The following is a 54,530-nucleotide window of genomic DNA, read 5'->3' as shown; positions in this document are numbered from 1 at the left end:
AGGACAAGATATTCGAGATCGATGATGAGGACGGCAACCGTGTGCTGGCAGTGCCGTTCCTGTCGACGGTGATCGATTGAGAGGTCTTGTCTGGCACGCCCGCTACGCGGCTATTTGTTGCCCGAACCTGGTTCAGCCATCTTGGCATGCTGATGCGCAAGGATGCTTGCCGGTGTCACGTTGGTGACTGCTGCCTGCAGCTTGTTCTTCCAGCCGCTGACGACATCTCCTTCGCCGTCCATCATGGCGTCAAAGCCGATCTGGGCGACCTCGGCCGGATCATCCTTCTTTGCCTGTCCGACCGAGGTGCCATGAGGTCGGCGCGCCTGAAAAACTCCGTGTCGGTCGCGCCGGGCATCAGGCAGCTGACGGTCACGCCTGTATCCTTCAATTCCTCGCGCAACGCGAAGGAGAAGCTGTTGATGAAAGCCTTCGTGCCATTGTAGACGGCCTGGTAGGAACCGGGCATGAAGCCGGCGATGGAGCCGGTGAGCAGAATGCGCCCCTCGCCGCGGCTGCGCATCAGGTTGCCGATCTGTCGGACGAGATAGATGGTGCCGACGATATTCGTATCGACGACTTTCCGAGCCTCCACAAATCCTGGTCGAGGAAACCCTTGCCGCGGCCGCGCCCGGCATTGGCCATCAGCAGATCGACCGAACGCCCGGAAGCTTCGATGGCTTCCATCAGCCGGTCGACGCCGTCTTCGGTGGAAAGGTCGGTTTCGATCGCCTGGACCGAGGTGCCAAACTCGTTCAGGCTCGCCGCTGCCTGCTGGATACGTGTCTCGTCGGCCGCAATGATCAGATCATAGCCCTCCCGCGCGGCGCATTTGGCAAGTTCATAGCCAATGCCGCGCGAGGCGCCGGTGATCACGGCGAGACCTTTACCAAGTTCATTTCTATCCATGTTTTGGCTCCTAGACTTCGGAAAAAGGTGAAGCCACCGAACCTGAAAAGAGAAGATATGTTCCGGCGAAAAACGCCTCTTCTGCGACACGCAGAAGCCTCGGGGCATTCGGCATATGGCGCGCCATGTTCAACTGCGACAAGGAGACGGCTATGCGAACCCGCCATCCCGATTCTTCCCATGCCGGCTTGACTCGTGGCGGAAGCAGAAGCGCGGTTAGTCGACCAGCTGGTTCCCAAGCAGCGACTGCAAGGTTTCACGGGCCCGGCTGACGCGGCTCTTCAAGGTGCCGATTCGGCAGCCGCAGATCCTGGCCGCATCTTCATAGCTCGTTCCAGCGGCCACCAGCGTCAGTGCGCGGCGCCTGTCGTCGGAGAGGCGCGTCAGGGCTTGTCGCAGCTCACGCTCGCGAAGCGCCCACTCCTGGCTCGGGGCGACCGCGACCTGTTCCATGGTCACATCCATTCCGACCGGCTCGCGCTTGCGCCGACGATAGTTGCTGCAGAACGTATTTCGAAGGATGGTGAAGAGCCAGGATTTGAGAGAGGTGCCGGGATGGTAGAGCTGGATCGAATTCAACGCCTTCAGCAGCGTTTCCTGGACGAGATCATTGATGTCGTCCTCACTCCGCAGGAATCTTCGGGCAAAAGCATGCAACGCCGGTGTCAGTTCGACAATCTCCAGCTCGATCGAGGATGTTTCCTCGCAATGCGACGCGGGACGTGGTGAAGATAGAGACGTCATTTTTCTCTCCTGGGATCAAAGGAAAGTTCCGGACATCTTAATTGTTGCTGTACGATATCGGACGAAAATCTCGTTTTTGCTCATCGGCAGACCTCTTCCAAAACAACAGAACGCATGAAGATGCCGGAAGGCAGTGGCGGATCGTCCAAAGTCATCGCTGGAAGGCGATACGATCCGGATTCCAAACGAGGGTTCGGCAAAAATCGTTCCAGCGCGACGCCGCACAGCATTGATAACATTCACGTTATCGGGCGAGCGCCGTGCGTAACGTGCCAGCTCTCGTGAAAAGATAGGCAGGGCAGGAACAACAAACGTCGGCAATGGTTTGATCTATCGCCGACTGCAACCCCTTGAGTCGGTCTCGTCATTGGCCGGACAGAGACGGCGCCAGCTTTACCGGGGCGTCATCTCCGCGCTCAAATGTTCGACCGAGCGAGAACTCATCAACACGCCATAGGAGGACTCGATGGCAACCGAGAAGACGCTGAACGATCTGTTCCTCGACACGCTCAAGGATATTTACTACGCCGAAAAACAGATCCTGAAGGCGCTGCCGAAAATAGCCCGCGCCGCCCAGTCGGAGGAAGGCAAGGCCGGTTTTCTGCAGCATCGTGACGAGACCCAAGCCCAGGTCGAACGTCTCGAACAGATTTTTGACATGATCGGCAAGCCAGCACGTGGCAAGACCTGCGAAGCCATTCAGGGAATCCTTGCCGAAGCTGATGAGATCATGGAGGAGTTCAAGGGCACGGTTGCCCTGGATGCCGGACTGATCTCTTCGGCACAGGCCGTGGAGCACTACGAGATCGCCCGCTATGGCACGTTGATCGCATGGGCAAAGCAACTCGGCCTCAAGGACGCCGTCCCGCTGCTGCAGGCAACCCTTGCGGAAGAAGAGGCGACCGACAAGAAACTCACGCAATTTGCCGAGACCTCAGCAAATGCCAAGGGAAAGCGAGCTGCCTGATACGGAAATGCGCCTTCACGGCCGCCGCATGGCGGCCGTTCATCGTTCGGCTTTTGCACGCCGCTTCGGCGATAGACGGCAAGCCATTATGCCTCAGTGTTAGACGAGTTCGATATGAGCGTAATCAGTTTCGATAAACTCCGCGACACCCGCGAACGGCCTGACGCCCAATTCGTCCGAAAGGACGAACACGGGCAGATCATGTATCTCTTCGCACTGGAATACGAGATGGGCCTGTCGACTTGGTCTGCCAAGATCTGGGCCTATTCATTTGAAGATGCCGAAATGCGGGTGAAGGCAATGCGTGAGAGCCTTGCGGTCTGCGGGCAGGTGCATGCGTCGATAGGCGCTTAGTCGACCGAAACGCAATCGATCGACGTTGGTGAGCTCGGTCAACAGGGGGAGCCAAATCCTGGCGACCGACGCAGTCAAGATTGGTGCCGATTCATCAAAAGCATTGAGCGTCGCCGTTGACAAATTGCACGTTGACTTCGGCCATGGCCCTTGCCAAGGACATCAATGAGCGCAATTCCGCACTAAACACATGAAAGCGAATTCCGCTCTTCAATCGGTACCAGCGGCATTCCGCAAACTCGTTTTTGGGCTGAGCCTCACACTACGTCGACGGGGCGGCTTCGCAATGGCTTGGGGTTTTTTGCAGCAAGCGATGACAGCCGTTGGACGATCATGTAGGGTCACCATTAGTCGGATTGGCTGTCTTAAGTTGGACCCAGCTCCAACGAACGGTTCACCGTGGTATGCGACTTAGGCGATTTGGGAGTTCGCGGATGCTTGAGTTGTCCAGTCTTGAATCAGAGTGCTTCTACTGGGCCAGACGCCGGGAATTAGGAAGCGCCTGGGAAGTTGTGAAAATTTCGACCGTGTTCGGGACCGCCCGCGACTATTGGGCTGTCGCCAGCACCGGATCGGATGTCCATCGTATGGTTGATGACTACGAGTTTCTGGTTCGGATCGCCATGCCGAGGGCCCTCATTCTTCACCCGCAGCAGGCCGCCGAATAAGCATCGACAACAAAAGTCCTGTCGTCGACCTTCCGCGGACGTACCGGGAAGCCAGAATTTTTCAGGCGCAGGTCATCAAGACCTGTCTCGGCCTTGTCTGCCAGCCGCGCGTCTAGGCGCCGCCAACAGAGAGGTTCAGATTGGGAAAATCAACGAGTCCGCTGGCGAATTCATTCGAATGTCGGGAAAGGCATGTTCGCACGCGCCGAATGGGACGGCGGACCAGGCGATTCGAGATTGCAGGCGAGACTGCTTGTTCCGGCGCCCAGACAAGGCCTGGCGCGCTCGTTCGATTCCTTATGCAGGCAGGCCTGAACGCTTGCATTTTCGCGAGGAGCGTAGGTTCAGTTCAATCAGGCAAGCGGTGGAACCGCCATTCTGCTCAGGTGTTCCTCTTGATCAGCAAGGAGCTTCCAAATGACTTATGTCGCATCGCCGAGCTACCACCGAGAAGACGCCAACCGCGCTTCGAACCTCCGTCAATGTCTTGAAACTGCCAGGCTCCACCTGGACGAGACTTCGCAGGCCCCGGAAACCGGGAAAATCGAGACGCTCGTGACTTCAGCCATCGAGGCGGGTTGGGACGAGAATGAAGTGCGCGAAGCATTGAGTGCCAGCGATAAGCAAAACGTAACGAGGCCGAAGCAGGAGCCACCTGTGCCAACTATGGGCGTGGTTCCCTCGTCATCTTTTTGATAGGTGGCAAAACGTGTCGGCGCCGTCGTCAGGTGCAGCGAGGATCTGCCGGGGAACATCGTCAAGCAAAACGCCTGCGCAATCCTGGGGATCAACGACCACCGTTCGCAGCAGAAAGGACCTTTCAGCGCTGGCAATCATGTCGCCCTCCCGCTTGCGGCGGCAAGAGTATCACGGTTCCGCAAGACGCCCGCCGAACCAGCGGAACTCCGTCAAATCTTCGATGCCAGGCGAGGAGGAGAACCAGGCATGCATTTAATACAAGTATTTATTCCGGCGGCGCCGCAAGTGCCGATCGACGTAGAAGACGTCATCGCGACAGTTCAGCGCGAGATGACGGAAAGGCATGGCGGGGCGACGGCATATCTCAACTCCCCGGCAAAAGGGCTTTGGTCCAACGGCGAGGGCGCGGAAGAGGATGACGTCATCGTAATTGAAGTTATGGTGGACACTCTTGATAAGGCCTGGTGGCACCAATATCGTCGCAACCTCGAACAGCTGCTCAGACAGGATGCATTGCTGGTGCGGGCACTTCCAGTCGAGGTGCTCTGACAGCCTGGAGCTCCCATGGACATGCACTGCCGCAATCTCGAGGTCTACCGCAAACGCGGCGAGTTCGCAGGTTGGCCCGCGAACTATGGTCTGTGGTCATGGGGTGACGAAGTGGTCGCCGTTTTCGCGCGCGGCAAACTCGGCGCGCAAGGGGCGCTTCACGAACTAAACCGTGATTACCCGTTCGTGCCTTGGCAGACACGCAGCCTGGACGGCGGCTTGACCTGGATGAGCGAGCCGTTTTCCGGCCATGTGCCAGGTGGGCTGTCACTTTCGGCCGATGAACACTTGAACGCCGATCTCAAGGTTCGTTCCTGTCTGTCAGCCAATGACGACCTCTGCCCCCTGGATGATCCCATAGATTTCCTCGACCCTGAGACGGTCATTCTGTGTGCCAGAACCGATGTGAGCGGCGATGCTATGAGCTGGTTCTATGTCAGCCGGGATCGGGCACTGACGTGGCAAGGTCCATATGCTTTCACTGGTCTGGACATTCCGATCTGTGCCCGAACCGATATCGTTCCTCTTGGCAGGGACGATGCGCTCTTCATGCTGAGCACCTCCAAAGAGGATGGTGCGGAAGGCAGGGTGTTCTGCGCACGCACGGCCGACGGCGGGCGCACCTTCGTCCTTCAAGGCTTTGTCGGTCCACAACCCGACGGGTATTCGATCATGCCGGCATCGACAACACTGTCGAGTGGGACCATTTTGACGCTGACGCGCTGCATGGGGACAGGCGGCGACAAGGGCTGGATAGAAGCCTTCGCCTCCGACGACCAAGGGAGGACTTGGACGCCGAAAGGCTGCATCGTCGACGACACCGGCAGCAATGGCAATCCGCCCGCTCTCGGGCGGATCGACGACATGCTTCTTCTCGTCTACGGTTATCGTGATGCGCCATTTGGCATCAGGATGCGCGTGAGCTCCGACGACGGTAGAACATGGAGCGCCGAGAAGACCATTCGGAGCGACGGCGGCACGGCTGATCTCGGTTATCCTCGCGTCGTGAAGCGAGATCAAGCGTCCATACTGGCCGTCTACTACTTCAACGACGGTGAAGGGGAGGAGCGCTACATCGCGGCCTCCATCGTCGCCCCGATCAGTAATTAACAGTGGAAGCCACGAATGTTCGCTCGTATCCACATTGGCGCCCTATTCCCGTCGTGGCGCTGAAAGCACGTTCCAGCCGACAAGTTGCACGGGACGAGATCGGAATATCGGAATTCAACGCAATGGCCCGTCAAGGCCTGGCATTTGGCAACCAGATCATTCCCGGCGACGTGCTTACAGGATTCATTCATCTCGCTGCGGCATGATCTGGATACAATTAGGTCGATCGGTCCTAGTGGACAGCTTGCGATGTCGGCGCGTTGATTCGCGTGGCCGACAGCCCGGGATACGTCCCGATCAGCAGCGTGGCAATGTCGTCGATCGCCCGATAGCCGTCTCCGTAGAAATTGAGTGCCGCGTTGCAAAGGACGTCCGACGCCTTGTTGTCGGGCGTGATCTCGTAGAACTCGTACCAGCGCCGGACAGCCTCGGATACCACCGCAGCCACCGGCTCGACATCGCGTCCAGCCATGTGGATCTCCTTGTTCAGCGATGAAATCTAGGACCGCGCCGAAAACCTTCAACCACCAAGCAGCCACGGCGCGGGCGCCTTGGTGCAAGGTCGGGACCCCGGGGTAGGATTATACGCACGCTCGGCCCCGCAGCGTATATCCTGATCAAGGACTGGCCATCCGATCGCACCGCGAATGGAAGAGGTCTTCGTTGCGCAATCGGACCTTCCAGAGACCCTATGCGGTCTCGAAGCAACGAACTCGCGCTGTTCTGCGCCATTCGGCGCCTCATCGAAATCAGCTTTTCATCGCGCATCGCTGCGGTCGCACCTGGAGACGATTAGGCCGGTGCCTGTTTGCTTTCCGCCTTTTCGTCGGCGGCGTTCTCGGCGCGCTCCGCTTTTTCGGCGAGCGTCTTGCTCATCTTTCGCAACTCCTCCTCATCGAGCTTTTCGATCCCGACGAATTTATTCTGAGCCTGCGACGTTAGGATGAGCTCGTCAAGCTTTGCCTGCAGGGCCTTTCCATCGCGGTTCTGTGAGTTCTGGAGAACGAAGACCATTAGGAACGTTATGATAGTGGTGCTCGTGTTGATCACGAGCTGCCAAGTCTCGGAATAACCGAAGAAGGGCCCAAGCATCGCCCAACCGATCACAAGTGTGACGGCGACAACGAAGGTTCCGGGCCTGCCCGAGAGGTCGGAGATATGGGTAGCGAACTTTGAAAAAAACTTGGACATACATTCCTCCAGCGCTGGCAAAACGCGACAACAAAGTTGCGGTTCCGCAGCCTCATTAGAGCGAACTGAGGAACTCTTCCGTGGTAAGCAGATCGAGCTGCACAGAAAATCTGTCGCCCAGCACTTCAAGTGATGCGTCGTGCGTCTCGTCGGCGCCGCTGCACACGGCATCGCGCAGCACGATCACGCGATATCCCAGATCGATCGCGCCCATCGCTGCAGCAAGCACGCAGACGTCGGTCTCCCCTCCGGTGAGAACGAGTGCATCGACTGCCTCCGTTGACAGGATTTGGTGAAGTTCACCGTCTATCCACGGCGAATATGTCACCTTGTCGAATATGCGTGCCGGCGGGATAAGATGCGTCAGCGTTGGCACGATGTCGAGCAAACCCGGATCGAGTTGCGCGCGCGTCATTGTCCGCCATTTTTGGTAGTAGGCCCGCCACATCCCCGACATTTGTTCCGGCTTTTCCGGCGTGATGAAGCGGGTGAACACCGTCCGCTCGGCATAGCGACTGGCTATTTCCTCGATCTGAGGCGACACTTCCCGCATCCATGGTACATGCCAGGGCGTGTCCTCCGCGAACACCCGCTGCATGTCGATACAAAGATGGATCCAATTCTCGTTCATCGGCTTTCCTCCCCCTTCGATTTTAACTTCGTGGGCATGGAGAGGTTCCTAATGGCAACCACGAAGGCTCTCGACGACCTTTCCTTGATACGCTCGAGGACATCTATTTCGCCGAAAAGCAGATCCTGTAGGCCGGCCGAATTTGGCGTGGGCGCCGCACAATCCGAAGAAGGCAAAGCAGGATTCCTGCAGCACCGCGTCGAGATTGCAGGCCGGTTCGAGCGCATGAACCGGTCTTTGAGGCCGTCGGAAAACCCGCGCTTGGCAAGACCTGCGCAGGCATCCAGGGCATCATTACCCAAGGCGAGGAGATCCTAACGAGAAGGCCTGTGGGATAGACGAGGCTTGCACCGTTTGCTGGACACGGCAGCCTGCCTCGCCCTGTCGGCCGGCCAGGCGGACGACGAGCGGTGGTCGACCTCCAACAGTAGACGGCGCTTTGAGGGACTTGACTGCACCTTTCTGAATTCGCTGACGTCGATCTTGGAGGGAAGAGGTGGTGATCTCGCCTGCGTCGTGCTCGATCGGGCTGATATGAAGGGAATTCCAGAAGGGACCGGCATCTTGCCGATAGCCTAGGATTTCGATACTCATCCCGCGACGCTCGGCGACGGCAAGCCGGGTCGCGGCGACCGCGGCCGAAGAGGATCCTGCTCCTTGCAGGAAGCGGCAATTCCTGCCGAGCATTTCGTCGGAGGGGCAGCGGGTTGACAACTCGACGAGCCGGACGAACCGGTTCACGAATTCGGGCTGATACTGGAAAAGATCAACAAGCAAGCAGTACCTCGCCGGCCATCGCGCGCGGGAACATAACGACCACCTGCTTGACGCCTTGATCCAGCAGCTGAAAATCCTATCAGTGCATACTCGCTCCTCAGTAGCCGCCCACGATCGGAAGAATTTCGCCGGTGATGTAGCTGGACATCTGCGCCGACGCCAGGAATACGTATGCCGGCGCGATCTCTTCGGGCTGGGCAGCGCGCTTCATCGGCGTCTTGCCGCCGAACTTCTCGATATCGTTCGCTTCCTTGTCCGATGGGTTGAGTGGCGTCCAGACCGGGCCGGGGGCGACTGCGTTGACGCGAATGCCTTTGGGGACCAGCTGACCGGAGAGTGCTTTTGTAAAGGCGTGAATTCCGCCCTTCGTCATGGAGTAGTCCAACAGTTCCTTCGAGCCTTCGATGCCGGTTACGGATCCTGTGTTGATAATGGCAGAACCGTTCTTCAGATGCGGGATCGCCGCCTTGGCCATAAAGAAATAGCCGTAGAGATTCGTCTTCAACGTCTCGTCGAAATGCTCGTCGGTCAGATCTTCGATCTCCGCCGCGTGCACCTGGAACGCTGCGTTGTTGACCAGAATGTCGAGCTTGGAATACTGCTTTACGGTCTTTTCAACTGCCGTCCGGCAAAAGCCTGCATCCTTGACGTCGCCGCGAATGATCAGGCATTTCCGGCCCTCCTTTTCGACGGCGGCCTTGGTGATATCGGCGTCCTCGCTTTCGTCGAGATGTACGATTGCGACGTCGGCGCCTTCCCGCGCGAACAGGATGGCCACGGAGCGACCGATGCCGGAATCACCTCCAGTGATCAGAGCGACCTTGTCCTTCAGCTTTTCCGAACCTTTGTAGAATGGCGCGTCATACATCGGCGCTAGGGGCAGATCCGCCTCGGATCCCGGCTTGTCCTGGTGCACCTTCGGAAATGGGGGTTCCGGATAGCGACGGGCGCCGGCCTGCATTGCTCCTGAAGACCTCGGCTTTTCCTTCTTGTCGGCCTTCTCGACCTGTTTCTGAATTTCGCGTTGTTTCGATGCGGTGCCTTCGGATGACATTTCTGCTCTCCCTTCGATTGTGGATATACAACGTCGGACGGCAGAAAAAGTTTGAAGGGAGTAGAAAGCCTCCGGGGCCCGGCACCCGAGAGGATGGAACTTCCAGTCGTCCTCCGACTTCCTCATCCACCCAGGAGGACGACCGTGCCAGATCCAAAGGAATCCCCAGCCGCTTTCGATGGCATCGATGCCGCCGCCATTGTGTCCGCCCGCTTTGCAGAGATGCCGACCGCATCGCCGAGACGGCGTCCGAGAGTGTGTGCGGGACGACATCGAAAATCAGGAGCTTGTTGCAGGGCGTCAGAGACAAGGTCGGCGATCGGGTGATCGCAGCGGTGGCGATCGTCGCCGCTTTCGCCTTCGTCTTCGGCGCTATCCGGGAGGAGGTGGGCATGACATCGCGTTGGGCCGGAGGCTGTCTATGCCGGCGATGCCGCTATGAGTTTTGCGGCGACCCTCCGCACTCAGGTTACGACGACCTCATCAAACTGACCGTCGGATCGCTCGACCACCCCGAGCGAATATAGCCGGCGGGGCATTACGGCGTCGAGAGCCGTCTTGACTGGGCTGACTGCGGACGCGGCCTCCCTGAGGAAGAGACGCAGGAGAAATTCTAAAAGCGGATTGAAAGAGAGCGTGGAGCAGGTTCAGCAGAAAGAACGATCAAGTGGTTTTGCTCGCTGGAATCAGTCCTGCCAGCGACTTAGTCGGGCTTTGGCGCGGCGTCGGCATTCCGTCGGGGCATCGACTCGATGGAGTGCTCGAAAACTTGCGGTGGACCGGCAAGCGGTTCCATCCCGACTTCAGGGCCGACGGCCTGCTTTTTCAATGGCGACCGGATAGTCTCGTGCCGATCGAGCCATCGTTTCTCCCGATCAGGCTCGCAATCCGTATCGCCCCGTTCGGGCGCACTTTCGTGGCGCGGACCGTGTTCCCATATTTGCAGAACATGTTGCGTGCCCGTGGAACAACAGCGTCGGCCAAGCTCAGGATGGTTGACGGCGAGGAGACGGCGGCGATGGTCTACGACAAACAGATCGTCGACTACTATCGCAGGATAGATGACCACGAGGTTGCCGGGATGATGTGCGTCGAAGGTGACGAGAGAAGGTACTTCTTCCGGCTGCGAAAGGTTGAACCGTCATTTCGCGACGGCGTCGCTTGAAGCAGAAAGCGGCCCTTTTCGAAACGCCCGACGGACATCGACGATGTCATCAGCGGCAGTTTGCACAACTTATCCCCCAAAGCGTTCGTAAGGTTCGGCTAACACCGCGGTCTTTGAAAAATCGCGCAGGAAGATCAATTCGGCCCGATCAGCCTCGCCCTTGTCAGTCGGCTTGAACCGCCCGGAACTTGCGGACTCTTGCATGCGATCCACAGGTTTTGTCCGAGCACCATCGCCTGTGACCGCCACGAGATTGATCCAGGAAAAGCCAGCCGCAATTTGGACCTTGGCACGCGCGCACAGGACGGCGACCGTCTCGCGACGTCAGCAACTCGGCCCCCAAAGCAGCGATACGGTTGCTAATCGCATCCAAGTCTTTGGCATCCGCACGATGCCACGCGATCTTGCCTCTAACTAGGCCCAGGGTTCGTTGCGACAGCCCACATTGGGCCATGTCGGCAACAAGCTTGAGATCATTCGAATTGATCGGGCTTTCATCAAACTCGGACATGAACAGTCGGCAGAGGGCCTCCCGCAATTCCTTTGCTTGGCCCAGTTCTTTTTCTGCATCAGGCGCCGATCCTTTAGCCTTGACGAGCAAAGTCTCGCATTCCGTATCGTCGATCACATCGAGACGACAAGCCCAGGCCACGAGGTCACGGTAGCTGTTTAGGAAATCCGGCCCCCAACGCTCACCGCGACTATCGACCGTGTTGACGAAGTCGAGTGCCGGGTGACCGCCAAGCAGGCTTATGTCAAAGATTGTCTTTTGCGTATTCATGACTTGAATATCGTTCTGCGGAACGTTTTGGACAAGGGCGAATTGTAACGGTATAAATGAGTTTTACTCGTTACAAAGATTGGAGCCCTCATGCTCACCGCCGTCAACAAAAATCAGCTGCGCTTTCTGATGTTGTGCATGATCTGGGGAAGCACCTGGATCGGAACCAAGGCGGGCATCGAGGCCGTCCCGCCTCTTCTGTTTGCCGGCACACGTTTCACCGCTGCCGGTAATTTGCTGCTTCTATACGCCAGGGCCAAAGGCGAAACTGCGAGCGTCAAAGTCCAGGACGGCTTTCGCTTCGCCGCCGTCAGCATTCTGATGATCACGCTTTGCTACGGCCCACTATTCTGGGGCATGCAATATATCGATTCCGGGACTGCCGCCGTTCTGGAAATGTCGCTCACCCCCATCGCGCTCCTGGTGTTCGCCCTCCTCCTCAACGAAGAGAGGTTGGATGGCCGGCGCATTCTTGCGATCACTCTGGGGGTCTCTGGACTGGTTGTCTTGTTCTGGCCAGCCTCCGCCCATGTAAGTCCGCGCGCAGCCGAAGCCTTCCCAGGCGCGAGCCTGTGGGGTGGCTTGGCGGTTGCATCAGCGGCCTTCACCTATGGCTACGGCTCCGTGCTGGCCCGTCCACTCCTGCGAACTTATCCGGCCCTGTTCGTTTCAGGTATGACGACCCTGGTCGGAGGCTTGGTGCTGCTGACTGCAGCCTTGGCTTTCGAACCGGGGGCTGCGTCAGCGCTCTCCGGCGACTGGGGCACGGTCGCATGGCTCGGTTGGTTCTTCCTGGTGATCTTCGGCTCGTTGATAGGCTACACGACCTTCCTGCGCCTGCTGCGGGACATCGGCGCATCGCGCGCCGGGAGTTATGCCTTCGTCTCGCCCGTGATCGCTATCGTCCTTGGCGCTGCCTTCTTTGCTGAACGGGTCACGACAGCCGATGTGGTTGGCATCGTCATCATGCTGAGTGGCGCCTATCTCGCAATGTCAGGAGCGACGGCAACCGAAGCAACCGCTCTCGAAAGCTGAATTCGATTGCTGCTGCGAGCTGCCAAGCCATCTGCATCATTTGAATCAGTCTTATTAAGCATCTCGTTCAATATTTTCTGCGAATGCCTGTCGCTTGACGTGGTCGTAGCGATCCGCTCTTCCTCGTTTCCGTCTTCTGCAACAACTTTCTCGAAGACCGTTTGGCAACAGGCGGGTTCACGAGCGTCAAACGGCGCCGGCTTACTTGCATGAGCGGGCTTCCTATTTGACACGCAGACAGGAGCGCCGTTTAAAACGGCGCTCCCTCCAAATCAGGCGACCTGCCTTTCCGCGTCGATCTGCAGCGGAGCCTGCGTTTCGGCGCTGCTCCCGATCGCGATCCTGCGGGGCTTCATCGCCTCGGGAATTTCCCGCTTCAGCTCGATGCTGAGAAGGCCATTTGTCAGGGACGCATTTTCAACCCTGACGTGGTCGGCGAGCTCGAAGCGGCGCTCAAAGGCGCGCCCGGCGATACCGCGGTGCAGATATTCACCGTCCTTCTCTTCCGCCTTCTGACCCTTCACGATGAGCACGTTGCGCTCCTGGCTGATGTCGAGATCCGTTTGGGGAAACCCGGCGAGCGCCATCTGGATCCGGTATTCATTCTCGCCAGTCTTGACGATGTCATAGGGCGGCCAGGTGTCGACGGCCTGCAGGCGCTCTGCGTTGTTCAGGAGATTGAAGACGCGGTCGAAGCCGATGCTGGAGCGATAAAGCGGTGCGAAGTCGAAGTCATTTCTCATAGCCAAAACCTCCGTAAAGCGAGTTGGAATGGAGACGCGGAAACTTGGCGTCTCCGGTTCTGTCGGCCCCATCAGGCGGCCGACGGAAATGATCTGGTTTGGACCGATGTTTGGTTCAAGAGGCATATTAAAAAAAATTGTACTCGACGCTTCAAACCCCTTGAACGCTGTTTTCGTTGAAACAATCTCTTTTTTACCTGGAGATTTTCAACTCCGTTTGCTGGAAGTTTTTGGGAGACACAAGATGGATACGAACGCCACTGATCAGACCCCTTCGAATACCGCAGTCGACGCGGAGCCGGCGTCGCACATCCTCCATCCGCACAGGCACTTCGACCACCCGGACGAGGTCGTGTCGGCGCCTCTTTCGACCGACGAGAGGCGCGCCATCCTCGCCTCGTGGGTGTCGGACCTCAAGGCGGTCGAATCCTTGCCGGAGTTGCGGCATCCGCCCGGCGTCGCCAAGCCGGTTCGATACCGGGACAGCCTCGGCGCGCTCCAGAAGCTCGATGAGCGGTGGGACGAGGACTGGCAGAAGCAGCCCGCGCAGCGCCGGATTTTCCAGAGTTGAGCGGGGGCCAGCCATGAAGGGCAACCAGGGCAAAATCCACCGGTATCGCCGCACGAGCCAGGAGCCTGTGACGCAGCGGCTGCTGGTTATTTCGCGCTATGTTGAAAACATTCGCCGGCTTTCGCGGTTGGCGGATCGCATGGGCCGGAGCGAGCTCGGCACGGCGCTGATGGAAGTGGCCGGATGTCTAGAGCGGATGTCCAACGATATCGCGGTCAGCGAATATAGTGCCATTATCCTGCGCCGGGCCGCAAAGCTCGTCGGTACCGTCGAAGGAGTTGTCGAGCGCGAGGCGAAGCTTGCGGTTCTTCACTAGGAGATCGAGTCTAGGCTCGTGCGGCCGCCAGGTATGCCGGCTATTCCTGCGCCCGTTCTCATCGTCGCAAAGACAATCGGAGTCATTGCGATCCTGTCGCAGGCGAACGCGTTCCCGCGCGACCTGCCGACGCCGGTTGAGCGCGTTCTCAGGCTGGGCGAGCTCGGTCCCTGTGAGTGCGGGGGAAGCTGCCGAGGCATCCTCTACCCCTGTCCCGCGCCCGCCAAGAAGCGTTGATCGACCGGTTTCTCATGCGCGAATGTCGGCAAAGCCGCTGACCAACGTGTCCCGCTGGGTGACGGTCAGGAGTGAATGCCAAACCTTTGGGGCAATCACCTTCATCGCCAACCGGTCAGGGCCGGCCTATGCCGCGCCTCATCCCGAAGAGATGACCGTCGAGGGTCTGGCGCTTGCCGCAGGCCACCTCGGGCAGCTGCGCCGATTATCTGCGCAAGGTTGCTCTGCAGTTCGAAAGCCACCAGATCCGCGATACCACCCTCTGACGCGCCGCATAGGGCCAAGCAGCGACAAGGCTTGGATAGAAGCCTTCACCTCCGACAGCCAAGGGGACTTGGACGCCGAAGGGCAGTAATCGTCGACGACACCGGCAGCAATGGCAATCGGCCCGCGCTTGGGCCTTCTGCGCGTCTACGGTTACCGTGATCCGCCTTTCGGCATCAGGATGCGCGTGAGCTCCGACGACGGTAGAACATGGAGCGCCGAGACGACCATTCGGAGCGACGGCGGCACGGCTGATCCGTTATCCTCGCGTCGCGAAGCGCGATCAAGCCTGGCCGTCTACTACTTCAACGACGGTGAAGGGGAAGAGCGCTACATCGCCGCCTCCATCGTCACGCCGAGCAGAAATTGACAACGGGAAATGGCAAAGACCGCAGCGCCATAGAGGGCCGAGCGCCGCTGTGCTTCATATCAATCGCAGCCTTTACGAGTTCTGAGCCACCGAGGAACATATTACAGCGCTCATAGGGAACAAAGCCGGCCACCCAGGGTTCGGAGATGCCGCAATCGCCGGCACCAAATGGGAGGTTAGACATGCAAAACGATTTCACAGATCAGGTAGGCAGAGACGCGTCGAAGCAGACGTCGTCCTCATCTCCAGGTTCCCTTTCCTCGCCGAGAACGCGCACGTCCTTTGCCGATCTGGAAGCCAAGGTGAGCGAAGATGTTTCCGCCGCGAGGGAAACAATCAAAGACGGTGCCGACACCGCCGTTGAGAAAGCCAGGGAAGTCATTTCCCAACGCACCAGCTTCGCCGCTCGCCAGTTTGGCGGCGTTGCGATGGCACTTGAGAAAGCTGGCGCCGAATTGGAAGGCTCCGGTCAAGCAGAGGTCGGACGATATGCCAAGCAAATTGGGCGGAGCGTGCAGACGATCGCTCAGCGGATGGAAGGCAAGGACATAGGGGAAATCGCCGCCATGACTGAGGAGTTCGGGCGCAAACAACCGGTCGCCTTTCTTGGGATCGCGGCACTTGCAGGCCTGGCCGCGAGCCGCTTCCTAACAGCCTCCGCGAAAAGGCCAACAGCTGCTGCCTCGCGCGAACCATCAATTGGTCACCCCGGCCCCACGACCACTGGAGGCGAGAACAATGAGTAAATCTACAGAAAACACACCCCTCTCTGAACTCGTCAGTGGCCTCGTTGGCGACGTCACCGGCCTGCTCCGCAAGGAAATCGATCTTGCCAAGACGGAGGCTTCGGAAAAACTCTCGCAAGCGCTTAGCGGCGTAGAGATTCTACTATTCGGCTTGGTCCTGGCAATCGGGGCGGTCGGCGTCCTGCTGAGTGCTCTGGTTGGCGCTCTTGCGGCCTTCCTCGTGACACAGGGTTTTACCGACACCGCCGCCGGTGCGCTGGCCTCTTTGGTCGTCGGCATCATCGTCGCCGGAATCGCGTGGGCATTGGTGTCGCGGGGTCTCGCCTCACTTCGCGGCAACAACATGAAACTGGATCGAACTGTGACCTCGCTTCGCCGTGATGTCGATGTTGTGAAGGATAAAATCTGATGGAAACTTCAATGGAAAAAACATCCGCCGACCTTCAGCGGGAGATAGACCAGGACCGCCGCCGGATTGGCGATCGGATTGACGCAATCCAGGAACGGATGTCACCAGGCCAGCTCATCGATGAGGTCATTGCATACGCAAAGGGAAGCGGAGGCGGCGAGTTCGTCAGCAACCTTGGCTACGCCCTCAAGGAGAACCCTCTGCCAGTCGCGCTGCTGGGCGTAAGTCTTACCTGGCTCATGGCAAAAGGCAGTCCACCCTCAGGCGACCCAACGACTTGGCGGGACGAACCTGAATATCCTCTTTATCCGGCCAGTGGTCAGGTCCGCAGGATTGGACCGCCGGAAATCGAAAACGGAGCGCGTTACAGCCATTTTGCGGATGAATCCGGCAGGAGGTTGAAAGCATTGACCGACGAAACAGGGCGCCGTGCTGGTCATTTCATCGACGAGGCAGGTAAAACCTATCGCGGTTTCGCCGATGTTAGCGGAAACAGGATCGATCGGATCATCGACGAGACTGGCGCAATGTTCGACGCCGCGACCGGCTGGGCAACGGAGAAATGGGAGCAGGCGAAAAATGTCGCGAGCGACCTCAGTACGCATGCGTCTGGCGCAGCCAGTTCGCTGTCTAGCCGATCCTCTTCGGCGGCGACGAGGCTTCAAGAGCAAACGAGCGAGCTCAACCAAGCGATCCTCACCCATTTCCGCGACCAGCCGCTGGTCAGCGGTGCTCTGGCTTTCGCAGTCGGCGCAGCCATCGGCGCGGCGCTGCCGCATACTGACACCGAAGATTACTTGGTCGGCGAAGCCGCAGATAGCGCGAAAGACACCCTCAGCCATCAGGCGCAGGACGTTCTCGTGCAGAGCAAAGAGGTAGCATCAGAAGTCTACCACAGGACCGTGGAGGTTGCCTCCGATGTCCATGACGCCGTCAAGGAACGTGTGGTGGATGAAGCCGAAACATACACAAATCGCAAGGACAGCCTCGGCGGAACCGATGGCTAGTAGAGCGATTTAAGCCGGTTGTTCCAGAATCTCGGGCGAAAAGAGGCGCCGTCTTCCCTGACCCGCCTCCTCGTCCCGAACTTCAGGACGGCGCTACCGGCCCTGACGCGTTGCGCCTTTCGCAAAGGGCTCGGGTCGCGGTCTGCATCAGGTATGGAAATTTTACGACGGAACCGGCGCGACGAGCGGCCTCATCGCATTTTCTGACCGCGGCCCGCGGCGCGCGATGGACCCAGTCGTAGCAGCGGCAGTCTTGCACTCGACTTCGTCTACATTCACCCTTAGGTGGACGGTAACCGCGGCCTGTATCGCTGGCTTATCCGCCATGCGCTTGCCGCCGCTTCCTAAAGTCCTCTCGAGTTAGGCCGGAAAGTCTAAGGACGAGAACGTCAACTTGTTCCGCCGCGAGTGCCTGGCAAAAAAATATTTTCGCAAGCTGTTCACATCAGAGATCTGGGGACGCGTTAGAAATTCGGGATTCCGCCATGGAGCGCTCCTTCCGGCTGCCTCCACACGATAGGTGTTCAGTCCCGGCATTTGATGGATTGGATCGATGATGAATCGATCCGGCTCTAAAGTCCATCGCTTGCATACGAACTCGTAGGGCGTGAGGCCCTTGAGCGTTTTCAATCGTCGCCCGAAGTTGTAGGCGTCGATGAAGTCGGCAAGATGCTTTTTCAGTTGTGCGTGATCGTCGTAATGGAAGCGCCTGACGGTGGCTTCCTTAATGGTCCGATTCATCCGCTCGACCTGTCCGTTGGTCCAGGGGTGTTTCACCTTAGTCAGACAATGCTCGATGCTGTTATCGTCGCAGACCCAGTCGAAGATGTGCTGGAAGGCATTTCGGTCGCAGGCCCGGTTGGTGAACTGGATGCCATTATCGGTCAGGACGGTATGAACGGTGTAAGGCACGGCCGCGACCAGATTGCGCAGGAACTGAGCGGCATTCATCTTACCGGCTTTGGTATAGAGTTCTGCGAAGGCGAACTTGGATGTCCGGTCAATCGCTACGAAGAGATAGAGCTTGCCCTCGGCCGTCTGCACCTCAGCAATGTCGATGTGGAAATAACCGATTGGGTAGCTCTTAAACTTCTTCTTCGTCTCTTTGTCGCCTTCCACCTCCGGCAGGCGTGAATGCCATGGCGCTGCAGGCACCTGTGCAGGGACGAACGCGTCAGGTGTGGAATAGTCGGTTGAAGGGCATAGAGGCAATCATCGAGGGGCAGCAATGTATGCCTGCGAAAGGCGACGATGACGGCCTCTTCCTCAAGGAAAAGAATTGTCGAGTGTGGTTCCTTCGGGCCTGTCGGCAGGTCGACCAACGATGTCCGCTTCTTCCACTTAGCGAGAGTCTTCTGATTGATCCCATAGCGCTTCGAAAGCGCTCTCAGGCTCTCTTCACTATTTTGTATTGCTCGACGGATTGCCTCTGTCGTCGTGGCGCTCCCGTGTAGAACTCGCGAGAGAATTGCACCATCAAAATCTGGGATCAAACACCTAGCCGGCAAAAGCCCCACGAGAGGCGGCAACCAATCTTCGATAACCTTCAAGTTTGCAGAAATTATCGCGCTAACCGTGATGGCAAGAGCCGTTCCGAGGCCGGAGGCATTTGACGTCGTCGGTCCGGGAACCAATCGCATGTTCCGGCATTGCTTCTACACATCGCAAACCGCGGACGTTCGATGCGCCACGATAAGAAGCAGTTCCTCGTCCTCGCTCTGGCCTTTCTGATGAGCATGTTCTTCCGCAGCTATTTCGGCGTCGTCGGCCCCATGGTCGCCGCGGAAATCGATCTCGATCCGATCAGTTATGGATACGCCGCTTCGGCTTTCTTCATTTCGTTCGGACTGTTGCAGATGCCGTTAGGCTCAGCCTTCGACCGTTTCGGCCCACGAAGGCCGACGGCCGTGTTGATGATCGTCGGCGCCCTAGGGGCCTCGTTCATCGCCACGGCAGGAAGTGCCAGACAACTCATCGCCGGCCAAGCCGTCCTTGGCGCGGGATGCGCACCAATCTTCATGGGCGTCGTTTATCAATTCGGAAGTCTCAGCGACGGACTGGCTGCGCGCAGGAAGATCGCCGCCGTCAGCGCTGTCGGCTCTCTCGGCGCCCTCCTTTCGGCTTCGCCCATGCTTTGGCTTTCCGATTTCCTTGGCTGGCGCGGAGCGATGCTCCTCGCTGCGTCATCGATGGCGCTTTGCGCCGCCGGGGTCGCATTCCAGATGGGGCAGCCGCCACCGGGAGGACAATACGAAGAGGCGCCGGGCGGCAGGCCGCTTGGCCTAGTCTACCTGTTACCGATATGTTTAACGCTGTCACTGGGAGGGACTTTTCGCAATGCCTGGGCGACGCCCTATTTGTCCGGGGTTTTCTACGCCGATCAGACCGTTTCAAGCTTGGCGCTGACGATCGTGAGCGCGGTCGGCATCGCGACGTCCTTTGCTATACCGGCACTCATATCCAGGCTGTCACCGCAAATCGTAGTGACGTGCGGGATGGCCGCCGCAACGATCGCTACGTTTGCGATGGCTGTTTCGCCCGCCTCCAGTATTGTCGCTGCCGTTGGGCTGATTTGCCTGCTGTACTCGACCGGCAACCTTCATCCCTTAGTTATGGCCGAGGCGCAGGAACTCGCGCCCTCCAAGCGAAGAGGTATTGTGTTGGGTTTCCTGAACACCCTGGTATTTTTCGGAGTTGCGATTTCCTCGGCTGTATTTGGATGGATCGCTCAGAATGCCGGCGGGGCCCCTCTCACGTTTCAGATCATCCTATTCGTCACTGCAGCCTGTCTGGTCATCGGCTTGGCAGGCTATCTCACACGCCCGACCTAACGGAGCGTTGAGGCGCGAAATCGAGCCAGCTGCGGCGGCTACCGCAACCGTTCGTCGACATCATCCTGCACGGGGCATCATCTCGATGCAAGGGCGGCAGTTTACCCCAGCATTTTACTCGCTTTTGCGCATACGAACCGCTGATCGAGCCGCTGTCGCTCGATGAGGTCTATCTGGACGTTATGCAACGTCTCAAAGGCATGAATATCCGAGCGGCGCACGCTCGGGCACATGGACAGCTCAAAACAGCGGCCACAGGCGACGAGTGCCAATCGGCCAAGACGGCTTCAATCGGAGGCCTGCAAAGTGGCTTCAGAGGACTTCACCCGCAGATGCTCAAGATCACGCATGTCGAGCTTATCCCAAGGCACCGATTTCTTGCGACACCTGCTTGTACCCAAAGCGGTCAGGATGGCGCGGCCGATAGCAAGGGCGGAAAGCCTTTCAAAAAGACTGTAGGCGCCAAGATGATATTCAACGACATAAATATCCGTGCCGCGCGTTTCCGCCCTGATCTCTTCCAGACGCCCGACCGGCTTGCCTTCAAGGTCATAAACCTGTTTGCCCAGCAGCAATTCGAGTTGAACCTCACTCATGATTATCCTCCCGGGATCCGGTTGATCACGTGGTGCCTGAGCCAATCCTGGCATCGCTCCAGTGGCGTCTCGCGCCGGTCCACATCCACCTCGATGTCGACCCCGACATTTCTCACGCTTGACCAAGGCACGCGGAAAGCCCTCGCTGTGCTCTCGGTGCCCCTGGTAGTGCAAATCCAAAGCATCCAACGATAGGGCCGAAGACCGATCCGCCGCGATAATGTCAAACTGCCCATTTCAATGAAGGCGACCTTGGGAGGCTCGTCGTCGGACAGCTTCAATACAATACCGTCCACCTTGCCGATACGATGCTGCTCTTTATCGACCACTTGCTTGTCAAGAACATCGCGGACCAGGTTCATGTCATCCTCCAAAGATTTGCAGGGGGATCGTTATGAGGGCAACGACGAACGACAGGCCTATGATGATCAGCACTGCGGCGTTGCTCATCCACCCGTTTCGGTGAACTCCGACAAAATTGCGATCGTTCATCAAAAACAAAAATGGAACGACGCCGAACGGCAAGCTCAAGGCCGTGATCGCCATTGAAAATATCGTCAGTTGAAGGGGATCCAGTCCAATTGCGATTGGCAAGACTGCGACGCCGAGGAAGCCCGTATAGACGAGAGCGAAGGCCGGATCGGTCCTAGGTTTGGCGTCTTCAGACCAATTCCAGCCGAAGCCTTGGGCAACCATATAAGCCTGTGCCAGGCTCGCTTCGAGCGCGGCACCGAAGCAAGTGATTCCGAGCGAAGCTGCGAAAAGATAAAAGCCCCATTTGCCCAATGCGGGGGTCAAGATCGGCGCAATCTGGTCATACCCCTCGATGTCGCTGATGCCCAGCGGCGGATAAACGATTGCAGCCAGAACTAGGATTGCAATTGAAATGACGGCGCCGAACGTCATCCCGATCGTTGCAATCACGCGATTGGCAGTAAAGAAACTCCCATCCCATTTTTCTTCAATCGCCCCTGACGAATAAAACAGGAACAGAAACGGGGATATGATGGCGCCGAGAATACTGATGGCAATAAAACCGTAGTGCAGCGGATCTTTGTGCGGTAGCGTCGGCACGAACCCTTTCACCACCTCCGCCCAGGGCGGGTCCATGACCAGCGCTCCCACCACGAAAGAAAGCGCCACCAACCCCAAAATTGCGACACCGTCCTCGATCGTGCCGAAAGTACCTTTCCAGAGCAGAAGCCACACCGTGAAAGCGACCGGCAAGGGCCACCACTGAAAACTTATCCCGCTCACGAATTGCAATGCCAGCGCAACGCCCCCGATCTCGGAAGCCAGCACGAGCAGATTGACGATCGATATTATCAACAAAGTGAGTATGAAATAATTCGATCCGAAGCGCTCCCTCACTCCATCGGCAACGGTGTGGTGGCTCGCAATGGCAAATCGCCCGGACATTTCAATCAGGAAAATGAGGCAGACCGTGCCGAGGACGACAGCCCAAAGTAGGCTGAAGCCATATGCTGCTCCGGCCTGGCTCGACGTAGCGATCTGGCCGGTTTCTACAAATCCCCCGACGCTTGTTATGATCCCTAGCGATATCTGGAGCAGCTTTTTCATCCGTCAGCACCAGAGGTTCTACGCAATTCCACCGCGGACTGGTGAAGCTCGATCAGGTGCAGATGGGCCTGCTCAAAACGACCACGACCAATCTCGTCATCGGTCGCGGCGATCAGTCTTTCCAGTTTGACGATATTGGCTCTTGCCTCGGCGTATTTCGAGGTTTGCGGCAGCTCCGACGAAAGATCCACAATCTGTTTTTGACACCGCTCCACTGCAAGATCGGTAAAGCCCTTTGGAACAAGTGCGCCAAGACGTGCATTGAGGATCATCTCGGCGGTAGCGCTCCATAAGAGGATTTCCTGCATTCGCTTCTGGAATTGATCATCCTGGTTTGCGCAAGAAGCGAGCCATAGGAATAGAAACGTGGACAAGAGTTTCTTCGAAGACGACAGAGGTCTCTTCGCAATTCTTGTCGAAACCATTCGAAATGGGCCTCGCCCTCGATTGCCGGCAAATTCCGGCACCGGAAGATTGTGGGCTGCCGCACCTTTCTTGTCACCGATGGCGGAGGTGCCTGGTAATGAACATTGGGTCAAAAAATGCACCTCCCCGACATGACAATCCGGTCCCGACTCAACTGTTTTTCGACCCCTGAGTTCCACTCATTGAAAACCCGTCAGTCCGAGTTGATCCGAGCAGCCCTGCTGCGCGCCCCGGCCGGATCTGCTTGTCCATGAAGCGGGGACCGGATGGCCTCGGATAACAAACATCACGTGCTGGAAGCGGCGCGCATTCGCCCTGCATGGTCGGCGGCGAGGATCGATCGACCCTTTTCGTCACCACTGCGCTCGGCCGACAATCCGTGGCGAACGTCAGCGCGGCGTAGCGGCCGGTCTTGGCGACGAATACCAGGATCGTGAAGGCCTCCTGGCGCATTGCCACTGTAATTCCTCTCATCCGATCGACGCCTACGCAGCATCGGACCCGCAAACAGTAACATAGCTGCCTTTTCACCTCGGTCAGCCGACTGGGATGGTACTCACTCACGGAGAGGCAGCGAAGAGAGGGCCCGGACGGAGCCACGCATCTCAGCTCGTTGGCTGTCGCGCATCAATGTGACCGGGCGGCAAGTTTGACAGACCGATCCCGAAGAACTCGCGCGCGGTCAAGCAAGCGCCATCCCCTGGAACGCAGGCGCGGCAGACGTCAGGCCGAAGGTCGTACACTTGACAGGATGTCTCTGAACCCACGCGACCGACCAGTGCGGAGCAACGCGCACCGTCGCAGCGCATTCCCTGCTCGTTCGCGGCTACGAAGTGCGCCGGCAGCAAATCGAGAGCTGCTTCGGTTTCGGTGGAAAATCTGGGCCACGTCGGCGAAAAGGAGCAGCAGGCTCCGCAGCTTCGGCAATCAAAATCGATCAGTGATGTCATGGCCCGCTCCTACCACATAATCTGCTGACCGATAGAACGGCTTTCTGGTCGACAACGTCGGCCGAGCTGCCGAAAACGTGGAGTGTGCGCTGCAACTCGATCGGCGCAGGATACCTAACTCCGCCTTCAGGCAGTCTCATCGCATCAAGAATCGTTGATTTCGCCGCCAGGAGGGCGGCATTCCGTCACTTTTGTTGATGAAATCGGAATTGTTTTTGGCGATTCGCGTCCAAGTTCGGTAATTGGACTGCCCCGGCCCTCAGCGCAGGTGGCCCGCTCAGACGCAGGCTCCGAAACGCCATTTCGTCCCGAGGAATAATCATTCGGCGACATAGGCCTGCGATTCTAATCGTTTGGCGACTTCAATAATAATACTGCGACATTTCACTCGATGTCGTCCGAATAATTGTTTGGTGACATAGTGGGCGCATTTTAATCGTATCGCGACATCGGTAATTGAACTATGCAGGATGACGGCGCATATAACCGTTCCGCGACGGTTACACAGGGATGCTCAAATGACTAGCAATCCGGCCAATCCAAGGGTCTTCAAGGAGTGGATTATCCCAGTCGGCTCGGAGCTGGCTGGATATTCCGCGTTGATCGCCATGTACGGGGTCGAAGCGCCTGTCCGCGCGCCTTCCGTCGTTGCGAACGCTTCGGTCAGGGGAGGAAGGAAGCATCAGGACGGCTGGACGATCTTCGACAAGCGGTTCATGCCGGAAAATTCCCTGGCAGGCCAGCTCGCGTTTGCGTTCAGGAACGAGCAGACCGATCTCCTTGTCTTGAAGCGGCTGTTCCAGAAGGTCTCCGCTCACGATATAGCGTCCATAGTTGAGGCTGAGCCGACTGGCGCGACCGCACGCAGGATCTGGTTTTTCTACGAGTGGCTCACGAACGAGAGGGTTCCCCTTCCTGACCTGGATCAAGGCAACTACGTGGAGGCTCTGGATTCAAGAGAGTACTTTACCTCGCAGCCTGTCAATTCGCCACGCCACCGGGTGCGCGACAACCTTCTTGGAACACCATCGTTCTGTCCAATGCTCCGTCGGAGCAACTTCCTTTCGGAAACCGTCGACCACCGCTGGAACGAGGCTGCGAAGGAACTGATCGGCAAGATAGACAGGCAGGTGATCGCCAGAGCTGCGAGTTTCCTTCTGCTGGCCGACAGCCAGGCCACCTACCAGATCGAAGGGGAACGCCCTCCACGCAACCGACTTGAATTGTGGATGCGCGCGGTCGCTCAAGCAGGGCGCAGACCGCTGTCAATAGACGAACTGGTGCGTCTACAGCACATCGTCATCGAGGAAGACCGGTTCATAAAGCGCGGACTGCGCGACGCCGGCGGGTTCATCGGCGGCCGCGACTGGAATAACGATCCCAGCCCTGAGCACCTGAGCGCCCGGCACGAGGATGTCGCCGATCTTCTCCAAGGGGTGATCGCCTGCGGCGAGCGGATGGCAAAGAGCGACGTCGACGCAGTCTTGCAGGCGTCGGTCATGGCATTCGCCTTCGTCTTCATCCATCCGTTCGAGGATGGCAACGGGCGACTTCACCGGTATATGATCCACCACGTACTCTCCGAGCGCGGCTACACTCCGACGGGCATGATCTTTCCTGTATCGTCAGTGCTTCTGAAGCGTCAGGCCGAATACGGCGAGGAACTTCGAGCCTTCACTGGACCACTGCTCCAGTTCGTTGAATGGGTGCCCACCGACAAGCAGAACGTCCGCGTGATCAACGACACCGCCGATCTCTACCGCTTCGGAGACTATACCGAGATCACCGAGTTCCTGTACGAATGCGTCGTGACTACGATCGAGCACGACCTGCCAAGGGAGATCGAGTATCTCGCCCGTTTTGATGAAGCAAAGGGGCGGATACAGAGCTTCATCGAGATGCCTGATGGGATGATCTCCACGCTGATCAATTTCGTCCGGCAGAACGACGGCGTCCTGGCGAAGAAGCGCCGCCGGCGGGAGTTCGAAAAGATGACAGACCTCGAAGTCGAGGCGGCGGAAGCGGTCGTGCGCGACGTGTTCGAGATGAACGTTCCAGAAGACGGCCCCGAACTGCTGGAAGAAGTCGATCCACCGGCGGCACCGGGCCGGCGTTGAGAAGCTGTACTGCCCGTCAGGAAAAAGACGGGGCAGCGCACAGCTCCAACGGTGCATCGTCCCTGCCCTCCTAAAACGCCTGCCGGAGTTCGCTCCACACAGGATTCGGGAACGCCCACTTCCCGGCGTACGGCCGCCAACCGAAAAAGATCCGAGCTTCATCCGACATCTCATCCCGTATGGATTTAATCTCTTCGACAACGGCCGTAACCTCCCGCAAGAACGGCAGATTTCTCGACATGCGGTGCAGGTCGTCCTGCGCCATCGACAGGTCTTCGTCGGCGTCGATGTAGTCTTGATCGAGGAACTGGAAGACCTGCGTGCAGCGACGTCGTTCCGGTAGGCGACGTGCCGGAGGTCATCGAGGATTCGGTCGGCGGCTGCCCGGACGAAGCGGGTTCGCCCGCGCGTCCGAAACAGGGCGGTCTTCAGCCGTTCGAAGTGGGCGGCGTCGCTCAGCCCTTTCCAGCCGGTGACCTTCGGCGGTTCGGCGGTCGTCATGAATCCGATAGTCACGACTGGGGGATCTCGTCCGTTTGGGACTGTCAGGCCTCATCGATGATGGACGCAGGGCGAGGCCTGCCCGCTGACGGGGCTTAGAGAAGCGTATGGCCTGCGGCGGCGAGCAGTTCGTCGGCGCGGGCCTTGTCTGAGGTCTTGATCAGCAGGTTGTCGGTATCGAAGGTCGACACGGCGAAGATGCCGATATTGTTTTCCGACAGCGGCCGGATGACCGAGAGCAGTATGCCCGTCTCGTTGAAGGCAAACGGCCCCTGGAATTTGTAGCACGACCAGCCGCCGTCATGCTTGATGTCGGCCGGCACGCGTTCTGCGCGGCAGACGATCGACAGTTCTTCGTCGCTGCGGCCGATGCTTACAAAACCTTCCCCATCTGCCCAGGCGGGAATGGCCGCGTCAGGCGCGAGCCGGGCAATGGCATAGGAGCCTTCGAGTTCCCTGATCGTGATGCGTGGTGCCATGCTCGTCTCCCTCTCTATCCGGAGGTTACCAGATAAAACGAAGGCGACAAGACTGACGCCCCATCAACGACAGCATCAGCCTGAAGGCCGCGGCGATAAGCACGGAAACCACCCTGCCCCTTTTCTCTCCATTATCGGTGAAGCCGCTGTCTGATCTTCCGGCGCGTCTTCGGCGTCGGCAGGTCCGTTTTTTCGTCAGGTCGCAGGCCGTCGGCGATCTCCTGACCGGTTAGATGCCCGCGCCCGATCAGCTCGAGCCACAGGCCTTCGAGCGAGGTCCGATGGGATTCTATCATGTTCCTCGCGCGAGCGAGCTGCAGCCACCCTGCCACACCGACTCAGGGATGTCCGCCGGGGCGTCCTATGCCGACCAACCGATCGCGCCCCTTGACCCATTAGAGAACGGTATCGGCGCAATGCCGCCGATCGTTATGAGCGTCTTCCGAGACGCTTGAGACACACAATGAAACACCACGCAGTGCTGAGTATTGTTCTGGAGTGGTAGCGACTTTGGCGCGCCGGACGAGATTCGAACCTACTGTCTGGTTCGAATGTAAACTCATGTCTGCTTTACTCGCCCGCTCCCGAGCCGAACCTTCGCCCTCGCGGCAAAGGCCGCCTCCCACCCCACCCAGTCCTTCGACGCTCATTTCGGCCGTTCTGCGGCTCAGGTGCCTGAACCAGCGGGACGCGCTATAAGGCGACCTTCATGGCGCTCCCTCAAAGCTGCCCTTCGCGCAACGGCTCGAGTCGGACCTATAGCTGACCTTTGGCGAGCGGTTTAGAGACGTTGTCATTGCCAGCCGCCTACGCCTCGTCCGCGATCCATTCGAGCGAGGCGCCATGCGGGTCGGTCCAAGCGACAGGGGAGCCGTTCACAGATAGGAGGAAGCGGCCTGGCGGCCGGCTTTTGCCGGCGCACGTGGCGATGCGCGGGAATACGCGAGGGAACTCGTTTGATACCCAATACGGAGAGAGACGCATCACCTGCTCAGCGAAAGCCTCTCTGTCTGCGGGGTCGGAAACATAGTCGAGGACGGCTGTGTGAAAGACGACGAGGGTAGCATCTTTTGGAGCCTCGCTGCAGAGCCGCACTAAGTCGCTCCCGCGCAGGTCGCCCTTCAGCACTCGGGGCTTGACCGTGGCAGCGATCTTTACGGCCGCCCGCAGATTGGCGAGCCGCGCCGTCTGCTCTGGCCAGACCAGCGTCTCAAGCCATGCGACTTGCGAGGGGTTCGAAGCATCGATCGGGCTCAGGTCCAGTCCTGCCCGCCAGACGACCTGCGGTGCGGCCGCAGGTATCGGCGTTGTCTCACTGGCGGAACATCGGAAGACGGGCGGTTCCGCGGCCATCGCGGGTGCGCGGATCGCCTTGCGCCCATAATCGTAGCTGTAGAGGTCGGGCATGAGGCAGAGGCCTGCGGAAGTCCCGACCTCCAGGAGGGCCAGCGGCTGCGGCAAGCGCGCCAATACGGGGAGTAATGTGGCGCACCTTCCCGGCTCGTTGGTTTGCGTCGAGCGCTCGAGCATTATTGAGCGGATAGCGTCGGGATTAGCCTGAAGCGCCTGGCGAAACTCGTTCCATCCTGTCGGCGTGCCGAACGCACCGCGGCGAGCAGAAGGTTTGGTTGCCGCTTCACGTCCGGGAGGGTCGACAGGAAGCCGAGTGTTTCCGCGTCCCCAGCGACCGCACGAGCCAACTCCTCGTATGGCGGTGACCGACCGTGAGCCTCCGTATCGGCGAAGCGAATATATCGGGCTGAGATTTCGGCCAATCCCTCCTCGCCCATATCCGCTGATCTCCGATTTATCCGCATCGAGCCTCCCGAGGAGATGGGGGTCAAGACCGGTCCCAATCACGACAAGCCCGCACACCGCGAAAGCCGCAAGGCCTTCTATGACTGGCTGGCCAAGACGATCACTATCGACGGCATCAAAAGCATCGAGCGCGATACCGAATTCGACAACGAGAGTTATCGCAGCGGCGGCATCCGCCTTTACTATCCCGAGACGGTCGGAACGACGTCGGTACTCAAGGACGGCGTGCTGCTCGAAGCCGGTTTCGATACGGTGGCACCCAACACAGACAAGGATATCAGCTCCTGGGCATACGATTATGCGTCATCGCGCGTCGAGCTGATTGACAATCGCGCGCTGGCCGTACCCTGCTACACGCTGGTGGAGAAGCTCCAGACCATCTCCACCAAATATCGCAAGCAGCTAGAAACCGGACAATTCCCTGCCTATTTCCTCCGGCATTATTACGACGTCTACTGCCTGCTGGAGCAACCGGCCGTGCAAGCCTTCATCGGCACGGAAGCGCGCCCACAAGGACCGGCGCTTCCGGAAACTCGACAATCCCGATATCATCAGCAATCCGGCGTTCAGCCTCCCCGACCCCGAGACATTCGCACTTTACGAACGTGCGTATGAGCGGACTGCGGCGCTTTATTACCACGGCAGGCCCAGCCTGAAAGAGATCCTCGCGCGTTTCGCGTCCTACGCGGAGCGCCTGTAGCGGTCCCATCGCATTCCGGCTGAGCTTTCGCATGACCTGATTATCCCTGTGTCAGGGTACGTCTCCGGCATGCGGGGAGTAAAGCAGAAATCCAGTGCATCCCGGTCGACCGCGGCGCCGAAGAGCGTCAAGTTCCCGAAGGCGGCCGATAAGAAATATTCGACCGAGATGCCTGGCAAGGGCCGCCTGCACACCTGTATCGACTTTTACGATGCCGCCAAGGATGCTGGCACTCTCGGCGACTTCAAGTGCGTCCAGAAGGGCGGTGGCTATTGGAGCCTGTGCAATACCAGCATTAAGGCCGCTGGTTGATCGAAGCCTTTTTAAGTCTGCAGAAACATGAAAGGCCGCAACGAGCGGCCTTTCGCATGTCGAATGTACGTTCAGCGTTGGTTGCGACAGCATCAGGCTCATGGTTGCTGTCTCCGATTCTACCGCGCGGCGGTCTTGACCGGGATCGAACCGCCGATCCGACGCCTTCTCCCTTTCCTACCGAAATCGGACGCGGACCTGGATGCAAGGCGGGAATCAACACCGCCGGTTTTCTATCGGGACCCGCTTTTGGTTGAGGAGCACAACTGCGTCGGGTGCTGTTCTCTACCTAGGCCGTGCGAAAAGAACGCCTTGGCGCTGAGCCGAAAACGAATAGCGTCAGAAAGCGGTACGCATCGTCGTCAAAATCTCCGAAGGCATTATGTTGCCTGCTTAGTCATTTTGCTTGATCAACCCTCCGGCGGAGGTCACAACGCGTCCTGCGGCGACGGGACGCCGACGCGAATGGCCTGCGAAAAATTCGGAGAAACACCGTCCTCGTGCGCCCTTGCTGCGATGTGTGCGGCCGACCGCAGTTGCGACAGGGGAACCGAGGTATCCAGCGCGCCCCGGTCATAGGCGTATTCCGGCAGGTATCCGTTGACGACGAGGCGCCAGTCCGTCGGCACGGCGTCGCCTGCAACGCGCATCATCTTAACGATCGTCGTAGTGCAGTTGGTCGTCAGCGAATTGTAGAAGGCGGGCGTCGCCGCGAGCGCGTTTGCGTCGGAGACGTACTCGCGCAGAAGAAGTCTCGCAGCCGCCGGCGACGCCCTCAGACGGTAGATCTGGACGTCCTCACCGCGAAAATTGGAGCGGAGACCGATCACATCTCTTTCGTCTGCGGCAAGGATGACCAGAGGACTGCTTTTGAAAAGGTCCGCCAGCGGTGAGAACGAACCTCCGGAAAGGCGACGCACCTCGATAGACCACGCCAGATAGCGGCCGTCGTCGAAGCCAAAGCTCATGATGACATGCGCGATGGTCGGACCTGACCAGTACGACATGAACATGTCGACGCTCTTCAGCTTGTTCAGGTCGTAACTGCGCGTCGTCCATCGTTCCGTAAAGTCGGCGGCGCTGCGCCACTCGAAATTGCGGACATTTGTCAGTGTCAACAGATCACCGTCGAATTCGCCGGTGACCTGACGAGCAACGTCCGGAGCCCACGCGCCATTTGCCGGCGGCTCGATCGTGCTCCACCAGACGAGGACAAGAACGAACGCGGCCGCAAACGCGAGGACCGCACGAAAGCGCCTCCTGCCAAAGAGCGCCACGATGACCCATGCGCCAAAAAGCCCGAACAAGATGGCGCTGGCTTGCCTGCCGACCTCGGGCAACGGCAAGCGGTACCAAAGCGCGAGCGACGACAAGGCCGATGCGAAGGCGACAAGCAACACGAGCACTGCAATGACGATCGCACGGATCGGTCGAACCATTTTGCTTTTCCAAACGAGTTTGAAACGTCCGTCCTGATCATTGGACCCTATCGGTTTCCGGACTCGAAGCCCAGAACCTATCCGAAGCGACAGGACGCCGGATCCTCCATATTGGTATGGCTTGAATTCCGCTTGCGCGACCGACGGTGCCAACAGGCGTGACAAGACCAGGTACAATCCACTGCGAAATCTTTCCTCTCCCTCCAGAGCGTCAGAGGACGAAGGGGAAGTCCTCCAACACGACGAGTTCTCGCAGCTATCTGTCTTGAAGCTGCGGGTCGCGTCATCCGCAAGCGTGACCCGGCAGATGAGCGCCAGGTGATCGTTGGGTTGACAAATGAGGGTCAGTCGATGAAGGCGGAGGAGAGCAGTATGCCTCGAGATCAATCGCGTGACTGGCCTTGCCGTGGCTGGCAGAGCTGGACGGCGCAAAGAGCTCAATCTCCTTCGGTTCTCCATGGAAACCGCCAGCGCAGATGCCTGCCAGTGAATTGCGGAAAGTAACAACGGCCCATATCGAACGCGCCGTCCGAAAGCGATCTCGATTTTTTAATGTGTTTCACCGTAGAGATTGTCCACAGTGCCCCTGATTGAGGAAACCTGCCGTGAAATTGTTCGACTGGCTGATAGGATATAAACCGGCGCCGAAGGGCGCGGACCGCCAATCGACGGCAACGCTTCGCAATGATCTTCTCGCTATCAATAGAAAGACTGCGCCGTTCGTCGTTCGTGACGGCAAGCCGGAAGGCGTCGATCTTGTTGCTGAATGGAAGATCGTTGATGCCCGCTGGTACGAACTATTCGCCAAAGCCGGCCTGCAAAAGGTGTTCAAGGTGCTGATGAAATTCGATCCTTCCAATTGCGAAGTCCGCGTCGTCGATCAGGAATGGTCCGTCGAATGGCGCGCCGGCGTGCCCACGCTTGCGTTGAGCGCTAATGCGTTCCGCGGTCGGAAGTGGGAAAAAAGCTTCGAGATGGCCTTTGCCTTCAAGGAAGACCTGTCCTACGGCAAGGTTTACGAATATCGCTTCAATACCGCTGAAATAAAGACGCCCCTCATTGAGGCCGCTCATCGGGCTGGCTGGGGCTGGAGAGGCGTGGCGTTCGGGAAGTTGTGAGCCAGCGTCCAAACCGCGCCATCCCGGTCGTCCTCGATTCCGGCGAGGTCAGCTACAATGGCCTCGTCTCGAGGCGAGGCGATAAGATGGCAAGAACCTATCTGTATGAAGCCGCCGACGCTGTGACGACGCGCAAGACCGGCGGGTCAGGTCTGCGCCCCTGGGCCTGCGCGATTGCCGAACGAACGGGGCCCTATTGAGCGGTATTCTGGCGGCTCGGAAACATCATCCGCTAGCACTGAGGTAACGATGACGATCGCATCTGAAACAGGCATGCGCTGCGCTGTATCCAGTGCTACCCGGAAGCAGTGGTCGCCCTTGTTCATCTGAGGTTCATTCAGCAGGTGTAAGCGTTTGTGGTGTACGGCGAATGAACCAAGGGGAGTGTCATGGGGCTTTTCGATGGTTTGGGCAGTGTCGTCAGCGACGTCTTGAATGGCAGGCCAGTCAATCTTCTGGCTGTCGCCGAAGATGTTTTCCAGAATGCCGGCGGGCTCGATGGCGTTCTCACGCAACTCAATCAAAGCGGGCTTGGCCATCAGGTAGCCTCCTGGATAGGCACGGGAGACAATATCCCGATCACCGCGGACCAAATTCGCGCAGCGCTCTCGTCAGAGCAGCTACAGGCCCTTGCCTCCAAACTCGGCATCGATATCAGCAAGGTACCCGAGCTTCTCGCGGAGCACCTTCCGACGGCCGTAGATCAGGCAAGCCCGAATGGAATCCTACCGTTGTCAGCGTCTTAGCGCCGAGGCGGAAGCGTAGACTGAAACGTCAACATCATCGACGGAGGCCAATCATATGTCACACAAACTGCTTCTCTCCGCTGCCGGCTCGCTGGTCGCTGCTTTTATCATGTCGTCGCCGGCGCATGCCTTGACGATGAAGGAGTGCAGCACAAAGTATCAGGCCGCCAAGGCCGACGGTTCCGCCAAGGACGTGAAGTGGAACGATTTCCGCGCAAAGTTCTGTGGCGCCGACGCTGCTGCTGCCGACAAGGCTGACGAGGCGGATGTTACCGCCACGAGCGAGAAGGAACCGGCAAAGCCGACGACCGCGGCGCCGAAGAGCGTCAAGTTCCCGAAGGCGATCGACAAGAAGTATTCGAGCGAAACGCCTGGCAAGGCCCGCCTGCACACTTGCGTCGACTCCTACCATGCGGCCAAAGATGCCGGCACGCTCGGCGATCTCAAGTGGATCCAGAAGGGCGGCGGCTATTGGAGCCTGTGCAATACCAGCATCAAGGCCGCCGGTTGATCGAAGCTTTAATCGGTCTGCAGATACAGGAAAGACCGCCACGAGCGGTCTTTCCGCTGCCGCGGCAACAACGCACTGATCCTATTTGCACGATGATCTGCGATCCGGGCGAGATGGTCGGGGAGCAAACCGGTGGATCAAAACGGTTCATTTTCGCTGAAGGCTCTGATGGAAGCACGCGGGACCAGACTTCCTGGTCAGTTTGAGACCGGGCGCAAAACTAGGTTTGGCCCGTATTTCAACATCGCAATGGCCCCGCACCTTTCGCCTTGAGTTCGAAACAGCGGCCTCCCCCTCCCATTTTAGACTTTGGCGTCTTCACCCTCACTGCGTCGAGATGCCGACAAAGTTGTCGCGGCGGAACGAGCTTATCATGGCAATTTCGTCGGAGTCCTTGAAGAGCAGCAAGGAATCAGTACCGTCGATCCTTGCTCCACCGTTCTGCGATGGCAGCAGCCGAAAGGCTCAAGCCACAAAACGCCGCTAACGCGCAAACCCTGCCTAGACAACTGAACGTCGGCATCCACGGTCGATGAGGGCAGGAATATTCGGAGGATATATGGTGGAGGTTGGATCTGGCCCACCCCCACCTTGCTCCTTGTTGCTACGGCTGCACCGACCTCTGAAAGACCCGTGCGAGCCGCTCGGCAAATCGGCGTGGATTTGTAGGCCGATCGCCATCTAAAATGCGTGCTTGGTCCAGCAACAAGAACGCGGCGTCCTCCTGATACAGGGCATCACCCTCCACGCTCGCAATCGCCTTGATCAAAGGGTGCACCAAATTGATCTCCAGGATCGGCTTGGCTGCATCTTCAAGGCGACCGGCGTTTCGCAGGATTTTTTCCATCTGCCTGTCATAGCCATCTTCCGGTGCAACGAGGCAGACCGCGCTTTCCGTCAGACGATCGGATGCCCTGACATCGGCAATATGGTCAGCAAGCGTCTGCTTGGTGAACGCAAGGAATTTCGCCATGGTGCCGGTCTCTGGTTCCTGCGTTGCCTGACGATCGAGCTTTGCAAATTGTGCGAGATCCGCGGCACCCTGAGTGATGGACTTAAACGCTTTGCCCTCGAATTCCGGTGCATTCATCGCCCAGAAGCTGTCGACAGAGTCTGTCAAGAACAGCACTTCGATCCCACGCGCCAGGAAACCTTCCAGTTGAGGTGATGGCTTGAGCTGGTCCAAGCTGCTGCCCGCAAGATAGTAGATGGCGTTCTGGCCTTCCTTGATATCTTTGACGTACTCAGCCAGCGAACGGTAGCCCTCGCCCGATGTGGACGTCCGAAACCGGGCAAGCGCCATAAGCTGAGCACGACGCTCGAAGTCCTCGTAGATGCCCTCCTTAAGGACGGCTCCGAAGTTTTCCCAAAATTTGAGGAAGGCCTCGGCGTCACTTTCGCTCAATTTCTCGATCGCGGTGATGATCCTGCTGGTGACGCCTCTGCGGATCGCCATCAGGATCGGACTTTCCTGAATCATCTCACGAGAGACGTTGAGGGGTAAATCGGCGGTGTCGATCAACCCGCGGACGAAGCGAAGGTACCTCGGTAGGAGTTCCGCATCGTCGGTGATGAAGACCCGCTTTGCGTAAAGCTTCATCCTGCCTTTGCCTTCGGGATCAAGCATGTCGAAAGGCTGCGTTCCGGGTATGAACGCCAGAGCCGTATATTCATGCCGGCCTTCAGCACGAAAATGGACGGTCAGCGCCGGTTCGTCGTACTGCCCGGAGACCCCACGATAGAAGTCCGTATACTCTTCTTTGGTGACTTCGCTCTTCGATTTGGTCCACAGCGCGCTGCCGTCCGTTATCTGAACTGGCTCACTGCCGGGCTTCTCGACAACGCGGATCGCGACCGGCACGTGGCCGGATTGTTCCTTGACGATACGCTCGACCGTCCAACGGGAAGTGTATTGCTTCGCATCCTCCATCAGATGCAGGACAACCCGTGTACCGCAGGATGGAACTTCGGCGAGGTTTGCAGGGCTGACACTGTAACTTCCCTTGCCGTCGGAGGCCCACATCCACGCTTCCTGCGATCCGGCACGATGGGAGATCACATCGACGCGCTCCGCAACCATGAAACAGGAGTAGAAACCGACGCCGAACTGCCCGATCAGTTGAGCGCCTTCAGCGGCTTTGCTTGCTTCAATTCGCTCCATGAACGCCCGTGTCCCCGACCTCGCGATCGTCCCGAGCGCCTCTATCATCTCGTCGCGGCTCATGCCGATGCCATTGTCCTCGACAACAAGCTGACGGTTCTCTTCGTCCAGCGTCAGCGTGATCCGGCTTTCGGCATCGGCTCCCAGGAGCGACGGTTTCTCGATTGCTTCATAGCGCAGCTTCTCGCAGGCATCGGCCGCATTCGAAATCAGTTCGCGCAGAAAAACGTTCCTGTCCGAGTAGACGGAGTGGACCATCATATGCAGAAGGCGGGCAACGTCAGCCTCAAAAACGTGGCTTTCAGCGGTCTGTTCTGCAGTCGTTGTCATGTGCTTGTGTTCTCCAAGAAAGCGAAATTTGCGCCGAACAAATGGCGAAACAGGTTTGAAAATTCAAGGTGGGAAAAAGATCTGATCATGATGGAAACACGAGCAAGCATTCCTCTTCAACGTCTCTTTGTGTTTTAAGGCCATCAAGATGTTTGAGATTCAGCCGGGCAAGGAGCGATGTGCGGGCGCCGTTCAAAATCAAGCGCGAAGGCTGCATCGTTGGAAGGATCCATTAGTTGCGTTGGGCGCCCCGCCGCCAGATCGGGCAGCGATGGTTTCGTCGCCGCGTTGGGCGATGCTTTACAGTGAGCCGACGAGAGACCCTCGGGTTGCTACTCTGGAACCAGCCAGCGTCGACGAGTTCCTCGACGATCAAGTCGCGGACGGCCTTTTCTCCTTAGCACACAAAACTGATATCATGGCTCATCTCTGCGTCCGATTACGGGATCGCGCACCAGGGGCTGTCGCCCGGTCGGAAACTGTGGAAATCCGGACAATTCGACATACGATGCCGCAGTGCCTCAATGACAGCAGCGCAATCCGCTGTCAGGGATTGCGCATGAACAATGATGCGGAGAAGCACAATGACCACCACGAATGAAATCGCCGACAAGATTGCAGGCGAACACAGCCTGACGAAGGCACAGGGCAAGGCGATCGTCGAGGCCGTGATTGCCTCGATCACTCAAGCTGCGATGGACGGTAACGAAACCTCGCTGCCAGGATTTGGGAAGTTTAAAGTGAAAGCAACCCCGGAGCGCGAGGCGCGCAATCCGGCAACTGGCGCGACCATCAAGGTCGCAGCGGCCAAGAAGCTGGCGTTTACGCCGGCCAAGGCTTTGAAAGACGCGTTGAATAAGTGAAGCGAAGCATCGAGCCTTGCCCGCCGGTCGATCCGGTACGCCAGGCTCGATGCGACCTTCCTGTCGGCCATGAAAATCTCGCGTGCGGCCAGCCGCAGTTTGAGTTTCGCAGTTCGGCCTTGAGTTCATCGAATATCTCGACTGCCTTCTGCTGATTATTTACGCGCTCCTTTCGGCCAAGACGCTTGCTACGCGCCGGCCTGCCGCCGGAGGTACCGGCCCCAATGACCGAAAAGAAGCGCAAGGACAGATCGCTCTTCTGCGTAACCGGTATCTGGCGCGAAACGCCGTGGTCGGACAAGCCTTCACCATGTTGACGATGGAACCGAGGCCGGACATCGCGCAATATCACGACCGGCAGGTCGTCATCCTGGGCGCGATGTGCGTAGGGCTGATTGGCTCGATCCCACAATCTCTGAAAAGTCGCTGATCAAGCCCCCTTCGCAGAGGCGGTGGTGCCGATCCTGCAAGAACGCGGTCTGTTCCGCACCGAACACGGCCGGAAGCGAGCGCGTAGTAGGCAATGACGCGGTTGGCCTCCTCACACACGACGAAGGTACGCGATGCGCCGCTCACCTGGTTGGCGCGGGCGCTGAACCGTTATCATTGGCCCGAGGAGACGCTTTCTTTGATATGGGTCAATGCAATTTCCTGACTGCGCGCTATCTGTTGCAAAGGGATCAGGAGGACGCCCGTTATGGGTAAAGGACGGAAGCGAATATATGAAGCGGCCCTAGAGGGAGCAACAGCGGGCCTGTCTGAGAAAGAACTCTACGACTTTACCGTTAAGCGCTTCCAGAAGGTTACAAGTAAAAAGACCGTACGCGTATCCGTGCTTGTACTCTCGGACGCTCCTGTGACGGATAGCAGCATTCTGAGGACTATCTCCACCTTTGCTGTAGAACACCGTCTCAAGCAGTTGGGCATTGCAAACGGGTGCAAGAAAAACGGCATGAAGCGTAGGTCTTCATCTCACGCTTCTGACATCGAGTTTGGGGGCGATGACCGCACCGCCGGGATGTCCGACGCCAAGCAGCGAATGCGATCACGGCGAGGACGTCAAAGACGTTCTACCTCGATAGCACCCCTCCCCGCTCCTACATGAATTACTTCTATAAGTAGGGCAGTGAAAACTATTGGAGACGAAAGATGTCACGCGCGCACAAGCTTACCAGCACGGAACAAATACTCTCCGAGGAGGCGTCAAAGCGGCTCGGCTTCAAGGTCACCGTCTATGAGGAGGACCGCTGGATCTGCGATCCGGCCGACGAGAACAAGGTGATGGGTTTTGGCGGGACTGCCGCTGAGGCCATAGAGAAATGTTACCACGAGAACGTCCGGCCATCGTAGGGTAACATGGGCCCGCTCCTAGGGAGGGGTTGTTTCGGCTTCGCCCGTCCCCGGCGCCCCTCTGAGGTCCTCATCGGGCATCCGGTTTGATAGATCGAATCTAGTTGGGTAGGCGTCAGTCGCGTGTGCGCGGTGTTTCCATTGCTGAATGACTTCGCGCGCATACCGGTCTGCGGGCTCATCGCGCATTACCACGATTCATCCTCTGCCTCGAGCGGACCGGATTAGCTTCCTGTCGTGACGCGTGCCATCCTGCGGAAAAGCCTCACCATACGAGGCTTCATACAGCGCGAATTTGCCGAACAGCGTCCTGACTTCTATCATCAGGCCGGAGCGTGGATCTCTGAAGGGCGGCTCAAGTACAAGGAAGATATCATTGACGGACTTGAAAACGCTCCGGAGGTTTTCCTTGGCCTCCTGGAAGGGAAGAATTTCGGAAAGCTGATCGTGCGCGTCGCGCCCTGAATATAGCCTTGGCGTTATCTATTCCCGGTGCGGTTCTTTCCCGACGTTGTGCGGGATGCATCCTGCGGACCTTTTGAACGCGCAAGCAACAAAGAGTTGACCACCCCGCGTTTACCAGAAGGGCTCGGTGCGCTGGCACACTGTCGGTCCGCAGCATCGCGTCACAGAAGTCATGATAGAAATTCGCCTCGTGAGAGTCGAACCGACATACCCCACGCCGTTTCGGACTTGACTTCAATCCATCGGCTGACAGCTTCAGAGAGGCCGCTGCTGGCAGCGATCACGCTGAAGTTCACATTAAAATACCGCGCGACACAATCGTGCTTGCATGCCGGACGCTCGAGACCTAATTTGGCTAAATGCTTGACCATTCGTCTCGACCGTTGTCACCGTCAAATATCCCAATGGATGCGCTCAGCGAAGTGCTGCAAGACTTTCGCTTGAGTGGCGTCAACTATGGGCGCTGCGAACTCAGACATCCATGGAGCATTGCCTTTCCCGCACAACAGCTACTTCGTTTTCACTTCGTGAGCCAGGGTCCGTGCTGGATCCATACCGAAGCTCAAGGGTGGCAGGAGTTGAACGATGGAGATCTCGTGTTGCTGCCCCAAGGTATCGCGCATAGATTAGCCAGCGCGCCAGATGTTGAGGGCGACTCACTCCAAAGCTGTCAGATAACAAGGTTGGGCAGCAACGTCTGCGAAGTGGTGCGGGAAGGAACGGGTGCGACCAGCACCCTCTTCTGCGGCTCCATGGCTTTAAGCGCGTATGCGATTAGTCCATTGATCGCCTTGATGCCGCCAATCATCAAGGGCTGCGATGTAGCCGGCAATGACCCGATCGTCCGTCCCCTGCTGGCGGCGATGTCGGCGGAGGCTTCACAGCCCCAGATGGGCAGCGCGACGGTCCTATCTCGTATGGCAGACTTGCTCGCAGCGCGGCTTATCCGCTGCTGGGTGAATTGCAGCGGAGCCTCGACCACCGGCTGGCTCGCCGCCATCCGCGACCCCCATATAGGTCGTGTTTTGGCAGCCATGCACCGGGACCCCGGCCATAACTGGACCCTCGAAAGCCTCGCGGCCGTGGCAGGCCAGTCGCGCTCGATCTTTGCCGAGCGCTTCAGCGCTATCTTAGGAGAAGGCGCGGCACGTTATCTTGGCCGTCTGCGGATGCAGCTTGCCCGCGAGTTGCTGGGCCAAAGCGGCATGTCAGTTGCCGAAGTTGCTTCCCGTTTGGGTTATGAGTCGGAGGCATCCTTCGCTCGCGCGTTCAAGCGCATCACCAGCGTGTCACCGGGTATTGTGCGCCGCACAAGTCCTGGACGATTAGACATGAATTTCGGATTTTAAGACACATATCATCCTGAGAAGTTCGTCTATGAAATCTCTGAACGTGGAGATAGTTCTATGACGGACACGACATCGAAACTCGACAACGCCGCGATAGACTTTGACACCGGCAAGCCAGCCGCCTGGAGCGTTGCCACTTGGTTTGCCGTTCTTTCGATGGCCGCCACAAGCTTTGCGCTTGTATCGGCTGAGTTCCTGCCGGCGGGCCTGTTGACGCCAATGGCGCGCGATCTCGGGATTACCGAGGGAACTGCCGGACAGGTCGTCACGGCTACCGCTTCAGTCGGCGCCGTGACGGCCCTATTGAGCAATGTTTTCATCGGCAGACTGAACCGCAAGGGGGTGCTGGTCGGTCTTAGTGCGTTGGCGATCGGATCCAATATTCTTGCAGCCCTAGCGTCCGATTTTTGGCTATTGTTGGTGGGACGGGCTGGGCTCGGCATCGCGCTCAGCGGCTTCTGGGCGCTTTCAGTCGCGGTCGTAGCGAGATTGGTTGGCGCCAATGCGACAGGTCGGGGCATGGCTGTTGTCACCCTCGGCGTCTCGCTCGCCACCATAGCTGCGCCATCGATGGGCGCTTTGATCAGCGATTGGCTGGGATGGCGCATCGCCATGGCGATGACCGCCGGACTTGCCGCACTTGCCATGCTGCTGCAGGCGCTCAGCTTGCCAACGCTGCCGGCAAGCACAAGCAACAGCCTAGCCGACGTGTTCCGGCTGACAGCCCGGCGTGGCGTTCAACTGGGAATGCTTGCCATCCTTCTGCTAATGACAGGGCATTTTGCCGGCTCGGTTTACCTGCGTCCGTTCCTGGAACAAGTGACGCACCTTGAAACCGAATGGCTTGCCTTAGCGCTGCTCGGGTTTGGCATCGCCTCTGTGATCGGCAACGTCGCCGGTGGCCGAATGGCCGACGCAAGTATCCACCTGGCGCTTGGTGTCACTGCCGCGCTGATGGCCGTTGCGGCGCTCGCCTTGGTGCTTTCGGGTGCTCACATCGGCGTTGCGTTCACCTTCGTTTCACTTTGGGGCTTCGCGTTCGGCATGGCACCGGTAGTGCTGCCGACCAATCTGTCCCGCGGAGCCCCCGACGCTCTGGAGGCAGCGGGGAGCCTGATGGTCGTCTCCTTCCAGGTCGCCATCAGTATCGGCGCGGTTCTCGGCGGCTATGTCGTCGATCACTACGGCGCTGTCGGTCCCTTGACCGTTACCGCCGTCCTAGCCGCATCGACGATCGCCTTGGCGCTGCTGCAGCCTCGAAGCTGATCTTCACCTTCCGGGTTGAGCAAGTGCGACCACCGTTGACTGGCAAACGTCCTCGAGAGCTGGACACTTGTCTAATACGTCGCCTTGGCTGACGGATTTTCTGCTTCTATGTATGTGAAAATGGCGTCGCGATCCGATAACGCAAACGCAGACCAGGTAAGCTTCACGATTTGCGCGCACCCGCGCTAAGGCGGGCTGCCGCTCGACGTTCAGCGAAATGCGCCTCGACTTCATCATCTGAGACGTCCGGTCGAATATCGTTCAGCGCTTCAAGTACCTTGGTGCGAAACCAAGCGTCATGGGCCTCGCTGCCTGAAAGAAGCTCCAGCGGCAGCGCACCTTCGTTGGCCGTTCGGGTGAGTAAGATACGAACCGCATCAGATACGGTCAGCCCCATATTTCCAAGCACTGCGGAGGCACGATCCCGAACCTCGGCATCAATACGAGTTTGTACCAGTGCATTTGCAGCCATAGCGATCTCCACTTTTCAGCGAGATGATAATGCAAATGAATGACAAACGCCATAGTGCTTTTAGGACCGCCTTCGGCCGTTCTCGTTCCTCTAGTTGCTCTTGAATGTATCTGAAGCGACGAGCCCAATCTCAATCGTGTGGGATAACAGCCATATATGGAAGGCATTGGTGCACGGACCAAATTTCAACGTTTTGGATCTATGGGGCTGGTATCGAAAATAGCTTGATTGATCCCGCATGCCGCACAAACATAACGCTGCCCGCCGTCATCGCATCGGCAAGATGAAGTTCAATGGGCATGGTATTCGGATTGCGGTTGCGCCAGAGCGAGGGTTTCTTGAACTCTGTTTTGGAATTGATGGCATTGGATTTGGCTGTGCCCGATCACACCACGCTGAGCCGGCGGGCCAGAACCTGGAAGCCATCGAGCAAAAGCAATGACCGCCAATCCGTGGCGGACGGGCCGATTCACGTCTTGATTGACAGCACCGGGTTGAAGATTTATGGCGCGGGCCAATGGCTGGAAGAAAAGCACGGAGCGAAGTCTCGGCGTGGTTGGCGCAAGCTGCATCTGGCTGTTGACGCCGACGGTGGCGAGATCATGCCACATAGTTTGACAAATCAGGGAACCGGCGATGTCTCGCAGCTGGTCCAAGCATGCTGCCAGAGAGACGGCCACATAGCCTCCATGCAGATAGACGGCCGGCTGAAATGGCAGACATCAACCGGCTATGGCAAACGGGCTTTGGTTGAAACCGCGATGGGTCGATACGAAGGCATCATTGGACCACGTTTGCGGGCTCTGTCGTGCCTTGCTCAGCAGACAGAGGCCGCGATCGGCGTCACCATCCTCAACCGAATGCTTGCCTGCGGACGCCCGAAATCTGTTCGTTTCCAAGCCTCGGCGGGAGCAATAAAATGAAATGTCTATCAAAGACTGAATCATGACCTGTTTCTGAACGCTGCACCAACGCCGTCGGGGATACCTACACAATTGCGGACATATCGGCTTGGGGATGGCTGGATCGGGCCTCGCGCGTCCTCAAAGTGGCCGAAGATCCGCTTGCGCGTATCCCAACGTGAAGCGGCCATTGATGCGCGCCCCGCTGTCGTTCGCGCCCGGGAGGCCGGAAGGGATCATTCGTTTAAGCGCGTCAACGACGAGGAGACCAAGCGCGCACTCTTTCCATCGAACTATCCGGCGACGACATGACAACGGCAGACTGAACAGTGGAGATGAAGATGTCAGAGAAACAGGACTACGCGCCCCCGAAAATATGCGGCATTATGGAGCAAGTGCCGGCACTTGCTCCATAATGCCGCTTTAATATCCTAAAGCGTTGATCATCATCATCCTTGATGAGGATATCGCACGTGGGCCGACGCAAGCAGCCTACGCGCCGAAGACGGCAAACAGAAGGAAGATGAAGGAGGCGGTTACGAGCGATGCGGCGAGAGCGCCCGTGGGACCGATAAATGGCCACTCCAGCCACACCCTCCCCACTTCACGGGGAAGGTTTACACACGCAGACTTCATTCAGCGCTCGGCTACCTGAGCCCGTTTCAGTTCGAGGATTAACACATCCGGGAGACTGGCAAAACAGCGGCCTGATCAGTGTCCGCCCTCAAGGGCGCACTCCAAACGGCGTCCAATAGGCAGGCCGAAACGCACTCAGACTGTGTTCATTTCTCGAAGTTCTGTAATGAATTGCTGCGGCCTCAGCCAGATGCTGGGCGTCTTGTAGCCCATGTGGCGCGCGATCTCGCCAACCCAGTTGTTGCAATTGTCGACCGACGCTTGCCAGAAATGGGAGTTCGCTTGCTGCTCGCGGATAAAAGCGACAACGCCGCTGTATTCGTCGTCCGTGAGCATCACCCGCCAGCTTGCCGACCTGTACTGCTCTTCCAGATCGCCGTCGGTCTGCCCGGTCGTGGCCGGAACCGGTATGAAATGCCCCATGACATAGGGCGCGGCATCCGGCGAGGCAGGGGCAAGGCCAGCAACCTCGGGATCGATCATATTTCCGTTCGCGTCCACACGCCCGAAAACGACGTAAGTATGCCCATAGGTCAGTGCGTAGCGCGAGCGAAACTCGATGAAGTGGGTGTCGGCATTGGCCTGAGCCGTGCCGGTGGTTTTCTGGCCGCGGCTATTGGTCGTGAAATGTGGTTGGGGACTTTTATCTTCCGTCTGGCACGAAGATATCGCAAATACCGACAGGATAACGAGCGGCAGACGGGCTCTTCCAAGCGTCATTCCTAGGCTCCATACTGCGAGCCCTGGCAGTTGCCGGGCCTGAAAATGCTCATATGCCAGTCTTGCGTCGAAAGTCGAAAAACGAGCCAAGCATGTGTGGAGAAGGGCAGCATCGCCCTTCTCCACATTCTAAACACTGGTGGTTACTTGTAGACCGCCTCGGCTGGCGGCGGAGCTTTCCCCTTGCCCTTGCCGATCGTCCCGCAGGCGCTCAGGTTGGCGACTGCGAACATTGCAATGATCAAGACTAGAATTCTGCTCATCAAGAAGTCCCCTATCCTTAGATTCGCACACGTTGTGGTCGGCGACGAATCAGATAGTAGTGATTACTTATATAAGTAACTAGTGCAGAAAGGTCACAGACCAAACGGATCGTTGTCCCCCTTGGTAAGCGTGCATCAGATGACCAAGGCCCGCGTCCCCACGGGCGCGCGGCTATAAAAGATCCAGGATATTGGCGTTCGTCATTCGGATGCAGCCGTTCGAGACCGCGTGCCCGATGGACCAAGGCGCGTTCGTGCCATGCAACCGGAACATGGTATGTTGCCCACCCTGGTAGGATGTAGCCGCCCCAAGCCTTCTGGTCCAGAAGACCGATGCTCGAGCGGCCGGATGCCTGAGATTAATTGCCAGACAACCAGATCGATTCGAATGCCAGGCGGGCATCGTAAAGTTAACGCGCTCAGGCATTAAAGCGGGCGTGTCGCTTTCGTTCAGTTGGCGTCAAGGCGAGCGATATCGGACCATAATTGTATGGCGGTGGCTCGCAGTTCTCGATGGTGGGCGGATGGAATATCGTGGCGGGGAATGTGCACGAGATTGGCGATTGGGTCGTGGATGGAAACGAAGCGTTGAAGGTGCCCCGCTGACTTGAACCGCTTCATGATCCTCTCACGCCGTCGGATCGGCTGATGGGAATTCTCGGCTCGATTGTTCAAGCTCTTGTGCGAGCGATGCTCGACGCTGGGCATGATATCGCGTTTTGCGGCGCCATAGGATGGGAGCTTGTCGGTGATCATCACACGTGGCAAATGGCCTTGACCCTTAAGAAGCTTTCGCATCAGGCGTTTTGCAGCCTTGGCATTGCGGCGACTTTGCACCAGGGCGTCGAGAACAAAACCATCCTGATCGACGGCACGCCAGAGCCAGTGTTTCTTTCCTTGGATGGTGATGACGACCTCGTCGAGATGCTATTTGTCGCCGAGCTTGCAGGCGGATCGCCTCCGTATTTCATTGGCGAAATGCCGACCGAATTTCTCCGCCCAAAGTCTTACAGTCTGGTGAGACACCATGATGCCGCGTTCGGCCAACAGATCTTCGACCATACGCAGGCTCAACGGAAACCGGAAATAGAGCCAAACCGCATGGGCAATCACGCCAGCTGGAAATCGGTGACGACGATAACGAGCTAATCTGGTCATGACGCCAGATCCCACATTTTGATCGCTGCTCGGTTAACGTTACGATGCCACAGCGGCAGTTCGAAGGGAAAGATCGTTGTTTGCTAAGGCTTCAACGACACGCGATACGTCAGCGTCGTAACATGCCTTTTCGCCACATTTGCTTGTAGCCGCTGCGATGCCTCAGCGAGACCGTTACTGCATGTACCAGCCATGGCTGACGACTAGTGACTGGCCGGTGAGAGCATTGGTCTCGAAACCGGCAAACAGCAGCGCCACTTCGGCGACATCGTCAACCGTGGTAAACTGTGCATCCACCGTGCCGCCGAGCATTACCTTCTTGATGACCTCGTCTTCGGAAATTCCGAGTTCCTTTGCCTGTTCCGGAATTTGCTTGTCGACGAGCGGCGTCCGGACGAAACCGGGGCAGATGACGTTGGCGCGCACACCATCCGGTCCGCCTTCCTTGGCGACGACGCGGGCAAGGCCGAGCAGGCCGTGCTTGGCGGTGACATAGGCCGACTTCAGCGGCGAGGCCTCATGCGAATGTACCGAGCCCATATAGATGATCGCGCCGCCCTTCTGCGCCTTCATGTGCGGGATGCAGGCCTTGGTCGTCAGGAAGGCACCGTCGAGATGGATGGCCAGCATCCTTTTCCAGTCGGAAAAGGCGTAGTCTTCGATCTTGTTGACGATCTGGATGCCGGCATTGGAGACGAGCACGTCGACCCGGCCCCACTTTTCGACGACAGCAGCGACGCCGGCATTGACGGCTTCCTCGATGGTCACGTCCATGGCGATGCCGATCGCTTCGCCCGGGCCGGCGGCGGTCAGGTCCTTCGCCGTCGCTTCAGCCGCGTCGAGCTTCAGGTCGGCGATGACGACCTTGGCGCCTTCCGACACGTATTTCCTGGCGATCGCCAGGCCTATGCCGCTGGCCGAGCCGGTGACGATGCAGACCTTGTCCTTGAGTTTCATGGTTTTAACTCCCTATTTTGCAAGATAATCATGGACCACTTCGCCGAGGCCCAGCGTCAGGTCCGAGAGAATATGGACGGCGGATTTGACTTCAAGCACCGGCAGGTCGGCAACCGGCGCCAGCGCATGCGGAAAAAGCGCCAGCGCGCCCGGCCCTTCCCAAGCGCCCTTGACGGTCAGGTCCTCCAGGTAATAGCGCACCAGTTCGCAGATGCGCGGCGTGCAATCGACATGCGGGATGATCTTCAGCATGAAGTTCGGCTGCTGCAGGCCTTCCAGCACCTTGTCCTTGTCGAGCGTGCGATGCTTGAAGCCCATCGTCGCGGTGGCGACCCGCTGGCCGCCATAATCGAGCGTGCCGACCAGCGCATCCTTGACCGAAGTCAGCGACGGCTCGGCCAGCTTCTTCGGAAAGCCCCAGATCTCGCGGCCGCCGGCGATCGGCGCGTCGTCGTTGAGATACATGGAATGCACGTAGCCGCCATGGACGCCCTCATAGGTGACCGGGATGACCTGGCCGGATTCGGTGTAATCTCCGAATCCGGTGGAATCCGGCATGCGGATGAATTCGTATTTCACCAGCGGTTCGTCGAATTTCAGCGGCTCCGGCACCACGCGGCGCAGGGCTTCCGGATCGGTCCGGTAGGTGATGATCATGTATTCGCGGTTGACGAAGCGGTACGGCCCAGGCGGATAGGACGGGCTCGTCAGCGGCATGGCGAATGCGTTGCGTCTTACATCATCTATTTTCATGATTTTTTCTCGCGCACATGTTTTTCAGCAAGGTCGAAGACACGGATCCCGTTTGTCGGGCGGGTGCGGTTCTGCCAGTCCGGATGGGTGAGCGTGTGGACCACGTCGTCGTGCCCGGCCTTCCAGTGTTCCTCGACGGACAGCCGGGAAAACTCGTAGTCCTTCGACCCGCTTTCATAGGCGGCATGGCGATAGATCAGATGTACCATCGTGACGGCGGAATCATTGCCGATCTTTTCCAGCAGCCGCGCGTCCGGATCGTCCTTCAGCTCATCCGGCAATTTCTCCATCAACCGCTTGGCCGCCATGCGGATCGTCTGTAGCTTGCGGAACTGGTCGGTGTTCAGGCGTGTGCGGCTGGAGAAGCGGATTTCCTTTTCACGGGCCTCTACATCGAAGAAATCCTTGGGCAAAGGTCCCGTGGCGCTGAACAGATCGACCTGGAAGATGCACAGGTCGCTTTCCAGTTCCTCCGCGCCGAGAATGCGCTGCAGCGGCGTGTTGGAGACGATGCCACCATCCCAGTAATAGCGGCCATCGATCTCGACCGGCGCGAAGCTCGGCGGCAGCGCCCCGGAGGCGGCGACGTGGCGGGTGGTAAAATCGCAATGCCGGTTGTCGAAATAATTGAAATTACCGCTCATCACATCGACGGTACCGAGGCTGAGCCGGATAGCGCCGGAATTGATCAGGTCGAAATCGATCAGGCCCGCCAGCGTCTCCTGCAGTGGTGCCGTATCATAGAGGCTGATCGCGGCCATCGGATCGCCGGGAATGTTCCAGGGTGCGAAGGCCCGTGGCGTGAAGAAGCCGGGAACGCCGGTCAGGGAACCGAGCACCGCGGCGGATTCGTTGAACCACTTCCGCATCGCATCGCCGTTGCCGAGGAAATGTCCGGGCAGGCCGGAGGAGACCCGGTGCCAGAAGGTACGCAGATTGTCGACGCGCCGATCGACCGGGCTGCCGGCGATGATCGCCGAATTGATCGAACCGATGGAAATGCCGGCCAGCCAGTCGGGCCGGACGCCGGCCTCGTGCAAAGCCTCGTAGGCGCCCGCCTGATAAGCACCCAGAGCACCACCGCCCTGAAACACCAGCACGGTTTTCTCTGTCGGAATAGTACTCACGGGTCGCTTTTCCTTAAATGCTGCTGCTGCTAACAAATAGCCCAGGGAAGGCCATCGAGCTGCACAGGGCAAATTAAATTTTAGTAATGCAGGAAGGCTTCCTCCCTAATCTTATTCTACGTTATTTCAATGGCTTGCTAGTCACAACGGCGCATTCTTCGCAATCATTGAGGCCTTTTGGTAGTCCTGCTGAGGGCATCTTGCAATGCAACAAAATGTGACAACACTGGCTGTGTGGAGATGTAGACTGCGAATTCACCCGCGCCAGGCCAATCCTTCATTTCAGGCTTGCTACGCCGTTCGACCAGCGTCGTCAGCTGGTTCAATCAACGAAGTCTCGCTTCGAGACAGAAGCACTCTTAGTTCCATAAATTTGGGTTATCCAACTCAACCGATGATAAGGTCCTCGGGTCGCATCCTTTCAAGGCGCTCGACTGGGGCGTGCGCTTATTTAAGAGCGCTTACCTTAGCTACTTCGTTATTTAAGCGAAGGCCCACTTGCTTAAATAGTGGCTGAAAATGGCGTTGGTGCAGCGTTCAGAAACAGGTCATGATTCAGTCTTTGATAGACATTTCATTTTATTGCTCCCGCCGAGGCTTGGAAACGAACAGATTTCGGGCGTCCGCAGGCAAGCATTCGGTTGAGGATGGTGACGCCGATCGCGGCCTCTGTCTGCTGAGCAAGGCACGACAGAGCCCGCAAACGTGGTCCAATGATGCCTTCGTATCGACCCATCGCGGTTTCAACCAAAGCCCGTTTGCCATAGCCGGTTGATGTCTGCCATTTCAGCCGGCCGTCTATCTGCATGGAGGCTATGTGGCCGTCTCTCTGGCAGCATGCTTGGACGTTGGGCCGTTCAACCGCGTTCGAACGCGGTGGAATAACGACCCTCGCGCCTGAGCTGTGGCGCAGAACTGCGTGGTAGGTTGGAGTGCCATCATAGGCTCCATCGGCAGTGAGTTGGCCGATCTCTTCGTCTATCTGGTCGAGCAACGGCTCCAGCTGCGAGACATCGCCGGTTCCCTGATTTGTCAAACTATGGGGAGGATCCGCGGCTTCGGAGGGAGGGACACCGAAGCCTGGTAGCTGGGAGGAAGCTACCCGCCTCAGCGGGGGGTGAGGCGATGAAGAAAAGCTAGTCCGAACCTGCCGGCCGCGTAACCACACTTAGGTATTGGCCCACCTACACCAGCAGGCGATTTCGGCTGCCTGCGGGCTATTCTATTCTCCGGCACAATCGACGAGCCGCAAGCAATCGCTCTATCGGCTAACCATATCGCCTCGGTTCCGACGCGACCAACTCAACGCCGCACCCGCAGGGAAATGGCCCCATGAAAACGCTCGCAACGCTCATCAACGTCATGGCCTTCTCGGCCCTGTTCTTCGCCTATGAGAGCGGCGCTTCCGTGGAAAAACCCCGCCGGCGTCCGCCGTGCCCTGCAGACCTATGCCGGCCAGCTCCCAACCGGCGGCTATCCGACCCTGAAGCCGGTGTGGCAGATCGGCGTCGATGCCAGCGATCTCGTCTGAACTCCCTGCGCACACCAAATTCCGACCACAGAAAAGCGGCCGTCGATCAAATGTCCAGGCTGCGATTTCCACTGCATATTTCGGGCCCGCATCGCGACTACCACCTGCTACTCGACGAGCAGAGTGCGCATGCGAGCCGCCTGAAGTGCTCGCCCGGCGGGCGGAGATTTCGGCCACGTTCTCGGACCGAAGGTGATCGCGACGCCGATCTCGCCGTCGGAATTCGAAGGTGGGCTTCGGGCTCGGTCAAGCAAATTGAGCCGCCCGTGCGAGATGACGTCCTGGCGGATTACTCGAATTACGCAATCTGATTGCTCCGAGCGGCTGGGCGGTCGAAGCTCATTGCCTTTTCAAAGAACGAGTGCGGAGAAATGCAAGACTGTCGCATGTCCATACAAACAGCAGTACTCCGGCCCGAATAAACCTTTTCGCACCGGCAGCGGATGGATTGTCTGCCCCTGAAGAGCCCGGAAATGCTGAAGGGTTTTGTCTTCTCGCGTTCGCCTCGGGCGACTGCCGTTCTGATCCTGCCGCCGCTCTGGCACTACTCCGCGATGTTATGGGTCGAATTCTGGGCCGATCCGGCCGCGACAGCTGCGACTTTGCCAAGCGGCCTTTCTTCCGATCCGAAGTCGAACGGTCATGCTGTCATGATGTTCCTGGACTGGCAGTTCACCGCGCAAGACGACGAACATGTTGATCCCGCCCGCTATCAGTATCGGGAGGCGTTCGTGCTGCTCGACGCTATGCATCGAAACGCCCCGGTAATGTGGTGTCGCTCCGTCTTTGGCGACAACGATGCCGCGCTGGCGCGAGGTTGGACGCAAGGCTCTCCCAAGAAGAGGGGCAGCATTTTCCAAACGCGTGCGTCTCGGCTGGCAATGGCTCTATTCGTGCTATCGTTCTGGATCGCAATTGCCGGTCGGAGATTGAAGAGATCCTGCCCGGCTCGCGTCCGGCGCACCGCGTCGACGGGCGTGGAGGACGAAAGCTCGGCAATGTCTGCGCCGGCAACAAATGCCCGGTCACTAGAGCCGGTCAGAATGGCGCCGCGGATGGCAGGATCGTTTTGAATGTCCTCGAACGCAATCCGCAATTCGGCAATAGCCAGTTGGTTCAGGGCATTCAGGACCGCTGGACGATTGAGCGTTACAAAGGCTGTCGCGCCTTTCTTCTCATAGATGATCGTCTGGAGCGAGTTCAGCGAAGCTACTAGCGTCAATGGATGGACTCCCGTCGTAAACTGTCGCAAGTTGGAAGTAGCTTGCGAGGTAGAGGACCGCTCTCAGTTACCAGGGAGCTTTACATCAGCGCCGGAGCGCGATCTTGTACCGGCCTCACGCGGCCATGACGGACTTCACATTCGATGACGCCGGATGTCCGGCGAGTTCCAATGGGCTTTGCCGTATCAGCTTCGATTGGAGAACGATCTGATCCCACACGCCAAGGGCCAGGCTCGCTTAAAGCGAGCACGTCAGGTGCTCCCGCGTAGTTACGATGCGATCAGTTAGCCAGCCGAAGCTTTAGGACGTTGATTCGCTTTCAGCGAGTGCTTGGTCCGATGACCGAGGTCTGCGGCAAGCTCGTCCATCTCGACCTTCCCTGTGTCGACGTCGAGGCCAAGAACTACTTCAGGGATGTACTTGACCACGCGCGCCGCGTTGAGGGAACCGTCGCTGGCTTGAAAGACGTCATCACCTCGGTCTTCGAGGCCAGCAACCTCCTCGAACAGCAGAGTCAAGGGACCATTACGCGCCAGCTTGCAGCGTGGGCGGCGATCGCAGCCGTTCCGACCGCGATTGCCGGAATCTACGGCATGAACTTCGAGGATATGCCCGAACTCAAGACCGAGTACGGATATTACGTCGTTATTGCCGTCATCGCCTCGATGTGCGGGGTACTCTATTTTCGGTTCAAACGGTCTGGCTGGCTTTAAGGCTGCTCAAACCTTGATTCGCATGGAACGGCGATCGTCATCGGACGTTTTACCGGCAGCCAAGGAGGCGATCCCATGACAAGATATCTCGACACTAGCCAGTCGGCTGGCATACCGCCGACTCCGGATATTGCCACTCGAATCCGAACCAATCCTCGAGTAAAGGCGATCTTGTGGTCGCTTGTGACCGGCATGACGGTCCTCGTGGTGATCGCACTGTTTGCTTCCCATGTGCTCTGAGCGCGTCAGCGGGGACCGACCGGCCAATCGGGCTGGCAACATTCGGCCCGGGGATGAGAGAAGATATCAGGTTACCGGGGATGGCAGTGCGAAGTGGCAGGTCCTTGATTCTATAACGGGCTTGCCAGCGGCCACGAACGGAAGAGATCTCGTTCAGCTCGACAAACGGGACGCTGAAGACCTTGCTGACGAGCTCAACGACTGTGAGGGCAAAGGGCGACCAAGTCCGCTTTTAAAGGCCGAGATACGTCATCTTCGCTGAGGGTCAAGAAATCTCGCAGCAATGATTGCCCCGTCATGAACCCGAGCCGGGTCGACGTGTGAAATGATGTTTCCGGGAAGAGTTCTCGGCATCGCCAAGCGTCCGGACCTTTCTTGGTCTCCTTGATGTCCTTGTTCAAACGCCAGGACAATACCAATGACCTATGTCGCATCTCTCACTTACTCCGAAGACGCTGCCACCCGCGCGGCAATGTCTTACCACGGCGCGAAGCCATCTCGACGAGACTTCGAGATCTTCCTCAACCGAAAAACAGGCTCGGCTGATCACCTCTGTCGTCGCGGCTGGTTGGGAGGAGGCTGAGGTTCGAGCAGCTCTTTCAGGTGAGGACAGTGTTGCGGAAGCAATTGATAATCAGAGCGCTCAGTAGACTCCTGCGCTTGACGTTGTGCCGTCATCATCCATGTGAGTGTTGTCCTGTCAGAGGATGCAGGCTGCGCTACCTGGTGAACAACTGATCGTTCGCTTATCGATTGAGAACGCTCCCAGAGCAAAGGAGACGGCTCATGCCGGACCGGGCCGATCTCATTGGGACCGAGCCGAGAGATCCTCCAGCAAGATTTTTGCCAAGGAGCGGAATTTGCCCCGCGGATATTTTTCCATATAGGCCCGTACCAGCGCGGGGTTTTGTTTGTCCCTGATTGACTCCCAGAATGTGACTTCGACGGAGGGATCCTCTGCTTGCGCCGGATCGGCTAGACGGTTTTTTGCCAGTTCAGCGAATTGGCCGTTTGGGTAATTGTCGAGGTAAAGCCGGTATTCCTCTAAGCTTTCGCTGGCTTGCACTGACTGCCAGAACACGATTTCAGCATCCGCACTCTTCAACTGCTCGCCGTTTGCGCTGTTGTCGATCTCGTCGACAGGCGGTTCGTCGATGTTGCCCGGCCGCGCGCGCTCATCGAATACGACACGAAACACCCGAATTGGTCGGGCAATATTCTTCACTTTATGCTCGCCGCGATCCTCGAATTTCGCTTCGACCTTGTCGCGCAGATGATCTCGAACGCCTCGGGTAACGCAGATTCCGCCTGCCTCCGCCAACGCTTCCAGGCGCGCCGCTATGTTCACTCCATCGCCAAAAATATCGCCACTTTTGACCATTACGTCACCGACGTTGATTCCGATACGCAATTGCATTTTCTCGTCATCGGGAAACCGATTGTTGGCGTGCCACAGTGACTGCTGTATTGCGACAGCGCAGTCGAATGCTTGGAGAACACTCGGAAACTCCGCAAGGACGCTATCGCCTGCCGTCCCGAAAATCTGACCGTGCGAGGCTTCGATGAGCCGGTCGATGATGGCCCGATGATGGGTCAACAGGGCCAGGGTATGCTCCTCATTGGCGTTCATCAGCCGAGAATATCCCTCGACGTCGGCGGCCAGTATTGCGGCGAGTTTGCGTTCGAGTGGCGGCGCTTCCATTTGTACGGATACCCAACAATCGGTTTTTGGCAGTTAAGACTTTTGCTGCAACCACATAACGGCGTTCGCTGGGTTTTCGTTCATCGTGACGGGCAAGATTCCGCGCATGGCAGGTCTCACGCAGTGTCCCGTCCGAAAGAGACGTGCTGCCTCGTTGTTCCGCTTGATTTGAAGAGGACACAGCACTGCAGCGAGCGCCTATGCAAAATTGCTAAAGAATGTGACCCGCGCGCTATAGCGTCATGCGCGCCGCCCGGTAAGATAGCGCAAACTGGGGAACGACATGGCAACAACGGACTGGCCCAAAGAGCCGCTGACCACAGAGGCGATTGAGATCCTGGACCGCATCCTCAAGAATTGGTGCGCCGAATACGGCTGCGAGACAGGAAGCCTGCGCGCCCAGATGACGGCAAGGATTCTTATCGACTGGTTCGAATTTGGCGTTCGCGACGAAGGCGAGCTTGCGGGCCTTGTACGCGACCAACTGGTGTTCGACACGTCGTTGTCCGAGCCTCCTCTCGGGCGATAGAATTGCAATCGTTCCGCAGAAGGGAGAGATTCGAACCGTATGACCGCGAGAGCGGCACAATACCTTATTCTCGAACCGGCGATCGCGTGCGAGAGCGTGCACATCATTGTCCGCGTCGTCCGAAATCCTTCGTCTGCACGTTTATCGCGTGAGGCATAGTTAGACTTGCTGACGACTTTGCAGCCCCCGGTACCATTTTGGAGGGGAGACTGGCGGAGAAGACCCCAGGCCTTCACGATAAACAATGCTGCGTAGTACACGGCCGCCCTGGTTTTTCCGAGGAACGCAAGCCAGGGTTTCAAAAAACGAAGTAGCCTGAGCCTCCTCGAAATCCCCGCTCCGAGCCAAACATCTACATCCCAAGCCCCAAGGTCCTGCCCCGCTTCAGCGAGCGCTGC

54 protein-coding genes and 15 pseudogenes (1 of these 69 running past the window's edge) are annotated in these 54,530 nt (G+C 58.1%); 37 read left to right on the top strand and 32 right to left on the bottom strand.

From position 1 onward, the window contains the following. Window positions 1-80, top strand: partial view of a DUF6894 family protein gene (locus C3Y91_RS21090; protein WP_245495591.1) — the end only. 154 nt of this gene lie to the left of the window's left edge; 80 of the gene's 234 nt are visible here — the last part of the coding sequence; its start codon lies beyond the left edge, outside the window; it ends in the stop codon at window positions 78-80. A gap of 30 nt (window positions 81-110) precedes the next feature. Here the strand turns inward: C3Y91_RS21090 and C3Y91_RS21085 are convergent. Then, a pseudogene (locus tag C3Y91_RS21085) lies at window positions 111-909 on the bottom strand (SDR family NAD(P)-dependent oxidoreductase). A 216-nt stretch (window positions 910-1,125) separates the two neighbouring features. Next, window positions 1,126-1,653, bottom strand: a complete 528-nt coding sequence (locus tag C3Y91_RS21080) for a sigma-70 family RNA polymerase sigma factor (protein ID WP_130773462.1) — start codon at window positions 1,651-1,653, stop codon at window positions 1,126-1,128. Between the two features lie 466 nt (window positions 1,654-2,119). Here C3Y91_RS21080 and C3Y91_RS21075 point away from each other — a divergent pair, with 466 nt between their 5' ends. The 6 genes from C3Y91_RS21075 to C3Y91_RS21050 all read left to right on the top strand — a co-directional run bounded on the left by C3Y91_RS21075 (window position 2,120) and on the right by C3Y91_RS21050 (window position 6,000). Then, window positions 2,120-2,620, top strand: a complete 501-nt coding sequence (locus C3Y91_RS21075; protein WP_130773460.1) for a YciE/YciF ferroxidase family protein — start codon at window positions 2,120-2,122, stop codon at window positions 2,618-2,620. Window positions 2,621-2,734: 114 nt separating this feature from the next. Continuing rightward, on the top strand, window positions 2,735-2,974 hold the full coding sequence (locus tag C3Y91_RS21070; RefSeq protein WP_130773458.1) for a hypothetical protein: 240 nt from the start codon (window positions 2,735-2,737) through the stop codon (window positions 2,972-2,974). A gap of 434 nt (window positions 2,975-3,408) precedes the next feature. Next, entirely contained in the window at window positions 3,409-3,642 is a 234-nt protein-coding gene (locus C3Y91_RS21065; RefSeq protein ID WP_130773456.1) for a hypothetical protein, read from the top strand. 417 nt (window positions 3,643-4,059) lie between these two features. Then, on the top strand, window positions 4,060-4,338 hold the full coding sequence (locus C3Y91_RS21060) for a hypothetical protein (protein WP_168575759.1): 279 nt from the start codon (window positions 4,060-4,062) through the stop codon (window positions 4,336-4,338). Between the two features lie 3 nt (window positions 4,339-4,341). After that, entirely contained in the window at window positions 4,342-4,890 is a 549-nt protein-coding gene (locus C3Y91_RS38015; RefSeq protein WP_246780208.1) for a hypothetical protein, read from the top strand. A gap of 15 nt (window positions 4,891-4,905) precedes the next feature. After that, window positions 4,906-6,000, top strand: coding sequence for a sialidase family protein (locus C3Y91_RS21050; RefSeq protein ID WP_168575758.1), 1,095 nt, complete (start codon window positions 4,906-4,908; stop codon window positions 5,998-6,000). Window positions 6,001-6,232: 232 nt separating this feature from the next. Here C3Y91_RS21050 and C3Y91_RS21045 read toward each other — a convergent pair whose 3' ends face one another. From C3Y91_RS21045 to C3Y91_RS21035, 3 genes are all read right to left on the bottom strand, one after another. Then, window positions 6,233-6,472, bottom strand: coding sequence for a hypothetical protein (locus tag C3Y91_RS21045; RefSeq protein WP_130773450.1), 240 nt, complete (start codon window positions 6,470-6,472; stop codon window positions 6,233-6,235). A 320-nt stretch (window positions 6,473-6,792) separates the two neighbouring features. Next, window positions 6,793-7,191: a low affinity iron permease family protein gene (locus tag C3Y91_RS21040; RefSeq protein WP_130773448.1), complete on the bottom strand. Its 399-nt coding sequence runs from the start codon at window positions 7,189-7,191 to the stop codon at window positions 6,793-6,795. Window positions 7,192-7,246: 55 nt separating this feature from the next. Next, a complete protein-coding gene (locus C3Y91_RS21035) occupies window positions 7,247-7,822 on the bottom strand; it encodes a cysteine hydrolase family protein (RefSeq protein WP_168575757.1) in 576 nt (191 codons plus the stop codon). A 51-nt stretch (window positions 7,823-7,873) separates the two neighbouring features. Here C3Y91_RS21035 and C3Y91_RS38010 point away from each other — a divergent pair. Next, window positions 7,874-8,139: pseudogene (locus C3Y91_RS38010) on the top strand (YciE/YciF ferroxidase family protein); the annotation flags it as partial. On the opposite strand, the gene C3Y91_RS21030 reads toward C3Y91_RS38010, so the two are convergent. Further along, window positions 8,117-8,509 (bottom strand): hypothetical protein, encoded by a 393-nt coding sequence (locus C3Y91_RS21030; protein ID WP_245495598.1) that lies wholly within the window; start codon window positions 8,507-8,509, stop codon window positions 8,117-8,119. The pseudogene C3Y91_RS38010 and the gene C3Y91_RS21030 sit on opposite strands and share 23 nt — an antisense overlap. A 187-nt stretch (window positions 8,510-8,696) precedes the next feature. Next, window positions 8,697-9,653 carry an SDR family oxidoreductase gene (locus C3Y91_RS21025; protein WP_168575756.1) on the bottom strand — a complete coding sequence of 319 codons (957 nt, stop codon included), beginning with the start codon at window positions 9,651-9,653 and terminating at the stop codon, window positions 8,697-8,699. Window positions 9,654-9,943: 290 nt separating this feature from the next. Here C3Y91_RS21025 and C3Y91_RS38005 point away from each other — a divergent pair, with 290 nt between their 5' ends. Next, window positions 9,944-10,180 (top strand): hypothetical protein, encoded by a 237-nt coding sequence (locus C3Y91_RS38005; RefSeq protein ID WP_245495589.1) that lies wholly within the window; start codon window positions 9,944-9,946, stop codon window positions 10,178-10,180. 96 nt (window positions 10,181-10,276) lie between these two features. Further along, a pseudogene (locus tag C3Y91_RS21015) lies at window positions 10,277-10,818 on the top strand (GXWXG domain-containing protein). 163 nt (window positions 10,819-10,981) lie between these two features. Here C3Y91_RS21015 and C3Y91_RS21010 read toward each other — a convergent pair. Beyond that, on the bottom strand, window positions 10,982-11,599 hold the full coding sequence (locus C3Y91_RS21010; RefSeq protein ID WP_168575754.1) for a CGNR zinc finger domain-containing protein: 618 nt from the start codon (window positions 11,597-11,599) through the stop codon (window positions 10,982-10,984). Between the two features lie 90 nt (window positions 11,600-11,689). Here C3Y91_RS21010 and C3Y91_RS21005 point away from each other — a divergent pair, with 90 nt between their 5' ends. Next, entirely contained in the window at window positions 11,690-12,634 is a 945-nt protein-coding gene (locus tag C3Y91_RS21005; protein WP_168575753.1) for a DMT family transporter, read from the top strand. A gap of 272 nt (window positions 12,635-12,906) precedes the next feature. Here C3Y91_RS21005 and C3Y91_RS21000 read toward each other — a convergent pair whose 3' ends face one another. Next, window positions 12,907-13,377, bottom strand: coding sequence for an Hsp20 family protein (locus C3Y91_RS21000; RefSeq protein ID WP_168575752.1), 471 nt, complete (start codon window positions 13,375-13,377; stop codon window positions 12,907-12,909). Window positions 13,378-13,621: 244 nt separating this feature from the next. Between C3Y91_RS21000 and C3Y91_RS20995 the strand changes: the two genes are divergently transcribed. The 6 genes from C3Y91_RS20995 (at window position 13,622) to C3Y91_RS20970 (ending at window position 17,297) form a co-directional block, all read left to right on the top strand. Next, window positions 13,622-13,948, top strand: a complete 327-nt coding sequence (locus tag C3Y91_RS20995) for a hypothetical protein (RefSeq protein WP_168575751.1) — start codon at window positions 13,622-13,624, stop codon at window positions 13,946-13,948. 13 nt (window positions 13,949-13,961) lie between these two features. Further along, window positions 13,962-14,264, top strand: coding sequence for a hypothetical protein (locus tag C3Y91_RS20990; protein WP_168575750.1), 303 nt, complete (start codon window positions 13,962-13,964; stop codon window positions 14,262-14,264). Between the two features lie 613 nt (window positions 14,265-14,877). Beyond that, window positions 14,878-15,135, top strand: a complete 258-nt coding sequence (locus C3Y91_RS20985) for a hypothetical protein (protein WP_245495588.1) — start codon at window positions 14,878-14,880, stop codon at window positions 15,133-15,135. A 182-nt stretch (window positions 15,136-15,317) separates the two neighbouring features. After that, window positions 15,318-15,881: a nutrient deprivation-induced protein gene (locus C3Y91_RS20980; protein ID WP_130773430.1), complete on the top strand. Its 564-nt coding sequence runs from the start codon at window positions 15,318-15,320 to the stop codon at window positions 15,879-15,881. After that, the gene (locus C3Y91_RS20975) at window positions 15,874-16,290 is read left to right on the top strand and encodes a phage holin family protein (RefSeq protein ID WP_168575749.1); all 417 of its coding nucleotides are present in this window, start codon (window positions 15,874-15,876) and stop codon (window positions 16,288-16,290) included. The genes C3Y91_RS20980 and C3Y91_RS20975 overlap by 8 nt, the downstream gene beginning before the upstream one ends. Continuing rightward, entirely contained in the window at window positions 16,290-17,297 is a 1,008-nt protein-coding gene (locus tag C3Y91_RS20970) for a DUF3618 domain-containing protein (RefSeq protein WP_168575748.1), read from the top strand. The genes C3Y91_RS20975 and C3Y91_RS20970 overlap by 1 nt, the downstream gene beginning before the upstream one ends. A 522-nt stretch (window positions 17,298-17,819) precedes the next feature. Here C3Y91_RS20970 and C3Y91_RS20965 read toward each other — a convergent pair. Beyond that, window positions 17,820-18,766 (bottom strand): annotated as a pseudogene (locus C3Y91_RS20965) (IS481 family transposase); the annotation flags it as partial. 213 nt (window positions 18,767-18,979) lie between these two features. On the opposite strand from C3Y91_RS20965, the gene C3Y91_RS20960 reads away from it, so the two are divergent. After that, window positions 18,980-20,128 carry an MFS transporter gene (locus tag C3Y91_RS20960; protein WP_168575747.1) on the top strand — a complete coding sequence of 383 codons (1,149 nt, stop codon included), beginning with the start codon at window positions 18,980-18,982 and terminating at the stop codon, window positions 20,126-20,128. 287 nt (window positions 20,129-20,415) lie between these two features. On the opposite strand, the gene C3Y91_RS20955 is transcribed toward C3Y91_RS20960, so the two are convergent. The 6 genes from C3Y91_RS20955 to C3Y91_RS20930 form a co-directional block, all read right to left on the bottom strand. After that, window positions 20,416-20,724 carry a PRC-barrel domain-containing protein gene (locus C3Y91_RS20955; RefSeq protein ID WP_130773422.1) on the bottom strand — a complete coding sequence of 103 codons (309 nt, stop codon included), beginning with the start codon at window positions 20,722-20,724 and terminating at the stop codon, window positions 20,416-20,418. A gap of 2 nt (window positions 20,725-20,726) precedes the next feature. Then, window positions 20,727-21,086, bottom strand: coding sequence for a hypothetical protein (locus C3Y91_RS20950; RefSeq protein WP_130773420.1), 360 nt, complete (start codon window positions 21,084-21,086; stop codon window positions 20,727-20,729). A 1-nt stretch (window position 21,087) separates the two neighbouring features. Further along, window positions 21,088-22,305, bottom strand: a complete 1,218-nt coding sequence (locus tag C3Y91_RS20945) for an Nramp family divalent metal transporter (RefSeq protein WP_168575746.1) — start codon at window positions 22,303-22,305, stop codon at window positions 21,088-21,090. Further along, window positions 22,302-22,613 (bottom strand): hypothetical protein, encoded by a 312-nt coding sequence (locus C3Y91_RS20940; protein WP_130773416.1) that lies wholly within the window; start codon window positions 22,611-22,613, stop codon window positions 22,302-22,304. The genes C3Y91_RS20945 and C3Y91_RS20940 overlap by 4 nt, the downstream gene beginning before the upstream one ends. Before the next feature lie 268 nt (window positions 22,614-22,881). Continuing rightward, complete coding sequence (locus C3Y91_RS20935) at window positions 22,882-23,184, bottom strand: hypothetical protein (RefSeq protein ID WP_168575745.1); 303 nt, start codon at window positions 23,182-23,184, stop codon at window positions 22,882-22,884. Window positions 23,185-23,336: 152 nt separating this feature from the next. Then, window positions 23,337-23,681 carry a YkgJ family cysteine cluster protein gene (locus C3Y91_RS20930; RefSeq protein ID WP_130773412.1) on the bottom strand — a complete coding sequence of 115 codons (345 nt, stop codon included), beginning with the start codon at window positions 23,679-23,681 and terminating at the stop codon, window positions 23,337-23,339. A gap of 518 nt (window positions 23,682-24,199) precedes the next feature. Between C3Y91_RS20930 and C3Y91_RS20925 the strand changes: the two genes are divergently transcribed. Further along, on the top strand, window positions 24,200-25,798 hold the full coding sequence (locus tag C3Y91_RS20925) for a Fic family protein (RefSeq protein WP_130699060.1): 1,599 nt from the start codon (window positions 24,200-24,202) through the stop codon (window positions 25,796-25,798). 596 nt (window positions 25,799-26,394) lie between these two features. Here the strand turns inward: C3Y91_RS20925 and C3Y91_RS20920 are convergent. Next, the gene (locus tag C3Y91_RS20920) at window positions 26,395-26,778 is read right to left on the bottom strand and encodes an ACT domain-containing protein (RefSeq protein ID WP_130773408.1); all 384 of its coding nucleotides are present in this window, start codon (window positions 26,776-26,778) and stop codon (window positions 26,395-26,397) included. An 807-nt stretch (window positions 26,779-27,585) separates the two neighbouring features. Continuing rightward, window positions 27,586-28,568: pseudogene (locus C3Y91_RS20915) on the bottom strand (DUF2332 domain-containing protein). A gap of 43 nt (window positions 28,569-28,611) precedes the next feature. On the opposite strand from C3Y91_RS20915, the gene C3Y91_RS20910 reads away from it, so the two are divergent. Both C3Y91_RS20910 and C3Y91_RS20905 read left to right on the top strand, forming a co-directional pair. After that, window positions 28,612-29,211 carry a nucleotidyl transferase AbiEii/AbiGii toxin family protein gene (locus tag C3Y91_RS20910; protein ID WP_210267746.1) on the top strand — a complete coding sequence of 200 codons (600 nt, stop codon included), beginning with the start codon at window positions 28,612-28,614 and terminating at the stop codon, window positions 29,209-29,211. A gap of 190 nt (window positions 29,212-29,401) precedes the next feature. After that, a pseudogene (locus tag C3Y91_RS20905) lies at window positions 29,402-29,608 on the top strand (hypothetical protein); the annotation flags it as partial. A 428-nt stretch (window positions 29,609-30,036) separates the two neighbouring features. On the opposite strand, the gene C3Y91_RS20900 reads toward C3Y91_RS20905, so the two are convergent. After that, window positions 30,037-31,047, bottom strand: coding sequence for an Lnb N-terminal periplasmic domain-containing protein (locus C3Y91_RS20900; protein WP_168575744.1), 1,011 nt, complete (start codon window positions 31,045-31,047; stop codon window positions 30,037-30,039). Window positions 31,048-31,652: 605 nt separating this feature from the next. On the opposite strand from C3Y91_RS20900, the gene C3Y91_RS20895 reads away from it, so the two are divergent. Further along, window positions 31,653-32,165, top strand: a complete 513-nt coding sequence (locus C3Y91_RS20895) for a hypothetical protein (RefSeq protein WP_075226169.1) — start codon at window positions 31,653-31,655, stop codon at window positions 32,163-32,165. Next, window positions 32,162-32,365 carry a transposase gene (locus C3Y91_RS20890; RefSeq protein WP_165422370.1) on the top strand — a complete coding sequence of 68 codons (204 nt, stop codon included), beginning with the start codon at window positions 32,162-32,164 and terminating at the stop codon, window positions 32,363-32,365. Before C3Y91_RS20895 ends, C3Y91_RS20890 begins: the two co-directional genes overlap by 4 nt. Here the strand turns inward: C3Y91_RS20890 and C3Y91_RS37660 are convergent. Next, window positions 32,312-32,704 carry a hypothetical protein gene (locus C3Y91_RS37660; RefSeq protein WP_024323971.1) on the bottom strand — a complete coding sequence of 131 codons (393 nt, stop codon included), beginning with the start codon at window positions 32,702-32,704 and terminating at the stop codon, window positions 32,312-32,314. The genes C3Y91_RS20890 and C3Y91_RS37660 overlap by 54 nt on opposite strands. Here C3Y91_RS37660 and C3Y91_RS38000 point away from each other — a divergent pair. Further along, window positions 32,597-32,911, top strand: coding sequence for a YidB family protein (locus C3Y91_RS38000; RefSeq protein WP_226307248.1), 315 nt, complete (start codon window positions 32,597-32,599; stop codon window positions 32,909-32,911). The genes C3Y91_RS37660 and C3Y91_RS38000 overlap by 108 nt on opposite strands. 55 nt (window positions 32,912-32,966) lie before the next feature. Beyond that, complete coding sequence (locus C3Y91_RS20880) at window positions 32,967-33,422, top strand: hypothetical protein (protein WP_018483799.1); 456 nt, start codon at window positions 32,967-32,969, stop codon at window positions 33,420-33,422. Between the two features lie 604 nt (window positions 33,423-34,026). On the opposite strand, the gene htpG is transcribed toward C3Y91_RS20880, so the two are convergent. After that, the gene (htpG, locus tag C3Y91_RS20875) at window positions 34,027-35,913 is read right to left on the bottom strand and encodes a molecular chaperone HtpG (protein WP_168575743.1); all 1,887 of its coding nucleotides are present in this window, start codon (window positions 35,911-35,913) and stop codon (window positions 34,027-34,029) included. 584 nt (window positions 35,914-36,497) lie between these two features. Between htpG and C3Y91_RS20870 the strand changes: the two genes are divergently transcribed. The 6 genes and pseudogenes from C3Y91_RS20870 (at window position 36,498) to C3Y91_RS20845 (ending at window position 41,206) form a co-directional block, all read left to right on the top strand. After that, window positions 36,498-36,776: an HU family DNA-binding protein gene (locus C3Y91_RS20870; RefSeq protein ID WP_018068233.1), complete on the top strand. Its 279-nt coding sequence runs from the start codon at window positions 36,498-36,500 to the stop codon at window positions 36,774-36,776. A gap of 233 nt (window positions 36,777-37,009) precedes the next feature. After that, a pseudogene (locus tag C3Y91_RS37995) lies at window positions 37,010-37,214 on the top strand (SOS response-associated peptidase family protein); the annotation flags it as partial. A gap of 711 nt (window positions 37,215-37,925) precedes the next feature. Further along, window positions 37,926-38,126, top strand: coding sequence for a hypothetical protein (locus C3Y91_RS20860; protein ID WP_018068230.1), 201 nt, complete (start codon window positions 37,926-37,928; stop codon window positions 38,124-38,126). A gap of 129 nt (window positions 38,127-38,255) precedes the next feature. Beyond that, a pseudogene (locus tag C3Y91_RS20855) lies at window positions 38,256-38,591 on the top strand (NADP-dependent oxidoreductase); the annotation flags it as partial. Window positions 38,592-38,950: 359 nt separating this feature from the next. Further along, window positions 38,951-39,940, top strand: a complete 990-nt coding sequence (locus tag C3Y91_RS20850) for an AraC family transcriptional regulator (protein WP_163982942.1) — start codon at window positions 38,951-38,953, stop codon at window positions 39,938-39,940. Window positions 39,941-39,997: 57 nt separating this feature from the next. Beyond that, on the top strand, window positions 39,998-41,206 hold the full coding sequence (locus C3Y91_RS20845; protein WP_018483795.1) for an MFS transporter: 1,209 nt from the start codon (window positions 39,998-40,000) through the stop codon (window positions 41,204-41,206). 163 nt (window positions 41,207-41,369) lie between these two features. On the opposite strand, the gene C3Y91_RS20840 is transcribed toward C3Y91_RS20845, so the two are convergent. Continuing rightward, window positions 41,370-41,678 carry a type II toxin-antitoxin system RelB/DinJ family antitoxin gene (locus tag C3Y91_RS20840; RefSeq protein WP_018483794.1) on the bottom strand — a complete coding sequence of 103 codons (309 nt, stop codon included), beginning with the start codon at window positions 41,676-41,678 and terminating at the stop codon, window positions 41,370-41,372. A 290-nt stretch (window positions 41,679-41,968) separates the two neighbouring features. Between C3Y91_RS20840 and C3Y91_RS20835 the strand changes: the two are divergent. Then, a pseudogene (locus C3Y91_RS20835) lies at window positions 41,969-42,601 on the top strand (transposase); the annotation flags it as partial. Between the two features lie 750 nt (window positions 42,602-43,351). On the opposite strand, the gene C3Y91_RS20825 reads toward C3Y91_RS20835, so the two are convergent. The 8 genes and pseudogenes from C3Y91_RS20825 to C3Y91_RS20790 all read right to left on the bottom strand — a co-directional run. Further along, window positions 43,352-43,936, bottom strand: a complete 585-nt coding sequence (locus C3Y91_RS20825; protein WP_018068222.1) for a hypothetical protein — start codon at window positions 43,934-43,936, stop codon at window positions 43,352-43,354. 143 nt (window positions 43,937-44,079) lie between these two features. Beyond that, window positions 44,080-44,199 (bottom strand): hypothetical protein, encoded by a 120-nt coding sequence (locus C3Y91_RS20820; protein WP_024324033.1) that lies wholly within the window; start codon window positions 44,197-44,199, stop codon window positions 44,080-44,082. Between the two features lie 135 nt (window positions 44,200-44,334). Continuing rightward, a pseudogene (locus tag C3Y91_RS20815) lies at window positions 44,335-44,512 on the bottom strand (L,D-transpeptidase); the annotation flags it as partial. Window positions 44,513-44,649: 137 nt separating this feature from the next. Beyond that, a pseudogene (locus C3Y91_RS20810) lies at window positions 44,650-45,357 on the bottom strand (IS6 family transposase). 174 nt (window positions 45,358-45,531) lie between these two features. Further along, window positions 45,532-46,314, bottom strand: a complete 783-nt coding sequence (locus C3Y91_RS20805) for a 3-hydroxybutyrate dehydrogenase (RefSeq protein ID WP_018483791.1) — start codon at window positions 46,312-46,314, stop codon at window positions 45,532-45,534. Between the two features lie 12 nt (window positions 46,315-46,326). Next, window positions 46,327-47,067, bottom strand: a complete 741-nt coding sequence (locus C3Y91_RS20800) for an acetoacetate decarboxylase (protein WP_130657911.1) — start codon at window positions 47,065-47,067, stop codon at window positions 46,327-46,329. After that, the gene (locus C3Y91_RS20795; RefSeq protein ID WP_018483790.1) at window positions 47,064-48,194 is read right to left on the bottom strand and encodes a DUF3734 domain-containing protein; all 1,131 of its coding nucleotides are present in this window, start codon (window positions 48,192-48,194) and stop codon (window positions 47,064-47,066) included. The genes C3Y91_RS20800 and C3Y91_RS20795 overlap by 4 nt, the downstream gene beginning before the upstream one ends. A gap of 574 nt (window positions 48,195-48,768) precedes the next feature. Further along, window positions 48,769-49,236 (bottom strand): annotated as a pseudogene (locus C3Y91_RS20790) (transposase); the annotation flags it as partial. A 348-nt stretch (window positions 49,237-49,584) separates the two neighbouring features. Between C3Y91_RS20790 and C3Y91_RS20785 the strand changes: the two are divergent. Continuing rightward, window positions 49,585-49,725: a hypothetical protein gene (locus tag C3Y91_RS20785; protein WP_245278481.1), complete on the top strand. Its 141-nt coding sequence runs from the start codon at window positions 49,585-49,587 to the stop codon at window positions 49,723-49,725. Window positions 49,726-50,168: 443 nt separating this feature from the next. Continuing rightward, window positions 50,169-50,663, top strand: a pseudogene (locus C3Y91_RS38585) (acetoacetate decarboxylase family protein); the annotation flags it as partial. Here the strand turns inward: C3Y91_RS38585 and C3Y91_RS38580 are convergent. Continuing rightward, window positions 50,663-50,947, bottom strand: a pseudogene (locus C3Y91_RS38580) (enoyl-CoA hydratase-related protein); the annotation flags it as partial. The pseudogenes C3Y91_RS38585 and C3Y91_RS38580 overlap by 1 nt on opposite strands. A 303-nt stretch (window positions 50,948-51,250) precedes the next feature. Between C3Y91_RS38580 and C3Y91_RS20770 the strand changes: the two are divergent. Continuing rightward, window positions 51,251-51,661 (top strand): annotated as a pseudogene (locus C3Y91_RS20770) (CorA family divalent cation transporter); the annotation flags it as partial. Between the two features lie 75 nt (window positions 51,662-51,736). After that, window positions 51,737-51,901, top strand: a complete 165-nt coding sequence (locus C3Y91_RS20765; RefSeq protein WP_020397299.1) for a hypothetical protein — start codon at window positions 51,737-51,739, stop codon at window positions 51,899-51,901. A gap of 805 nt (window positions 51,902-52,706) precedes the next feature. On the opposite strand, the gene C3Y91_RS20760 is transcribed toward C3Y91_RS20765, so the two are convergent. Further along, window positions 52,707-53,603: an adenylate/guanylate cyclase domain-containing protein gene (locus C3Y91_RS20760; protein WP_130657913.1), complete on the bottom strand. Its 897-nt coding sequence runs from the start codon at window positions 53,601-53,603 to the stop codon at window positions 52,707-52,709. A gap of 283 nt (window positions 53,604-53,886) precedes the next feature. Here C3Y91_RS20760 and C3Y91_RS20755 point away from each other — a divergent pair, with 283 nt between their 5' ends. Further along, window positions 53,887-54,132: a hypothetical protein gene (locus tag C3Y91_RS20755; RefSeq protein WP_018068215.1), complete on the top strand. Its 246-nt coding sequence runs from the start codon at window positions 53,887-53,889 to the stop codon at window positions 54,130-54,132. Window positions 54,133-54,530 lie beyond the last annotated feature (398 nt).

The sequence above is a fragment of the Rhizobium ruizarguesonis genome (genome assembly GCF_012349115.1).
Classification (GTDB): domain Bacteria; phylum Pseudomonadota; class Alphaproteobacteria; order Rhizobiales; family Rhizobiaceae; genus Rhizobium; species Rhizobium ruizarguesonis.
Note: the sequence above shows the minus strand (reverse complement) of the source record. Positions and strands in the feature narration are given on the sequence as shown.

What these genes read in the sequence shown, in the direction of transcription:
- htpG (WP_168575743.1), bottom strand. Translation starts at nt 35,913, where the DNA reads ATGACAACGACTGCAGAACAGACCGCTGAAAGCCACGTTTTTGAGGCT.
- C3Y91_RS21045 (WP_130773450.1), bottom strand. Translation starts at nt 6,472, where the DNA reads ATGGCTGGACGCGATGTCGAGCCGGTGGCTGCGGTGGTATCCGAGGCT.
- C3Y91_RS21060 (WP_168575759.1), top strand. Translation starts at nt 4,060, where the DNA reads ATGACTTATGTCGCATCGCCGAGCTACCACCGAGAAGACGCCAACCGC.
- C3Y91_RS20845 (WP_018483795.1), top strand. Translation starts at nt 39,998, where the DNA reads ATGACGGACACGACATCGAAACTCGACAACGCCGCGATAGACTTTGAC.
- C3Y91_RS20980 (WP_130773430.1), top strand. Translation starts at nt 15,318, where the DNA reads ATGCAAAACGATTTCACAGATCAGGTAGGCAGAGACGCGTCGAAGCAG.
- C3Y91_RS21000 (WP_168575752.1), bottom strand. Translation starts at nt 13,377, where the DNA reads ATGAGAAATGACTTCGACTTCGCACCGCTTTATCGCTCCAGCATCGGC.
- C3Y91_RS20950 (WP_130773420.1), bottom strand. Translation starts at nt 21,086, where the DNA reads ATGAACCTGGTCCGCGATGTTCTTGACAAGCAAGTGGTCGATAAAGAG.
- C3Y91_RS21035 (WP_168575757.1), bottom strand. Translation starts at nt 7,822, where the DNA reads ATGAACGAGAATTGGATCCATCTTTGTATCGACATGCAGCGGGTGTTC.
- C3Y91_RS20970 (WP_168575748.1), top strand. Translation starts at nt 16,290, where the DNA reads ATGGAAACTTCAATGGAAAAAACATCCGCCGACCTTCAGCGGGAGATA.
- C3Y91_RS20765 (WP_020397299.1), top strand. Translation starts at nt 51,737, where the DNA reads ATGACAAGATATCTCGACACTAGCCAGTCGGCTGGCATACCGCCGACT.
- C3Y91_RS20945 (WP_168575746.1), bottom strand. Translation starts at nt 22,305, where the DNA reads ATGAAAAAGCTGCTCCAGATATCGCTAGGGATCATAACAAGCGTCGGG.
- C3Y91_RS20880 (WP_018483799.1), top strand. Translation starts at nt 32,967, where the DNA reads ATGTCACACAAACTGCTTCTCTCCGCTGCCGGCTCGCTGGTCGCTGCT.
- C3Y91_RS20900 (WP_168575744.1), bottom strand. Translation starts at nt 31,047, where the DNA reads ATGGTTCGACCGATCCGTGCGATCGTCATTGCAGTGCTCGTGTTGCTT.
- C3Y91_RS20935 (WP_168575745.1), bottom strand. Translation starts at nt 23,184, where the DNA reads ATGCGCCAGGAGGCCTTCACGATCCTGGTATTCGTCGCCAAGACCGGC.
- C3Y91_RS21040 (WP_130773448.1), bottom strand. Translation starts at nt 7,191, where the DNA reads ATGTCCAAGTTTTTTTCAAAGTTCGCTACCCATATCTCCGACCTCTCG.
- C3Y91_RS20990 (WP_168575750.1), top strand. Translation starts at nt 13,962, where the DNA reads ATGAAGGGCAACCAGGGCAAAATCCACCGGTATCGCCGCACGAGCCAG.
- C3Y91_RS20920 (WP_130773408.1), bottom strand. Translation starts at nt 26,778, where the DNA reads ATGGCACCACGCATCACGATCAGGGAACTCGAAGGCTCCTATGCCATT.
- C3Y91_RS20860 (WP_018068230.1), top strand. Translation starts at nt 37,926, where the DNA reads ATGTCACGCGCGCACAAGCTTACCAGCACGGAACAAATACTCTCCGAG.
- C3Y91_RS20960 (WP_168575747.1), top strand. Translation starts at nt 18,980, where the DNA reads ATGCGCCACGATAAGAAGCAGTTCCTCGTCCTCGCTCTGGCCTTTCTG.
- C3Y91_RS21025 (WP_168575756.1), bottom strand. Translation starts at nt 9,653, where the DNA reads ATGTCATCCGAAGGCACCGCATCGAAACAACGCGAAATTCAGAAACAG.
- C3Y91_RS20975 (WP_168575749.1), top strand. Translation starts at nt 15,874, where the DNA reads ATGAGTAAATCTACAGAAAACACACCCCTCTCTGAACTCGTCAGTGGC.
- C3Y91_RS20785 (WP_245278481.1), top strand. Translation starts at nt 49,585, where the DNA reads ATGAGAGCGGCGCTTCCGTGGAAAAACCCCGCCGGCGTCCGCCGTGCC.
- C3Y91_RS20805 (WP_018483791.1), bottom strand. Translation starts at nt 46,314, where the DNA reads ATGAAACTCAAGGACAAGGTCTGCATCGTCACCGGCTCGGCCAGCGGC.
- C3Y91_RS20825 (WP_018068222.1), bottom strand. Translation starts at nt 43,936, where the DNA reads ATGACGCTTGGAAGAGCCCGTCTGCCGCTCGTTATCCTGTCGGTATTT.
- C3Y91_RS21070 (WP_130773458.1), top strand. Translation starts at nt 2,735, where the DNA reads ATGAGCGTAATCAGTTTCGATAAACTCCGCGACACCCGCGAACGGCCT.
- C3Y91_RS20995 (WP_168575751.1), top strand. Translation starts at nt 13,622, where the DNA reads ATGGATACGAACGCCACTGATCAGACCCCTTCGAATACCGCAGTCGAC.
- C3Y91_RS20870 (WP_018068233.1), top strand. Translation starts at nt 36,498, where the DNA reads ATGACCACCACGAATGAAATCGCCGACAAGATTGCAGGCGAACACAGC.
- C3Y91_RS21080 (WP_130773462.1), bottom strand. Translation starts at nt 1,653, where the DNA reads ATGACGTCTCTATCTTCACCACGTCCCGCGTCGCATTGCGAGGAAACA.
- C3Y91_RS21030 (WP_245495598.1), bottom strand. Translation starts at nt 8,509, where the DNA reads ATGCTCGGCAGGAATTGCCGCTTCCTGCAAGGAGCAGGATCCTCTTCG.
- C3Y91_RS21075 (WP_130773460.1), top strand. Translation starts at nt 2,120, where the DNA reads ATGGCAACCGAGAAGACGCTGAACGATCTGTTCCTCGACACGCTCAAG.
- C3Y91_RS20955 (WP_130773422.1), bottom strand. Translation starts at nt 20,724, where the DNA reads ATGAGTGAGGTTCAACTCGAATTGCTGCTGGGCAAACAGGTTTATGAC.
- C3Y91_RS20760 (WP_130657913.1), bottom strand. Translation starts at nt 53,603, where the DNA reads ATGGAAGCGCCGCCACTCGAACGCAAACTCGCCGCAATACTGGCCGCC.
- C3Y91_RS37660 (WP_024323971.1), bottom strand. Translation starts at nt 32,704, where the DNA reads ATGGCCAAGCCCGCTTTGATTGAGTTGCGTGAGAACGCCATCGAGCCC.
- C3Y91_RS20840 (WP_018483794.1), bottom strand. Translation starts at nt 41,678, where the DNA reads ATGGCTGCAAATGCACTGGTACAAACTCGTATTGATGCCGAGGTTCGG.
- C3Y91_RS20800 (WP_130657911.1), bottom strand. Translation starts at nt 47,067, where the DNA reads ATGAAAATAGATGATGTAAGACGCAACGCATTCGCCATGCCGCTGACG.
- C3Y91_RS20820 (WP_024324033.1), bottom strand. Translation starts at nt 44,199, where the DNA reads ATGAGCAGAATTCTAGTCTTGATCATTGCAATGTTCGCAGTCGCCAAC.
- C3Y91_RS20930 (WP_130773412.1), bottom strand. Translation starts at nt 23,681, where the DNA reads ATGACATCACTGATCGATTTTGATTGCCGAAGCTGCGGAGCCTGCTGC.
- C3Y91_RS20985 (WP_245495588.1), top strand. Translation starts at nt 14,878, where the DNA reads ATGGCAATCGGCCCGCGCTTGGGCCTTCTGCGCGTCTACGGTTACCGT.
- C3Y91_RS21050 (WP_168575758.1), top strand. Translation starts at nt 4,906, where the DNA reads ATGGACATGCACTGCCGCAATCTCGAGGTCTACCGCAAACGCGGCGAG.
- C3Y91_RS21065 (WP_130773456.1), top strand. Translation starts at nt 3,409, where the DNA reads ATGCTTGAGTTGTCCAGTCTTGAATCAGAGTGCTTCTACTGGGCCAGA.
- C3Y91_RS21010 (WP_168575754.1), bottom strand. Translation starts at nt 11,599, where the DNA reads ATGAATACGCAAAAGACAATCTTTGACATAAGCCTGCTTGGCGGTCAC.
- C3Y91_RS20850 (WP_163982942.1), top strand. Translation starts at nt 38,951, where the DNA reads ATGCTTGACCATTCGTCTCGACCGTTGTCACCGTCAAATATCCCAATG.
- C3Y91_RS20755 (WP_018068215.1), top strand. Translation starts at nt 53,887, where the DNA reads ATGGCAACAACGGACTGGCCCAAAGAGCCGCTGACCACAGAGGCGATT.
- C3Y91_RS20940 (WP_130773416.1), bottom strand. Translation starts at nt 22,613, where the DNA reads ATGCAGGAAATCCTCTTATGGAGCGCTACCGCCGAGATGATCCTCAAT.
- C3Y91_RS20925 (WP_130699060.1), top strand. Translation starts at nt 24,200, where the DNA reads ATGACTAGCAATCCGGCCAATCCAAGGGTCTTCAAGGAGTGGATTATC.
- C3Y91_RS20910 (WP_210267746.1), top strand. Translation starts at nt 28,612, where the DNA reads ATGGGGGTCAAGACCGGTCCCAATCACGACAAGCCCGCACACCGCGAA.
- C3Y91_RS21005 (WP_168575753.1), top strand. Translation starts at nt 11,690, where the DNA reads ATGCTCACCGCCGTCAACAAAAATCAGCTGCGCTTTCTGATGTTGTGC.